Annotated in this window: 55 protein-coding genes and 1 pseudogene (1 of these 56 running past the window's edge); 26 read left to right on the top strand and 30 right to left on the bottom strand. The window is 74.3% G+C overall.

Going from position 1 to position 54,596, the window contains the following annotated elements:
• A protein-coding gene (locus D450_RS0118450; protein ID WP_017540134.1) for an alpha/beta hydrolase family protein crosses the window boundary here: on the top strand, window positions 1–1,139 show its 3' portion. It extends 133 nt beyond the left edge of the window; only the last 1,139 of its 1,272 coding nucleotides appear in the window; the start codon falls outside the window, past its left edge; its stop codon occupies window positions 1,137–1,139.
• A gap of 21 nt (window positions 1,140–1,160) precedes the next feature.
• On the opposite strand, the gene D450_RS0118445 is transcribed toward D450_RS0118450, so the two are convergent.
• Window positions 1,161–3,023, bottom strand: coding sequence for a tetratricopeptide repeat protein (locus tag D450_RS0118445; protein ID WP_017540133.1), 1,863 nt, complete (start codon window positions 3,021–3,023; stop codon window positions 1,161–1,163).
• A gap of 108 nt (window positions 3,024–3,131) precedes the next feature.
• Window positions 3,132–3,917: a hypothetical protein gene (locus D450_RS0118440; protein WP_241483206.1), complete on the bottom strand. Its 786-nt coding sequence runs from the start codon at window positions 3,915–3,917 to the stop codon at window positions 3,132–3,134.
• Between the two features lie 182 nt (window positions 3,918–4,099).
• Here D450_RS0118440 and D450_RS0118435 point away from each other — a divergent pair, with 182 nt between their 5' ends.
• Complete coding sequence (locus tag D450_RS0118435; protein ID WP_017540131.1) at window positions 4,100–4,516, top strand: DUF6578 domain-containing protein; 417 nt, start codon at window positions 4,100–4,102, stop codon at window positions 4,514–4,516.
• A 46-nt stretch (window positions 4,517–4,562) separates the two neighbouring features.
• Here the strand turns inward: D450_RS0118435 and D450_RS0118430 are convergent, their stop codons facing one another.
• The 3 genes from D450_RS0118430 to D450_RS0118420 all read right to left on the bottom strand — a co-directional run bounded on the left by D450_RS0118430 (window position 4,563) and on the right by D450_RS0118420 (window position 6,938).
• Complete coding sequence (locus D450_RS0118430; RefSeq protein ID WP_017540130.1) at window positions 4,563–4,976, bottom strand: RidA family protein; 414 nt, start codon at window positions 4,974–4,976, stop codon at window positions 4,563–4,565.
• A gap of 97 nt (window positions 4,977–5,073) precedes the next feature.
• A complete protein-coding gene (locus D450_RS0118425; protein WP_026128633.1) occupies window positions 5,074–5,829 on the bottom strand; it encodes an IclR family transcriptional regulator in 756 nt (251 codons plus the stop codon).
• Window positions 5,826–6,938, bottom strand: coding sequence for a sugar kinase (locus D450_RS0118420; protein WP_017540128.1), 1,113 nt, complete (start codon window positions 6,936–6,938; stop codon window positions 5,826–5,828). The genes D450_RS0118425 and D450_RS0118420 overlap by 4 nt, the downstream gene beginning before the upstream one ends.
• 173 nt (window positions 6,939–7,111) lie before the next feature.
• Here D450_RS0118420 and D450_RS0118415 point away from each other — a divergent pair, with 173 nt between their 5' ends.
• From D450_RS0118415 to D450_RS0118405, 3 genes are all read left to right on the top strand, one after another.
• The gene (locus tag D450_RS0118415) at window positions 7,112–8,401 is read left to right on the top strand and encodes a type III PLP-dependent enzyme domain-containing protein (RefSeq protein WP_017540127.1); all 1,290 of its coding nucleotides are present in this window, start codon (window positions 7,112–7,114) and stop codon (window positions 8,399–8,401) included.
• Between the two features lie 9 nt (window positions 8,402–8,410).
• Window positions 8,411–10,006: an N-acyl-D-amino-acid deacylase family protein gene (locus D450_RS0118410; protein ID WP_017540126.1), complete on the top strand. Its 1,596-nt coding sequence runs from the start codon at window positions 8,411–8,413 to the stop codon at window positions 10,004–10,006.
• A 147-nt stretch (window positions 10,007–10,153) separates the two neighbouring features.
• Window positions 10,154–11,539 (top strand): CRISPR-associated helicase/endonuclease Cas3, encoded by a 1,386-nt coding sequence (locus tag D450_RS0118405; RefSeq protein ID WP_275041900.1) that lies wholly within the window; start codon window positions 10,154–10,156, stop codon window positions 11,537–11,539.
• A gap of 11 nt (window positions 11,540–11,550) precedes the next feature.
• Here D450_RS0118405 and D450_RS0118400 read toward each other — a convergent pair whose 3' ends face one another.
• The 3 genes from D450_RS0118400 to D450_RS0118390 form a co-directional block, all read right to left on the bottom strand.
• A complete protein-coding gene (locus tag D450_RS0118400) occupies window positions 11,551–12,294 on the bottom strand; it encodes an MBL fold metallo-hydrolase (RefSeq protein WP_017540124.1) in 744 nt (247 codons plus the stop codon).
• Window positions 12,295–12,472: 178 nt separating this feature from the next.
• The gene (locus tag D450_RS0118395) at window positions 12,473–13,081 is read right to left on the bottom strand and encodes a hypothetical protein (RefSeq protein WP_017540123.1); all 609 of its coding nucleotides are present in this window, start codon (window positions 13,079–13,081) and stop codon (window positions 12,473–12,475) included.
• Between the two features lie 6 nt (window positions 13,082–13,087).
• Entirely contained in the window at window positions 13,088–13,798 is a 711-nt protein-coding gene (locus D450_RS0118390; RefSeq protein WP_241483204.1) for a hypothetical protein, read from the bottom strand.
• A 239-nt stretch (window positions 13,799–14,037) separates the two neighbouring features.
• Here D450_RS0118390 and D450_RS35240 point away from each other — a divergent pair, with 239 nt between their 5' ends.
• Window positions 14,038–17,436, top strand: a complete 3,399-nt coding sequence (locus D450_RS35240; protein WP_017540121.1) for an AAA family ATPase — start codon at window positions 14,038–14,040, stop codon at window positions 17,434–17,436.
• Between the two features lie 50 nt (window positions 17,437–17,486).
• Complete coding sequence (locus D450_RS0118380) at window positions 17,487–17,900, top strand: hypothetical protein (protein WP_241483203.1); 414 nt, start codon at window positions 17,487–17,489, stop codon at window positions 17,898–17,900.
• 117 nt (window positions 17,901–18,017) lie between these two features.
• Here D450_RS0118380 and D450_RS0118375 read toward each other — a convergent pair whose 3' ends face one another.
• Window positions 18,018–18,998: an NADP-dependent oxidoreductase gene (locus tag D450_RS0118375; protein ID WP_169541696.1), complete on the bottom strand. Its 981-nt coding sequence runs from the start codon at window positions 18,996–18,998 to the stop codon at window positions 18,018–18,020.
• Between the two features lie 70 nt (window positions 18,999–19,068).
• Here D450_RS0118375 and D450_RS0118370 point away from each other — a divergent pair, with 70 nt between their 5' ends.
• The 3 genes from D450_RS0118370 to D450_RS0118360 all read left to right on the top strand — a co-directional run bounded on the left by D450_RS0118370 (window position 19,069) and on the right by D450_RS0118360 (window position 22,054).
• Window positions 19,069–20,082, top strand: coding sequence for a GlxA family transcriptional regulator (locus tag D450_RS0118370; protein WP_017540118.1), 1,014 nt, complete (start codon window positions 19,069–19,071; stop codon window positions 20,080–20,082).
• Window positions 20,079–20,948, top strand: coding sequence for a helix-turn-helix transcriptional regulator (locus tag D450_RS0118365; protein ID WP_017540117.1), 870 nt, complete (start codon window positions 20,079–20,081; stop codon window positions 20,946–20,948). The genes D450_RS0118370 and D450_RS0118365 overlap by 4 nt, the downstream gene beginning before the upstream one ends.
• 101 nt (window positions 20,949–21,049) lie before the next feature.
• On the top strand, window positions 21,050–22,054 hold the full coding sequence (locus tag D450_RS0118360; RefSeq protein WP_017540116.1) for an aldo/keto reductase: 1,005 nt from the start codon (window positions 21,050–21,052) through the stop codon (window positions 22,052–22,054).
• A 54-nt stretch (window positions 22,055–22,108) separates the two neighbouring features.
• On the opposite strand, the gene D450_RS31895 is transcribed toward D450_RS0118360, so the two are convergent.
• From D450_RS31895 to D450_RS0118340, 5 genes are all read right to left on the bottom strand, one after another.
• Complete coding sequence (locus tag D450_RS31895) at window positions 22,109–22,741, bottom strand: hypothetical protein (RefSeq protein WP_051063621.1); 633 nt, start codon at window positions 22,739–22,741, stop codon at window positions 22,109–22,111.
• Window positions 22,734–23,375: a lysophospholipid acyltransferase family protein gene (locus D450_RS31890; protein WP_051063620.1), complete on the bottom strand. Its 642-nt coding sequence runs from the start codon at window positions 23,373–23,375 to the stop codon at window positions 22,734–22,736. Before D450_RS31890 ends, D450_RS31895 begins: the two co-directional genes overlap by 8 nt.
• On the bottom strand, window positions 23,372–24,073 hold the full coding sequence (locus tag D450_RS0118350) for a phosphatidate cytidylyltransferase (protein WP_449289473.1): 702 nt from the start codon (window positions 24,071–24,073) through the stop codon (window positions 23,372–23,374). The genes D450_RS31890 and D450_RS0118350 overlap by 4 nt, the downstream gene beginning before the upstream one ends.
• A gap of 59 nt (window positions 24,074–24,132) precedes the next feature.
• Window positions 24,133–24,804 (bottom strand): CDP-alcohol phosphatidyltransferase family protein, encoded by a 672-nt coding sequence (locus tag D450_RS0118345; RefSeq protein WP_017540114.1) that lies wholly within the window; start codon window positions 24,802–24,804, stop codon window positions 24,133–24,135.
• 193 nt (window positions 24,805–24,997) lie between these two features.
• On the bottom strand, window positions 24,998–26,233 hold the full coding sequence (locus tag D450_RS0118340; RefSeq protein WP_017540113.1) for a styrene monooxygenase/indole monooxygenase family protein: 1,236 nt from the start codon (window positions 26,231–26,233) through the stop codon (window positions 24,998–25,000).
• Between the two features lie 520 nt (window positions 26,234–26,753).
• On the opposite strand from D450_RS0118340, the gene D450_RS0118330 reads away from it, so the two are divergent.
• From D450_RS0118330 to D450_RS0118320, 3 genes are all read left to right on the top strand, one after another.
• Window positions 26,754–27,680, top strand: a complete 927-nt coding sequence (locus tag D450_RS0118330) for an AEC family transporter (RefSeq protein ID WP_017540111.1) — start codon at window positions 26,754–26,756, stop codon at window positions 27,678–27,680.
• 118 nt (window positions 27,681–27,798) lie between these two features.
• Window positions 27,799–28,134, top strand: a complete 336-nt coding sequence (locus D450_RS0118325) for a YnfA family protein (protein WP_017540110.1) — start codon at window positions 27,799–27,801, stop codon at window positions 28,132–28,134.
• A 71-nt stretch (window positions 28,135–28,205) separates the two neighbouring features.
• Complete coding sequence (locus tag D450_RS0118320) at window positions 28,206–28,541, top strand: hypothetical protein (protein ID WP_017540109.1); 336 nt, start codon at window positions 28,206–28,208, stop codon at window positions 28,539–28,541.
• A 100-nt stretch (window positions 28,542–28,641) separates the two neighbouring features.
• On the opposite strand, the gene D450_RS35755 is transcribed toward D450_RS0118320, so the two are convergent.
• Window positions 28,642–29,586: a 5'-nucleotidase C-terminal domain-containing protein gene (locus tag D450_RS35755; RefSeq protein ID WP_449289472.1), complete on the bottom strand. Its 945-nt coding sequence runs from the start codon at window positions 29,584–29,586 to the stop codon at window positions 28,642–28,644.
• 1,032 nt (window positions 29,587–30,618) lie between these two features.
• On the opposite strand from D450_RS35755, the gene D450_RS0118310 reads away from it, so the two are divergent.
• A complete protein-coding gene (locus tag D450_RS0118310; RefSeq protein WP_017540107.1) occupies window positions 30,619–31,023 on the top strand; it encodes an MmcQ/YjbR family DNA-binding protein in 405 nt (134 codons plus the stop codon).
• A gap of 40 nt (window positions 31,024–31,063) precedes the next feature.
• On the opposite strand, the gene D450_RS0118305 is transcribed toward D450_RS0118310, so the two are convergent.
• The 3 genes from D450_RS0118305 to D450_RS0118295 all read right to left on the bottom strand — a co-directional run bounded on the left by D450_RS0118305 (window position 31,064) and on the right by D450_RS0118295 (window position 33,419).
• Complete coding sequence (locus tag D450_RS0118305; protein ID WP_017540106.1) at window positions 31,064–32,086, bottom strand: serine/threonine-protein kinase; 1,023 nt, start codon at window positions 32,084–32,086, stop codon at window positions 31,064–31,066.
• Window positions 32,087–32,147: 61 nt separating this feature from the next.
• Complete coding sequence (locus D450_RS0118300) at window positions 32,148–32,330, bottom strand: hypothetical protein (RefSeq protein ID WP_017540105.1); 183 nt, start codon at window positions 32,328–32,330, stop codon at window positions 32,148–32,150.
• A 51-nt stretch (window positions 32,331–32,381) separates the two neighbouring features.
• Window positions 32,382–33,419 (bottom strand): MinD/ParA family ATP-binding protein, encoded by a 1,038-nt coding sequence (locus tag D450_RS0118295; protein ID WP_017540104.1) that lies wholly within the window; start codon window positions 33,417–33,419, stop codon window positions 32,382–32,384.
• 208 nt (window positions 33,420–33,627) lie between these two features.
• On the opposite strand from D450_RS0118295, the gene D450_RS0118290 reads away from it, so the two are divergent.
• Window positions 33,628–34,140, top strand: a complete 513-nt coding sequence (locus D450_RS0118290) for a hypothetical protein (RefSeq protein ID WP_017540103.1) — start codon at window positions 33,628–33,630, stop codon at window positions 34,138–34,140.
• Here the strand turns inward: D450_RS0118290 and D450_RS0118285 are convergent.
• The 3 genes from D450_RS0118285 to D450_RS33715 all read right to left on the bottom strand — a co-directional run bounded on the left by D450_RS0118285 (window position 34,128) and on the right by D450_RS33715 (window position 36,180).
• Window positions 34,128–35,003 carry an SDR family NAD(P)-dependent oxidoreductase gene (locus D450_RS0118285; protein ID WP_017540102.1) on the bottom strand — a complete coding sequence of 292 codons (876 nt, stop codon included), beginning with the start codon at window positions 35,001–35,003 and terminating at the stop codon, window positions 34,128–34,130. The genes D450_RS0118290 and D450_RS0118285 overlap by 13 nt on opposite strands.
• Before the next feature lie 193 nt (window positions 35,004–35,196).
• On the bottom strand, window positions 35,197–35,724 hold the full coding sequence (locus tag D450_RS33720) for a hypothetical protein (protein WP_026128630.1): 528 nt from the start codon (window positions 35,722–35,724) through the stop codon (window positions 35,197–35,199).
• 15 nt (window positions 35,725–35,739) lie between these two features.
• Entirely contained in the window at window positions 35,740–36,180 is a 441-nt protein-coding gene (locus D450_RS33715; RefSeq protein ID WP_026128629.1) for a hypothetical protein, read from the bottom strand.
• A gap of 310 nt (window positions 36,181–36,490) precedes the next feature.
• Between D450_RS33715 and D450_RS0118270 the strand changes: the two genes are divergently transcribed.
• The 4 genes from D450_RS0118270 to D450_RS0118255 all read left to right on the top strand — a co-directional run bounded on the left by D450_RS0118270 (window position 36,491) and on the right by D450_RS0118255 (window position 38,828).
• Window positions 36,491–36,760 (top strand): hypothetical protein, encoded by a 270-nt coding sequence (locus tag D450_RS0118270; protein WP_017540101.1) that lies wholly within the window; start codon window positions 36,491–36,493, stop codon window positions 36,758–36,760.
• Window positions 36,753–37,496 (top strand): DUF6879 family protein, encoded by a 744-nt coding sequence (locus D450_RS0118265; RefSeq protein ID WP_017540100.1) that lies wholly within the window; start codon window positions 36,753–36,755, stop codon window positions 37,494–37,496. The genes D450_RS0118270 and D450_RS0118265 overlap by 8 nt, the downstream gene beginning before the upstream one ends.
• Window positions 37,423–38,196, top strand: coding sequence for a DUF6082 family protein (locus D450_RS0118260; protein ID WP_241483202.1), 774 nt, complete (start codon window positions 37,423–37,425; stop codon window positions 38,194–38,196). The genes D450_RS0118265 and D450_RS0118260 overlap by 74 nt, the downstream gene beginning before the upstream one ends.
• Before the next feature lie 104 nt (window positions 38,197–38,300).
• A complete protein-coding gene (locus tag D450_RS0118255; RefSeq protein WP_017540098.1) occupies window positions 38,301–38,828 on the top strand; it encodes a DinB family protein in 528 nt (175 codons plus the stop codon).
• Window positions 38,829–39,257: 429 nt separating this feature from the next.
• On the opposite strand, the gene D450_RS0118250 is transcribed toward D450_RS0118255, so the two are convergent.
• The 3 genes from D450_RS0118250 to D450_RS0118240 form a co-directional block, all read right to left on the bottom strand.
• Window positions 39,258–40,202, bottom strand: a complete 945-nt coding sequence (locus D450_RS0118250; protein ID WP_017540097.1) for a hypothetical protein — start codon at window positions 40,200–40,202, stop codon at window positions 39,258–39,260.
• An 88-nt stretch (window positions 40,203–40,290) separates the two neighbouring features.
• Window positions 40,291–40,821: an Asp23/Gls24 family envelope stress response protein gene (locus D450_RS0118245; protein ID WP_017540096.1), complete on the bottom strand. Its 531-nt coding sequence runs from the start codon at window positions 40,819–40,821 to the stop codon at window positions 40,291–40,293.
• Complete coding sequence (locus D450_RS0118240) at window positions 40,812–41,330, bottom strand: RNA polymerase sigma factor (RefSeq protein ID WP_017540095.1); 519 nt, start codon at window positions 41,328–41,330, stop codon at window positions 40,812–40,814. Before D450_RS0118240 ends, D450_RS0118245 begins: the two co-directional genes overlap by 10 nt.
• 315 nt (window positions 41,331–41,645) lie before the next feature.
• On the opposite strand from D450_RS0118240, the gene D450_RS0118235 reads away from it, so the two are divergent.
• A complete protein-coding gene (locus tag D450_RS0118235; protein ID WP_017540094.1) occupies window positions 41,646–42,266 on the top strand; it encodes a hypothetical protein in 621 nt (206 codons plus the stop codon).
• Window positions 42,267–42,602: 336 nt separating this feature from the next.
• On the opposite strand, the gene D450_RS0118230 is transcribed toward D450_RS0118235, so the two are convergent.
• From D450_RS0118230 to D450_RS0118220, 3 genes are read right to left on the bottom strand one after another with little or no spacing between them, the layout of a single operon-like run.
• On the bottom strand, window positions 42,603–43,391 hold the full coding sequence (locus D450_RS0118230) for an aminotransferase class IV (RefSeq protein WP_017540093.1): 789 nt from the start codon (window positions 43,389–43,391) through the stop codon (window positions 42,603–42,605).
• A 33-nt stretch (window positions 43,392–43,424) separates the two neighbouring features.
• Entirely contained in the window at window positions 43,425–44,057 is a 633-nt protein-coding gene (locus D450_RS0118225; RefSeq protein ID WP_017540092.1) for a cysteine hydrolase, read from the bottom strand.
• A 31-nt stretch (window positions 44,058–44,088) separates the two neighbouring features.
• Window positions 44,089–44,493, bottom strand: a complete 405-nt coding sequence (locus D450_RS0118220) for a cupin domain-containing protein (RefSeq protein ID WP_017540091.1) — start codon at window positions 44,491–44,493, stop codon at window positions 44,089–44,091.
• A 111-nt stretch (window positions 44,494–44,604) separates the two neighbouring features.
• On the opposite strand from D450_RS0118220, the gene recD2 reads away from it, so the two are divergent.
• Window positions 44,605–46,851, top strand: a complete 2,247-nt coding sequence (gene recD2, locus D450_RS0118215; protein ID WP_017540090.1) for an SF1B family DNA helicase RecD2 — start codon at window positions 44,605–44,607, stop codon at window positions 46,849–46,851.
• Between the two features lie 517 nt (window positions 46,852–47,368).
• Here the strand turns inward: recD2 and D450_RS0118210 are convergent.
• A complete protein-coding gene (locus D450_RS0118210; RefSeq protein WP_017540089.1) occupies window positions 47,369–47,713 on the bottom strand; it encodes a hypothetical protein in 345 nt (114 codons plus the stop codon).
• Between the two features lie 171 nt (window positions 47,714–47,884).
• On the opposite strand from D450_RS0118210, the gene D450_RS30535 reads away from it, so the two are divergent.
• Window positions 47,885–48,370 carry a (deoxy)nucleoside triphosphate pyrophosphohydrolase gene (locus tag D450_RS30535; RefSeq protein WP_026128627.1) on the top strand — a complete coding sequence of 162 codons (486 nt, stop codon included), beginning with the start codon at window positions 47,885–47,887 and terminating at the stop codon, window positions 48,368–48,370.
• 55 nt (window positions 48,371–48,425) lie between these two features.
• On the opposite strand, the gene D450_RS0118200 is transcribed toward D450_RS30535, so the two are convergent.
• Window positions 48,426–49,460: an iron-siderophore ABC transporter substrate-binding protein gene (locus D450_RS0118200; RefSeq protein WP_017540087.1), complete on the bottom strand. Its 1,035-nt coding sequence runs from the start codon at window positions 49,458–49,460 to the stop codon at window positions 48,426–48,428.
• 251 nt (window positions 49,461–49,711) lie between these two features.
• Between D450_RS0118200 and typA the strand changes: the two genes are divergently transcribed.
• Entirely contained in the window at window positions 49,712–51,598 is a 1,887-nt protein-coding gene (typA, locus tag D450_RS0118195; RefSeq protein WP_017540086.1) for a translational GTPase TypA, read from the top strand.
• A 194-nt stretch (window positions 51,599–51,792) separates the two neighbouring features.
• On the opposite strand, the gene D450_RS0118190 is transcribed toward typA, so the two are convergent.
• Window positions 51,793–52,314 (bottom strand): nitroreductase family deazaflavin-dependent oxidoreductase, encoded by a 522-nt coding sequence (locus tag D450_RS0118190; protein ID WP_017540085.1) that lies wholly within the window; start codon window positions 52,312–52,314, stop codon window positions 51,793–51,795.
• Between the two features lie 355 nt (window positions 52,315–52,669).
• On the opposite strand from D450_RS0118190, the gene D450_RS0118185 reads away from it, so the two are divergent.
• From D450_RS0118185 to D450_RS35230, 3 genes and pseudogenes are all read left to right on the top strand, one after another.
• Window positions 52,670–53,236 carry a TIGR03086 family metal-binding protein gene (locus D450_RS0118185; RefSeq protein WP_017540084.1) on the top strand — a complete coding sequence of 189 codons (567 nt, stop codon included), beginning with the start codon at window positions 52,670–52,672 and terminating at the stop codon, window positions 53,234–53,236.
• A gap of 70 nt (window positions 53,237–53,306) precedes the next feature.
• Window positions 53,307–53,765 (top strand): annotated as a pseudogene (locus tag D450_RS35235) (FAD-dependent oxidoreductase); the annotation flags it as partial.
• A gap of 310 nt (window positions 53,766–54,075) precedes the next feature.
• Window positions 54,076–54,483 carry an FAD-dependent monooxygenase gene (locus D450_RS35230; protein ID WP_275041898.1) on the top strand — a complete coding sequence of 136 codons (408 nt, stop codon included), beginning with the start codon at window positions 54,076–54,078 and terminating at the stop codon, window positions 54,481–54,483.
• Window positions 54,484–54,596: the final 113 nt, after the last annotated feature.

Raw genomic sequence — 54,596 nt, 5'->3', positions numbered from 1 at the left:
TGCCCGCGCCCACCGGGCCCTACGACGTCGGCACCGCCGACCTCCGCTTGGTCGACGACGAGCGCACCACCCCGTGGACCGACGACGAGCGGGAGCTGGCGGTGAGCGTCTGGTACCCCGCCAAGCCGCGATGGTGGGACGAGGCCGCGACGCATGTGGACCAGGACGTCGGCGACCTGTTCACCGAGTACCAGACCGGGCAGCGCTTCGAGGGCGTCGACTGGGAGGGCGCCCCGGTGTCGGCCTTCACCGGGGCCCGTGCGGACCGGAGCGCGGGCCCCCTTCCGGTACTCCTCTACTCGCCGGGCGCGGCGGTCCCCCGGGGCTTCGGGACGTCGATCGTGGCGGACCTGGCCTCGCACGGCTATGCGGTGGTGACCGTCGACCACACGGGCGAGGCGCCGGTCCGGTTCCCCGACGGGCGCCTCGACGACGGGGAGCGCCACTGGGAGGACGAGCCGGACGTCATCCCCACCCTCCTGGAGACACGCCTGGCCGACACCCGGTTCGTCCTGGACACCGTTGAGGAGGCGTCGGAGAAGGGATGGCGCGACGCCGACGGGCGCAGGCTGCCCAAGGGGCTCGCCAAGGCCCTCGACCCCTCGGCCGCCGGCATGTTCGGCATGTCGCTGGGCGGGGCGACCAGCCTGCACGCGATGTACGCCGACGACCGCATCGACGCTGCCGCGGACCTCGACGGGAGCGTGGAGTTCACCGGGGACGAGGACTTCCCGGAGCGCTTCCCGGCCGCGCGGGAGGGGCTGGACCGGCCCTTCCTGTTCATGGGCGGGAGCAGGGAGCGCGACGGCGGCCTGACGCCGAACACGCACCGCACCTTCGACGACTGGGGCCGGATGTGGGACAACTCCACCGGCTGGAAGCGGGACGTGAACTTCCCTGAGGCGCGGCACTTCTCCTTCACCGACTTCCAGGCCGTCCTGCCGCAGGTCCAGGACGGACTGGGGATGAGCGACGAGCAGGCGGAAGGCGCGATCGGCACCGCGGAGGACCCGTTGCGGCTGCACTCCTCCCAGCGGGCCTACGTCCAGGCCTTCTTCGACCGCCATCTGAGGGGCGAGCCGCAGCCCATCTTGGAGGCCGACTCCCCAGAGCACCCCGACGCGCGCCTCATCGACTGAGCGGACCCGCTGCGGGACCGTTCAGTGCTCCCTCTCCTGCGCGGTGCCCCTGGTGTCCCCGGCGTCCCCGTCCTCTCCGGTGACGTCGGGGTCGTCGGGGTCGTCGCGCAGGGCCTCCTCGGCCAGGCGGAGGACCTCCGGGTCCATGTCGGGGACCGCACGCACCAGGTGGGCGAAGGAGGCGAGGACGGTCACCGCCCGGGTGCGGGCCGCCTCCATGGCGAGCAGGAACCGCCACGCCACCAGGCCGGCGACGTCCTTCCGGGCCTCCGGCCGTACCCAGGCCGTGGCGGCCATCGACAGCAGGGCCGCCTCGGCGGCCCAGTCCTCCGGGCCGAAGGCCAGGTCGATCAAGGCGGAGCGGCGCTCGGAGCCCTCCCAGGGCTGGTCGGCGCGGTGGTGGGCGATGCCCAGGCAGGCCCAGGCCTGCACTCGGCGGATCCAGGCCGGCCACACGCCCGCGGCCACGTTGGGCGGCGCCGGCGGGTGCGCCATCACGCCCAGCAGGTCCTCCAGCGGCAGCGCCGACAGCCGTACCGCGTCGTCGTAGGCGGCGGGCAGGTGCCGCCACGGGTAGGAGGCGAGCGTGCGCAGCGCCTCCTGGGCCTGATCGGACGGCGGCCCCACCGCGGGCTCGGCCGTGGTCCCGCGGTAGCGCCAGAGCCGCCGCTCGACGGCCCGGACCGGGCCGCGGCCGGCGACCTCGGGCACGGTGAGGCGCGGGTCGGGCACGGGCACCGCGCCCACCTCGACCGTGCAGCCGGGCGCGGCCAGGCGCAGCGCCAGGAGCGCGCTGGGCGGCTCCGGGGCGGAGACGGTGAGCGCGAGCCGGGAGCCCTCCGGGTCGACCCCCTGCTCCTGCAGCCGGTGGAGCACGTCGACGACGGCCTCGGTGGGAGGCGGGATCGGACCCAGCCAGTGGCGGGACTGCGAGCTCTGGGTCAGCACCCGGTCGGGGTGGTCGCCGCCGGGCCGTTCGCGCAGGTGGTCGGCGAGCGCGACCAGGTGCTCCAGCCGCCCGTCGAGCGAGAACCGCATGCCGCAGGCGGTGGGGAAGGCCGTGGGGTCCTGCGGGTCCTGCTCCAGCGCGCGCTCGACCCAGGCGAGGCCGTCGCGCGGCCGGCCCGCGGTGGCCAGGAGCTCACCGATGTCGGTGTGCAGGGCCAGGTTGCCCGGGTCGAACTCCAGGGCCCGCAGCCAGGCCCTCTCGGCCTCCTTCCAGCGCTTCTCGGCGCGGAAGGCGTAGCCGGCGGCCATGGCCGCGTGGAAGGAGGGTTCGACCGCCTCGGACCGCAGGGCGAGCGCGACGGCGTCCCCGGCCCTGCCGCAGCGGCGAAGCAGCATCGAGGCCGCCCAGAGGAGCTGCGGCTCCTCGGGGCGGGCCTCCAGGCACAGGTCGACCAGGGCGAGGTAGGGGCGCAGTGCCGACAGCACCTGCTCGCCGACGGGGTCGCCGAGCGCGCCGGCCAGACGCAGCAGGCTGTTGCGCACCAGCTCGGGCTCCAGCCGCTCGGCCGTCCGGCGCTCGTACATCCACGCGGCGTCGGCCCAGGCACCGTCGGGGCGGTGGCACTGGGCCGTCACCAGCAGCGGGAGCGCCTGGTCGGGGTGGTCGAGCACGGCGAAGGTGTGCGCCCGGGCCACCACGTCGCCCAGGTAGGCGGGCTGGTCGACGGGGTAGAGGCCGGGCCCGCCGTCGGGGTGGACGGCGAGCCGCGCCAGCAGTTCGTGGACTTCGGGCAGCCGCGGGTCGAAGGCGAGCGCACGGGCGACGTGGCCGGCGGCGTGCCGCAGGTCCCCGCCCTCCAGCGCGAGCCGCGCCATGCTCAGCTCGCCCTCGGCCTCAAGCCTCGGATCAGCGGTCCCCTCGTGGCCCTCGGCCATGTTCCCTCCCGCACAGTGCGCGGAAAGCCCCTGAGACGAGGCCCCCTAATGCCGGAGACACTGCCACAAACCGGTGACGCCGGGCTAATCCCTGTGCGTTTCTACCGGTCAGGGGGCGGGAGGGAGCAGAGACGCCAGGTCAGCGCGCGCGAAGCGCCCGAACCGTCCGGGCGCGAGACCGGCCCGCTCGGCGGTGACCTCGAACCGGCCCACCGACCATCCGGCCTCACGGGCCGCCTCCTCGGGGGCCAGGCTGTCGGCCAGCCAGGCCTCCCGCTCGGAGACGACCGCGCGGACCGCCTCGCGGGGCAGGGCCTCCAAGGCGCCGCGCCCGAACATGGGGTGGCCGCGGAACTCGCCCACCGGGGCGAGGAGACCGCGGTCGTGCAGGTCGAGGACGTCGTCCCGGCACACGTCCAGTCCGGTGCGCTCGGCCAGGACCTCCGCGGCCCGCACCGACCCGTGCCCGGGATGGTCGCCGATCTCGGCGCGCAGCACGGTGACGCGCTTGAGCAGCGCCTGCGCGGTCGGCCGCGACCACTTGCCGTCCTCGGTGTCGGGCGCGGGGAGCAGGCCGCGCTCGGCGGCGCGCTCGACCTGCCAGCGCTCCAGGCCGAGGAAGCGTGCGAGCTGTACGGGGCCGAAGGGGCGGCCCTTGTCGGCCCGCTCCTGCGGGTCCTCGGGCGGAGGGGCGGGCGCGGTGCGTTCGGCCAGTTCGGCCTCGATCTCCTCGACGCGGTCGGGAAGGGTCTTGGCCAGGGACTCCGACCAGTAGGTCCCGCGGATGTCGGGCGGCGGGACCAGGGCGAGCATGCAGGCGCGCTGGAAGTCGCCGTAGCGCATGCCCAGCCACTTGGAGAGCTGCATGGGACCGAATTCCCGTTCGGCTGCCATGGTTCGGCTCCTCTCATGGGGGCGGGCCACAAAGCTAGGCCGTAGGAGCCGCCGCCGGGGGCGCCGTTCACCGGGCTGTGGACGACCGCCTGCGGGCGGGAGCGGGGCCGGGGCGGTGAGCGTCGAACGTGCCGTGGACGGGGAGGGGAGGGCAGAGGAGCCGACAGGGAAGGAGTGGACCGATGCGCACGGGCACCGCGAAGGGGACCGCGGTGGTGTGGGTGGAGAGTCTGCGGTTGCAGTGCTGCGGGGACCCGTTCTCGGTGGGGGCGCAGGTCGAGTGGTACCTGCTCCCCGCCGAGCCCGGGGACCGCGCCTGGCTGGGCGAGATCCTGGACCGGCGCACGCTGGCGGGGATCACCCATCGGCAGGAGCACCACGCCGGCAGCCAAGAGCCGGAGGCGGTGGCGGGGACGGTCAGGAGGATCCGCGTCGTCCGCTGCCGCTATGCGGAGGTGCGCGGAAGCGCCCAGCGGGCCCTGCGCCCCGTGCCCGAGAGCACAGAGCTGGCCGAGGCCTCCCACGTGCACGGCTGGGAGTCCTCGGCCGAAGGGGCGCAGGTGGTCGGCTACCTGGTCGACCTGGAGACGGCCGACTGACGGCGGCGCCCGCGCCGGGGGTTCCGGCGCGGGCGCCCCCGGGGGGTCAGCCCAGGACCGCGAGCGCGTCGACCTCGACCAGCAGGCCCTTGGGCAGCCCCACATAGACGGTGGTGCGGGCGGCCGGGGCCTCCTGCAGGCCGGCGAAGAACTCGTCGTAGATCCGGTTGAACTCGGGGAAGTGCGCGGTGTCGGTCAGGTACACCCGCACCATCATCACGTCCTCCCAGGAGGCCCCGCCCTCCTTGAGGATCGCCTCGACGTTGGCGAAGGTCTGCAGCGTCTGCTCGCGCAGCCCCGGTCCGACCGGCTCGGGCGCCTTGCCCTCCTGGGCCGGGCCGAACCCGACCTGCCCGGCGACCTGCAGGATGTTGCCCTTGCGGACGCCGTGGGAGAACCGGGCGGGCGGGGTGGTGTGGGTGGCGGGGGTCAGGGCGGTCTTGGGCGTGGACGCGCTCATGCGTGCGGCCTCCTGGTGTCGGTGCGGTTCGGTCGGTGCAGTCGGTACGGAGTACGGCCGGTCCGGGGCGGTCGGGTCGGTTCGGGCGGTGCGCGGGTCAGCCCCCGCCGGGGGCGCGTCCGCAGTAGTCGGCGCTGACCGCCTCGGCGGTGCGCCGCACCTGGGGGAGGAGCGCCACCAGGGCGTCGGCGCCCACGACCACGTTGGGCGCGGACAGCGACATGGCCGCCGCGACGCGCCCGTCGGGGCCCCGGACGGGCGCGGCGACGCAGTTGATGGACTCCTCGTGGCCCCCCAGGTCGGTGGCCCACCCCTGTTCGCGCACCCGGGCGAGCTCGGCCAGGAAGGCCGGCGCGTCGGGGGTGGACCGGGGCGTGTAGGCGGGGTAGTCGAGCCGCTCGGCCAGCGCGCGGCGCTCGTCCGGGGGCAGGTCGGCCAGGAGCAGCTTGGCCACGGCGGCCACGGTGATGGCGACCGGTCTGCCGATCCGGGAGTACATCCGCACCGGGTAGCGGCTGTCGACCTTGTCGATGTAGACGACCTCGCCCTCCTCGTACACCGCCAGGTGCACGGTGTGGCCGGTCTCCTCGTTGAGGGCGACCAGGTGCGGGTGGGCGATCTCGCGGACGTCCAGCCCCTCCATGGCCTCCTGGGCCAGGGAGAACAGCCGCGCGCCCAGCCGGTAGCGCTGGTCGGGGCGGCGGTGGACCAGCCCGTGTTCGCACAGCGGCCGGAGCAGCCTCAGGGCTGTCGACTTGTGCACCCCCAGGCGCCGGGCGACCTGGTCCAGGGTGGCCGGCCCTTCGGCCAGCAGGGGCAGGACGCTCAGCGCGCGGTCGACGGTCTGGCTCATGGTGCGGCGGCCCTCTCTGCGCACGGTCGGGCCCCCTCGGTCCAACCGGGGGCGAGACGCAGTGTGCCCCAGGCGTCGTCGGAGAGCCCTGCCAGGGTGTCGGCGTGCCGCCGGGACGGGGGCGCCGCGAGGTCGCCGGGAACGGTGAGGGCGGCCGCGGCGGTGAGGTGGCCGTGGCGCAGCCGGGCCGCAAGCTCCAACCCGCGCAGGGAGGCCGAGAGGAACCCGGCCGCGAACGCGTCCCCGGCGCCCACGGGGGTGACGACCTCCACGGAGGGCGCGGGGGAGAAGACGCCGGTCGGCGCGTCGCCGGTGAAGGCGGTCGCGCCCGCGGGGCCCTGCTTGACGACGAGCGCCGCGGGTTCGGGCAGGGCCGAGCGGATCGCCCGCGGGCCGCCGGTGATGCCCCAGGCCGCCTCGGCCTCGTCCTCGCCGACGAAGACGAGGTCGCAGCCGCGGGCCAGCTCCAGCAGGACGTCGGGGGTGTCCGGCGCGTCGCGCCACAGTCCGATGCGGAGGTTCACGTCGAACGAGACCAGGGGCCGCCCTGGGCGCGGGGCGGTGAGCGCGCGCATCAGGGCCAGGCAGTCCTCGGACAGGGCGGGGGTGATGCCGGTCAGGTGCAGGACGCGTCCGGCGTCGGTGTCGGCGGTGTCGGTGTTCTGGGGTGACATGGCCGAGGCGGCCGACCCGCTCCTGTAGTAGAGGACCTCGGCCTGCCGTGCGCCGGAGGCGCCGGGGACACTGGGGACACTGGGGGCGATCCCGGTGGGGCGTTCGCCTCCGGTCCTGAAGTAGACGCCGGTGCGGCGCTCCGGGTCGCGTGCCACCGCGGAGGTGTCCACGCCGTAGGAGGAAACGGCCTGGACCAAATAGTCGCCGAAGCCGTCGGCGCCGACGCGGCCCACCCAGCGTGCGCTGTGGCCGGCCCCGGCGAGGGTGCAGGCGACGTTCGATTCGGCCCCGCCGAGCGCGCGCTCGAAGGAGGGGACTTCCGCGAGTCCTCCCGGCAGGGAGGGCAGGAAGGTCACCATGGACTCGCCGAGGCAGACCGCGTCGAAGCGCGGGTCCGTCGCAGGCGAGGCGGAGGCAGCCGTGAGGGGGTGCATGGGCGAGCCGCTCCTCGTCCACCGGCGGGGCCGGGATCGTCAGGTCGCACGGGCAGGCGGTCCCAGGGGCGCGGGGGACGCCGTTGACCGCCGTTCCCCCGGATGGTAGACAGCCAGATGCGCTACGCGCAACGCCCATTGCACATGTTGCAACGCATGACCCGGGAGCCGCGATGACCCCCTCGCCCCAGCACCGACTCAGCGGCCTGGACCGCCTGGCCGACGAGGTCGTCGACTTCCGGTTCAAAGGGCTCCCCCCGGACGCGGACGGCATGAGGGCCGGTGAACTCGCGGCCGAGAAGCGCAACCTGTTCACCGGCGGTTTCACCACTCCGGTCCTGGCGCTGTCGGCCGAGCGCACCGAGCACAACCTCGCGCTCATGGAGGCGTACACCCGGCGCCACGGGCTGGCGTTCGCCCCGCACGGCAAGACCTCTATGGCCCCGCAGCTGTTCGACCGCCAGCTGCAGCACGGCGCCTGGGGCATCACCCTGGCCGTCCCGCACCAGGTCCGCGTCGCGCGGGCCTTCGGCGTCCGGCGCGTCTTCCTCGCCAACGAGCTCACCGACCCGGCCGCGCTGCGCTGGCTCGCCGCCGAGCTCGACGCCGACCCCGGCTTCGTCTTCGCCTGCTACGCGGACTCGGTGCGCGGGGTGGAGCNGCGGGGGGCGGGCCCCCGCCGCCCGGTGGACGTGGTGGTGGAACTGGGCGCCGGCGAGGGCGCCCGCACCGGGGCGCGCGGTGCGGCCGCGTGCGCCGAGGTCGCCGACGCCGTCGGTGCCGCGCCGGCGCTGCGCCTGGTCGGGGTGGCCGGCTACGAGGGCGAGGTGCCCGGTGCCGACCGCGACCGGGTCGCCGCCTGGCTGCGCCGGCTGACCGCGTTGGCCGCCGACTTCGACCGGGCCGGCCGCTTCGCCGGCCTGGGGCCCGACGAGCCGGTCCTGGTGACCGCCGGGGGCAGCGCCTGGTTCGACGTCGTCGCCGAGGTCTTCGCCGAGCTGGAGGGGCTGAGCCGGCCGGTGCTCAAGCTGCTGCGCTCGGGCGCCTACGTCTCCCACGACGACGGCCTCTACCGTGAGCGCACCCCCTTCAACCGGATCCCCGAGGAGGGCGCGCTGGAGGCGGCCTTCACCTTGTGGGCGCAGGTGGTCTCCCGCCCCGAGCCCGGCCAGGCCTTCCTCAACGCCGGGCGCCGCGACGCCGCCTACGACCAGCACCTGCCCCGGCCCCGCCTGGTGCGCCCGTCCGACGGCGGGCGGGTGCGCGCGGCCGAGGGGATCGAGGTGACCTCCCTGTCCGACCAGCACGCCTGGGTGAGCGTGGCCGAGGGCGTGGAGCTGGAGGTCGGCGACTGGGTGGGGATGGGCCTGTCCCACCCCTGCACCATCTTCGACAAGTGGCCGATGGTGCCCATGGTCCGCGAGGACGGGACCGTCACCGACCTGATCCGCACGTTCTTCTAGGGGGCCGCCATGGACCTGGTCATCAGAGGCGCTCGGGTCGCCGACGGCAGCGGCGCCGCCTCCTTCACCGCCGATGTGGGCATCAGCGAGGGGCGGATCGCCGAGATCCGCCGCCGGAGCGGCGATGCCCCCCTCAGCGCCGCGCGCGCACTGGACGCCGACGGTCTCGTGCTGGCGCCCGGCTTCATCGACATGCACGCCCACTCCGATCTGGCCCTGCTGCGCGACCCCGACCACTCGGCCAAGGCGGCCCAAGGGGTCACGCTGGAGGTCCTCGGGCAGGACGGACTGAGCTACGCCCCTGTGGACGAGCGCACCCTGCGGCAGGTGCGCAGCGCGGTCACGGGCTGGAACGGCGACGGATCCGACATCGACTTCGACTGGCGGTCCGTGGGCGGGTACCTGGACCGCCTCGACCGGCAGGGCATCGCGGTCAACGCCGCCTACCTGGTGCCGCAGGGGAACGTCCGCATGCTCGTCATGGGGTGGGAGGACCGGGAGCCGACGCCGCAGGAGCTCGACCGGATGCGCCGCCTGGTCGCCGAGGGGATGGAACAGGGCGCCGTCGGCATGTCGTCCGGACTGACCTACACACCCGGCATGTACGCATCGCGGGGCGAGCTCACCGAGCTGTGCAAGGTCGTCGCCGAGTACGGCGGCTACTACTGCCCCCACCACCGCTCCTACGGAGCCGGAGCGCTGGAGGCCTACGACGAGATGGTCGGCCTGTCCCGGGAGGCCGGGTGCGCCCTGCACCTGGCCCACGCCACCATGAACTTCGCGCCCAACAAGGGGCGCGCTCAGGAGCTGCTGGACCTGCTCGACCGCGCGCTCCGGGACGGCGCCGACATCACCCTGGACACCTATCCCTACACGCCCGGGAGCACGACCCTGGCGGCGATGCTGCCCAGCTGGGCGAGTGAGGGCGGACCGGAGGCGGTCCTGGCGCGCCTGGCCGACCCGGACCGGACGGCGCGCATCCGCCACGTGATGGAGGTGGACGGCTCCGACGGCTGCCACGGAGTGCCGATCGAGTGGGACACCATCGAGATCTCCGGGGTGTCCGACCCGGCGCTGGCCCCCTACGTGGGCAGGACGATCGCCGAATCGGCGGCCGAGCGCGGGGAGGAGCCCTTCACCACCGCGCACCGGCTGCTGGTGGAGGACCGGCTCGGGTCCACGATCCTCCAGCACGTCGGGCACGAGGAGAACGTGCGGGCGGTCATGGGGCACCGGGTGCACACCGGGGGCAGCGACGGGATCCTCCAGGGCGACAAGCCGCACCCGCGCGCCTACGGCACTTTCCCGCGCTACCTCGGGCACTACGCGCGCGACGAGGGGGTGCTGTCGCTGGAGGAGTGCGTCGCCCACCTGACCTCGCGCCCGGCGGCCCGGCTCGGCCTGGCCGACCGGGGGCTGGTGCGCGAGGGGTACCGGGCCGACCTGGTCCTGTTCGACCCGCGGACCGTGGCGGCCGGGTCCACCTTCGAGCGGCCCCGGGCCCTGCCCGAGGGGATCCCGCACGTGCTGATCGACGGCGCGTTCGTGGTGCGGGACGGCGTCCGCACCGGCGTCCTCGCGGGCCGGGCGGTGCGCCGCCGCTGACCCGCCCGGCCCCGTGGCCGGATCCGGCCACGGTCCGGAACACGGCGTCGGGGCCGTTTCCGGGGCGCGGACGGCCGTCCCGGTGCGCGATCGGCGCGAACCGGTCACCCGGCCGTGGTTGGCTTCCCCTGCGAGGAGGTGGTGCATTTGTGGCATGCGCCCCCGAACGGGGAAAAAGGTGCGGATGCAATTCCGGAAAACCGCCTGTCCGAATCCGGGCGGCCCCTCGCCGCGCACATGGTCGCGGCGATGGACGCGGCCGACGCGCTCTGGGACGGCCGCCTCTCCCCGGCCTTTCGCGACGGACTCGCCGAGGGCATCGGCGCGGCGGCCGGCGGCGCGGGCGGCCACGACGCCGCCCGGGCGCTGTTCCGCTGGCTGGCGGCCCTGTCCGGCCTGGGGCGCTGCACGCCCGGCTACCAGGCCCTGTGCGGCGCCCGCTTCTCCGGGGGCGGCGCCGCACCGGTGCCCATCGCCCCCCGCCTCGCCCGGCACGACCGCGCAACGTCGCTCCTGACGGCCTGGTTCCTCAGACAGGAAGGGTGGACGAGTGAAGCGGCGGAGTGGGCCGGATATGCGGCCGGAGGGTGGAAAGCCGATTCCGCGTACGCCTCTGAGTTCGCCTCTGACCCCGGGGCGGATTCGCGGGCCGAATTGGGCGGTGAAGGATGGCGCTCCGTCCAATGGGAGCTTTTTCAGAGCATGACCAGTGCGGCGGGGGTCCCGCTGGAAATGCTCGCCCGACACGTTCCCCCTGTCGGCGTGCAGCTCGCCTGTTCCGGGGCCGTCATCCTCGCCGACCGGCTCGCCGCTCAGGAGGAGCCGCCCACAGTATTCGGCGCCTCCCCGGGTCCCCCGTCGTACACGCCGCGTCCGGACGCCCGCGCGGATCGGTCCCCGGTCCGGGCCGCGGCCTTGGAGGCCGCGTTCGAGGCCGAGTCCCCGTTCCTGATGGTGGTCGACCTGCCCGCGGACGAGGGCGCCGCAGCGGCCTCTAAGGCCGCCAAGGCCTCCGTGCCCTCGGACGCCCTCGCGGGCTCTGAGGTGTCCGAGGGCATCGATGCGGCCTTCGCGGCCGCAGAGGTCATGGCGGCGAAGTTCGGACTCGACGGCTTCTTCTATGCCCTGCCCACCCGCACGGCCCTGGAAGCCGCGGTCGATCGCGCTTTAAGGGAGCACCCGGGGAGTCTGAAGGGGGTGGGCACCCTCGACCAGCTCAGGCTGGACCAGGCCGACACCGGCGACCCCCGCGTGATGCTCCGCCAGCTGACCCTGGTGACCCGGGCGGTGATCATCGACGCGACCGCCGTGCCCCGTGGACCGCGGTCGGTGCCCTGGGGCGTCCCACCGGTCCTGGGATGGCTCGGACGCAACCGCGTCCCGGTGGTCCTCATGGCGGCCGGCCTGCCCGAGGGGGCGAGGGGCGCGCTCTTCGCCGCCTACACCGGCGACGGGCGGGTGCGCCCCAGGAGGGCCGCCCCCTCGCCGGTCTTCTGGGCGCCGGCGTCACAGGGCGGGGCGCGTGCCGCCTGAGCGCCGCACGGTCACGGGAGCGGCACCGTCAGCCCGGGGCGGGCGACGGTCGTCGGGCCCTGGAACCCCTTCGCCGCGGCCCTCTCCGCCTCGATCGCGGGCGTCCCCGGCCACAGGTGGGTAAGGATGAGTCGGGCCGCGCCGGCCTGGGCCGCGTACCGGCCGACGAGCTCCGCGGACAGCAGGTAGGGCGCTTCGAGGACCGGTACGCGGTCGATGAAGGTCGCCTCGCACAGCAGGAGGTCGGCCCCCGCGGCGAGCTCGCCGATGTGCGGGCTCGGCCCGGTGTCGCCGGTGTAGGCCAGGACCGTCCCCGAGGCGGTCAGCCGCATGCCGGCGTTGGGGACGTGGTGCGGCAGCCGCCGGGTCTCGGCCAGGAAGGGGCCGACGGTGAAGTGCTCCCCGGGCTCGAACGCGCGCAGGTCGTAGGCGGTGTCCACGGCGGTTCCGCGGTCCAGCGCGAGGACGGCGTCGACCGCGCCGTGCGGGGCGTGCACGGCCAGCGGCGGCGCGGGCGGGTCGGCGTAGGCACGGGCCCGCAGCAGCGGGGCGAGGTCGGCGCAGTGGTCGGGGTGGCCGTGGCTGACCAGGACGGCGTCGACGCCGCCGGGCGGGACGTGCCCCAGCAGCCGCGGAAGGACCGCGAACCCGGGGTCGATGAGCAGGCGGAACCCGTCGTGCACGAGCAGGTACCCGCTGCAGGCCTGGGCGGCCGTCGGCCAGGCACCGCACCCGCCCAGAACCGTGAGCCTCATGCACCGCGACCCTATCCCGCCCGCGGGTCCGCGGCCACGGCCACGGACCGGGGCGGCGCGTCGGGCACCGGGCCCTCGACGGCGCAGCACCGGGGGACGCAGCACCGGGGGACGCAGTACCGGCGGCGCCGGCCCCGTCGGCCCCGTCGGCCCCGTCGGCCCGGACGGCCCCGCCGGTTCAGCCCTCGATCATGGCCAGGCGCGCCAACTCCGGGTGGTGGAGCAGGTGGCCCGGACCGTGGGCCAGGTAGGACACGGCCACCGACAGCCACGGCACGGCCGGGCCCTGCCAGCGCAGCGGCTCGGTGTCGTTGAACAGCTGCACCAGGGCCCACTGGTCGAGCACCGGGTTGACCTGCATGTTCCCCGCGTGCCACCAGGAGAGCCACCGGGTGCCGTCGATGAGGGCCAGCAGGCGCCGACTGGTCACATAGACGGTGACGCGCTGGAACTCCCGCCACTGGGGCGCGGCCATGGCCTGGGCGCGGGAGCGCGCCGAGGCGTTCCCGATGGCCTGCGCCGTGAGCCCGGCGGCGACGAACAGCGGCGAGCCGAAGTAGAGGCCGTTGGACTGCTGATAGGCCACGTCCATGGCGTAGAAGCGCGAGTAGTCGGCCACCACCTCGGCGTGGGGCACCTCCCCGGGCTCCAGGCGGACCGGGACGAACGGCAGCTCCGGCAGCTCCATTCCGGACAGCAGGGCCTCACGCAGGTCGACGCCGCTCTCCCAGCCGGTCTGCCACATGTCCGACGCCTGCCGCCCCTGCGGCGCGTAGGGATCGCTCACCGGCGCTCACTCCCAGACGGTGGCCTGCACGGTCGCCGTTCCGGTTCCGCCCGGCGATGACACGGCCTCGATGTAGGCCACGCGTCCCTGGTCGGTCTGGACGCAGAAGCGGGAGCCGTTCGAGAAACCGGTACCGGTGCTCCCGTTGGTCTCGACGGCGTCCAGGCAGGCCGCTCGGTCCGGAGCCTCCCCGCCCTCGGGGAGCGGAGCGATGCCGCCGCCGGAGTTCTCGAACGCCACACCGTTGATGTTCGGGCGCAGGACGAAGTCGTACCCGTCGACCCTGTCCTCGACCACGAGGGGCGGATCGCCGTCCAGGTCCACGTAGGTCTGGGGGCTGACGACCTCGATGCTCAGCTCCTCATCGGGGCCGAACGCCACGGTGTCCTCCTGGGGCTCCTCGGCCGAGCCCTCGGCCTCTCCTTCGCCGGCCGCGGCGTCCTCCGCGCCGCCCGCACCGTCCCCGCCTCCCTGCGCGCCGGCGCCGGCGTCCTGGGAGGCGGACCCTTCATCCGCGCCCCGCCCCGCCACGACGAACACCACCGCCGCGGCGACGAGCACGGCGAAGCCGAGGAAGACGACCGCCACCACGAGCGCCTTGTTGCCGCCGCTCCCGCCGCTCGTGCCCTTCGGCGGTGCGGATCCCGGAGGGGGAGGCGGCGCGGGGTAGGAACGGCCGCCCTGGCCGGAGGAACCGGTGGAAGGGGGGTAACTCAACGGGATCTCCAACCCAGATCTTCGAGAGCGGCGCGTCCGCTCGCCCGCAGTCGCGGGCATTCTACGCAGCACGCCGTGCGGGGCCGAACCCGTGTCCGACGCCGCATCCCCGGCCCGGACACGGTCTCTCATCGTCCGAACACGGCGCTTGAGGGGGCGATACCGTACGGAACATACCGTTGCGGGCGTGCCGGTCCCCGGTGGCGGTGAAGCGAACCTGTTCCCTCGGGAGTTCATGCATGTTCACGGTCCACGTATCGAGGTCCGCCCGGGGGGCGGCCTCCGGACTCGACGAGATCCTGCGGCACCCCTCGTGTGCGGGCATGGACCTCTACCTCCACGTGGACCCGGGGCACTACACGGCCGACGGCGCGCACCTCATCGACCGGCATGTGATCGTGGTGCCGACCCGGGGCCCGGGGACGGTGTCGGTCTCAGTGGCCGACGACTCGGTGTTCGAGGTGCGCAGCGGGCGCCTGGAGCTGTACGGGGTCGACGTCGCGGGCCCCGCGCCGGGGCGGCCCGGGATCGAGCTGTACCCCGGGACCTCGTTCAAGGCCATGGACTGCACCCTGGACCTGGCGGTCGGGGTCATGGCGGACGCCGCCCCCGTCGACATCGAGAACTGCCGGATCACGGGCGGCACGGTGCTGCTGCGCGGCGGGGGCGGCCGCGTGGTCGGCACCGAACTGGACAAGGCCTCCCTGGAGGTGGCGGGGGAGGCCCGCGCCGAGCTGCACCGCCTCCGCTTCACCGGTGAGGCGCCCGGCCCCGCCCTCGCCGCCGCCGACCGCGCCGCACCGGACATCACGGAGTGCTCCTTCGTTTCGGCAGGAGGAGAGGAGGCCCCGGCCCTGGCCGCGGTCGGAGGATCCTCCCCGTCCGTGTCCGACTGCTCGTTCGAGGACCTCCACGGGCGGGCGGTCTGGGTGGGGCAGAAGTCGTCGGCGGCCTTCACCGGACTGCGGATCACGGGGGGCGCCCCCGAGCTGGAGGTCCTGCGCGTCGCCGAGGACTCCAAGGCCTCCTTCCGGGACTGCCGGGTCAAGGCCGCCAAGAGCACCGTCCTGCACGTCGACTCCGGCGAGGCGCGCGTATCCGGCCTGGAGGTGGAGGGCGCCGCGGGGGACGCGGTCCAGGTGGCCGGAGGGCGCCTCACCGTCGAGGGCGCACGGCTCCGAGAGGTGTCCGGCGTCGGGCTCAACCTCTACAACGCCCGTGCCGAGGTGCGGGACTTCGATATGCGCTGTTCCCCTGCGCCGGCGGGGCAGGAGCCCAGCCCCGCCATCCGTCTGGCCGGAGCGCGCGCGGACATCGAGCGGGCCACCGTCACGGGGACCGGCGCGAACGTCGGGGTGATCGCCCGCGACGGCAGCGCTGCACTGCGGTCGGTGGAGATCACCGGGGTATTGGCCGGGGTGCGGGTGCTGGAGGACGCCACGCTCAAGGCCGAAGAGCTGACCGTCTCCCGCTGCCACCGGAGCGCGCTGATGGTCGAAGCGGGGGGCTACTGCGAGGTCTCCGGAGCCGACCTGAGGGTCCTGGGCGGAGGGACCAACGGGGTCACCGTGGGCGAGGGGGGACGCGCAAGCGTCAAGGACTCGACCGTCGCCGGGGGCGAGAACGGCCTCGCGGTCATGGACGGCGGCACGGCCACCGTCGAGGACACCACCATCACCGGTGCGAACCGGGTCGGCGCCGGTGTCCAGGGCGGCGGCCGCCTGCGGCTCCTCCGCTGCACCCTGCGCCGCAACGGCGAGCGGGACCTGTACGCCGACTCCGGCGCCGTCCTCCAGGTCGACGACACCGAGTACGAGAAGGGCCCGCCCGAGCGGCCGGTGCGGGCCGCGGCCGACCCGGCGCGGAACGCGCCCCCCGCGCAGGCCGCGCCGCCCGCCGAGGGCGGCGTGCGCCCGCTTGAGGACGTCATCGCCGAGCTGGACGCGATGGTCGGGCTGGAGGGGGTGAAGAAGGAGGTGCGCGCGCTGGTGGACCTGCACCGGGTGAACGCCAAGCGCGCCGAGGCCGGTCTGCCGAGCCTCGACTTCAGCAGGCACCTGGTCTTCTCCGGCCCGCCCGGCACCGGGAAGACGACCGTCGCCCGCATCTACGGCCAGGTCCTGCGGTCCCTCGGGGTGCTGGACAAGGGCGGGTTCATCGAGGCCTCCCGGGCCGACCTCGTCGGCGAGCACCTGGGCGAGACCACGCGCAAGACCACCGAGCTGTTCCAGCGCGCCCGCGGCGGCGTGCTGTTCATCGACGAGGCCTACGCGCTCTCCCGCACCTTCGGCAGCGGCGCCGACTTCGGCCAGGAGGCCATCGACGCCATGATCAAGCTGATGGAGGACGCGCGCGACGAGGTCGTCGTGGTCTTCGCCGGCTACTCCGACGAGATGCGCGGGTTCCTCGCCGCCAACCCGGGGCTCAAGTCGCGGGTCTCGCGCACGGTCGAGTTCGAGAACTACACGCCCGAACAGCTGGCCACCATCTTCACGGCCGCGGCCGAGGGCAAGGGCTACGTCCTGGGCCGGGGGGTGCGGGACCTGGTGGTCCGGCACTTCCAGGGGCTCACGCGGGACGCGAGCTTCGGCAACGGGCGCGAGGCGCGGCGCATGTTCGAGCACGTGGTGCAGCGCCAGGCGAGCCGGCTGGTCGCCGACGGCACCACGTCGGCCGCCGACCTCACCCGGATCGTGCCGGGGGACCTGGAGGGCGCCGTCGACCCGGGGCTGACCGCCCGGGTGGGGGCCCCGCGCGACGAGCGGCAGGCCCAGGCCCTGATGGGGCGCCTGGAGGCCATGGTGGGCCTGGAGGGCGTCAAGCGCGAGGTCGCCGAGGTGACCAGCCTGATCTCGGCCGGGCGGCGCCGCCAGGCCGCCGGCCTGGAGGCCCCGCTGCCCTCGCGCCACCTGGTCTTCGCGGGCCCGCCCGGCACCGGCAAGACCACCGTGGCGCGCATCTACGGCGAGCTGCTGGCCGCTTTGGGCGTTCTCGCCCAGGGGCAGGTGGTGGAGGCCGCCCGCGCCGACCTGGTGGGCCGCTACGTGGGGCACACCGCGCAGCAGACCCGCGAGGTGTTCGAGAAGGCCCGCGGCGGGGTGCTGTTCATCGACGAGGCCTACGCCCTGGCGGGCCGCGGCGGCGGGAACGACTTCGGGCACGAGGCCGTGGAGACGCTGCTGAAGCTGATGGAGGACTACCGCGACGAGGTCGTGGTGATCGCGGCCGGCTACACCGACCGGATGCGGGACTTCCTGGCGGCCAACCCGGGGCTGGCCTCGCGCTTCTCGCGGACGGTGGACTTCGCCCCGTTCACGCCCGCCGAGCTGGTGGAGATCTTCGCCGCCACGGCGGCCGCCGCGGACTTCCTGGTGCCCGACGCCACGCGCGAGGCGGTCGCCGCGGTCGTGCGGGCGGGGCGGGAGCGGTTCTCCACCGGCAACGCACGCGAGATCCGCAAGCTCTTCGAGGACGGCGTCGCCCGCCACTCGCACCGGATCGAGCAGCAGGCCTCGGACGGACGGGAGCCCACGCTCGAAGAGCTGCAGAACCTGCTCCCCGAGGACGTCGCGCCCGGTGCGGGGGCGACTTCGGACACCGCCGCCGAGGGGGGTCCGTACACGCTCGGGCGGCGATAAGGTGGCGTTCCGTCCCCAGCACGACCACTCACAGAGAGCAGGCGGAAGAGGTGCGGGCGTCGAGTCTTCGCCGAGGTCCCCAGAGGTGCGGCTCCGAGCGGCACGGCCCTGAGCAGCACGGCCCCGAGCAGCACGGATCCGGTCCCCCGGCCGGGGGCGGGGTGCGCGGGCGGCCCTGGCGGGTGCCGCTGGCGGTGTGCGGCGCGGGCCTTCCCGCCGCGGTGCTCGCCGCCGCCTACCTGCGGGGCCACTCCGTCCCCGGCGCGCCCCTGGTCACGTCCGTGCTCCCGGACTACATCGAGACCCTGCCCTGGTTCGCCCACGGGCTGTGGGCGGGATGCCTGATCCTCCTGATCAGCAGCGTCCTGGTGTCCCTGCACGAGCGTGCGCGCATCCGCTGGCTGATGTGCGCGGCGGCCGGGGCCGCCGTGCTCGCGACGGCCCTGGCCGGCGCCATCACCTGACCGGGGCCGCCGCGGACGCCCCGGCGTCGGGCCCGCGGCGGCCGGGCCGGTCCTCGGGCCGGCCATCCGGTACGCCTTCGAGCCGTCCGTCGGATCAGCCGCAGGGCGGCCGTCGGATCAGTGGTCGGACACCGACAGCACCAGCTTGCCCTGGACGCGGCCGGTATCGCCCTCGCGGTGGGCGTCGGCGGCCTTCTCCAGCGGGAAGACGCCGGCGATCTCCGGGCGCAGGGCGCCGGAGTCCGCAAGGGCGCCGATGGCGCGCATCCCCGCCTGGTCGTGCTCGACCACCATCTCCGTGCCCCGCACGCCGCGCTCGCGGGCCTCGGAGGCCAGACGGTCGGTTCCGGTGGGCAGGATGCTGACCACGATCCCGCCCGGCCTGAGGACCTCCAGCGACCGCGGCGCGGTGTCCGCGCCCACCGTGTCCAGGACGACATCGGCCCCGCTCACGGCCTCGGCGAAATCCTGCTCCCGGTAGTCGATGACCTCGTCGGCGCCCAGGCTCTTGACGAAGTCGTGCTTGGGCGCGCTGGCGGTCCCGACGACGTAGGCGCCGCGCGCCTTGGCGATCTGGACCGCGAAGTGTCCCACCCCTCCGGCGGCGGCGTGCACCAGCACCTTCTGCCCGGCCTTCAGGTCGGCGGTGTCGACCAGGGCCTGCCAGGCGGTGAGCGCGGCCAGCGGCACCGCCGCGGCGTGCACATGGTCCAGCGAGGACGGCTTAGGGGCGAAGGCCCGGGCCGGCCCCACCGCGTACTCGGCGTGCGAGCCCGCGCCGTAGGCGTAGGGCAGCATGCCGAACACCTCGTCGCCCGGCCGGTACAGGGTCACCCCGATACCGGCCGCCACCACGACGCCGGATACGTCCCAGCCCAGGACGTACGGCGGATCGCCGAGGAACCGCCGGCCGCTGCGGTGCTTGTAGTCGGTCGGGTTCATGCCGGCCGCGCGCACCTTCACCAGGACCTGGCCCAGTCCAGGGGAGGGGACCTCCTTCTCCACAAGGTGCAGTACTTCCGGGTCGCCGTGAACGTCCTGGGAGACCGCCCGCATGGTCGCCGGGATCTCCGGCCTCGTCGTCGTGTCGTTGCTCATGGACACCAGAGTGGCGCAGGACGCGGGAGAAGGGAATGGCGGAAACGCCAACATCCGATACGATCCTGCCATGCACCACGTGGCCGTTCTCGCGCTCCCCGGCGTCTACCCCTTCGAGCTGGGGATCCCCGCGCGGGTTTTCGGGGCCTTGGGCCGCCTGTACGAGGTCGTCACGTGCGGCACGGGCGCCGGGAGCGTCCCCACCCGCGAGGACTTCGCGATCGCCCTGGAACACGGCCCTGAAGCGGTCGCGGAGGCCGACACCGTCATCATCCCGCCCTTCGACCTGTCGTCCCTGCTGCAGACCGGCGAGCCCCCGGCCGAGGCGGTCGAGGTGCTGGACAGGATGCGCCCCGGGGCGCGGCTGGTGTCGATCTGCACGGCCTCCTTCCTGCTGGCCTCGATGGGGCTGCTCGACGGGAGGCGCGCGGCCACCCACTGGCACCAGGCCGACCTCATGCGCCGCCTCTACCCGCGCGTGGAGGTCGACCCCGACGTGCTCTTCGTGGACGAGGGGCGCGTGCTCACCTCAGCCGGGGCCGCCTCGGGGGTCGACGCCTGCCTCCACCTCCTGCGCCGGGACCACGGCGCCGAGGCCGCCAACCGGGCGGCGCGGGCCTGCGTGGTCCCGCCCTGGCGCGACGGAGGGCAGGCCCAGTACATCGAGCGCCCCGTCCCCGAGGACGGCGAGGCCGGCACCTCGGCGACCCGCGAGTGGGCGCTGCGGCGCCTGGACCGGCCGCTCTCCGCGGCCGAACTGGCCCGGCACGCGCGGATGAGCGAGCGCACCTTCGCCCGCCGCTTCCGGCAGGAGACCGGGACCAGCCCGGGGCGGTGGCTCACCGCCCAGCGCGTCGCCCGCGCCCGGGACCTGCTGGAGGGAACCGACCTGCCGGTGGACCGGATCGCCGCCGATGTCGGCTTCGCCACCGCCGCCTCCCTGCGGCGGCACCTGCACGCCGCCATCGGCGTCGCGCCGCTGGCCTACCGGCGGACGTTCCGCGCCGCCTCCCCGGGCGGCCCCGAGCGGGACGGCGCCGCCCCGGGGGCGGGTCCGGCGCGGCGGACTATCGTGGAGGCATGAGCGCCGCGCCGCCGCCCGCCGACCCCGTCCTCCGCCGCCGCGATGAACTGCGGGGGTTCCTGCGCTCCCGCCGCGCCCGCCTCACCCCCGAGGACGTGGGGATGCCGGCGGCGGGCCGGCGCCGCACCCCCGGGCTCCGCCGCGAGGAGGTGGCCGTGCTCTCCGGGGTGGGGGTGTCCTGGTACACCCGCCTGGAGCAGGGGCGCGACATCAACGTCTCCGGCGGGGTCCTGGACGCCCTCGCGCGGACGCTGCGCATGGACGCGGCCGAACGCGAGCACCTCTACCTGCTGTCCGGGCTCAACCCGCCGCAGGCCGCGGCCGAGCCGGGCGCCCGCGTCCCCGACGAGCTCGTCCGGGTGCTGGAGTCCTGGTCGCCCCGGCCCGCCTACATCCGCGACCGGTACTGGAACCTGGCGGCGATCAACGACGCCACCGCCGAGGTCCTGGGGTACGGCGACGGCGACCACAACTGCCTGGTCACCTTCTTCACCAGCGCCCGCTACCGGGCGCTGGCCCGCCAGTGGTCTGCCGCGGCGCCCCGGGTCGTGGCCCGCTTCCGCGCGGACGCCGCGCGCCACCCGGACGACCCGGAGTTCTCCAGGATCGCCGCGGACCTGATGTCGGTGAGCGCGGAGTTCGCCGAGCTGTGGGAGCGCCACGAGGTCGCCGCCGCGACCCGCGCCGTCAAGGCGCTGGTCCACCCCGACGTCGGCGACCTGGTGTTCGAGGCGACGATGCTCGGTGTACCCGAGCTTCCGGGGCATTTCCTGGTGCTGTACAACCCCCGCCCCGGGACGGGCACGGAGGAGGCGCTGGAACGCCTCGCGGCGTCCGGGCGCCTTGCCACGGCGGGGCGGGCCTGAGCGAACCCGACCGAGCCTGACACTGCCAGTGTCAGGACCGTCAGGGGCTACCTGGCACACGGGGGCCGCGCCATGCTGAACCCATGAACGACACGTCCGCAATGCGCACGCGAGGATTCCAAGGGCACGACGTCGGGGCGGTCGGCCTCGGCCTGATGGGGATGAGCTGGGGCTACTCGGCCTCGGAGCGGGATGACGCGGGGTCTGTGGAGCTGATCCGCAACGCCGTCGGCATGGGGGTCTCCTTCATCGACACGGCCCAGGTCTACGGCTCCGGCCACAATGAGGACCTGCTCGGCCGGGCGCTGAAGGGGATCCGCGAGCAGGTCGTCCTGGCGACCAAGACCGGCCTGGCCGTCGAGGACGCCGCGAGCTACACGCTCAAGCGCGACGGGCGGCCCGAGCACGTCAAGCGCTCCGCGGAGGAGAGCCTGCGGCGCCTGGGGACCGACACCATCGACCTGTACTACCTGCACCGGATCGACCCCGAGGTCCCGCTGGCCGAGACCTGGGGAGCGATGGCCGAGCTGGTGGACGAGGGCAAGGTGCGCTACCTGGGGCTCTCGGAGGTCACCCGGGCCCAGGCGGCGGAGGCGCAGGGGATCCACCCCGTCGCGGCCGTCCAGTCGGAGCTGTCGCTGTGGACGCGCGACGCCCAGGGAGCCGAAGGCGGCACGGCCGGTGGCGGGGGCGGCCGCGCCGGGAGCGACGGGCCCGGCGACGTGGTCGGCTGGTGCGCCGAGAACGGGGCCGCCTTCGTCCCCTTCTCCCCGTTGGGGCGCGGGTTCCTCACCGGCGCCGTCAGCACCTCCTCCATCGAGGACGGGGACTTCCGGTCAGCGCAACCGCGCTTCCAGGAAGAGGCCATGAAGCAGAACATGCGCATCGTCGACGTGGTCAAGCGCGTGGCCGGGCGCAAGGGCGCGACGCCGGCGCAGATCGCGATCGCCTGGACCCTGGCCCAAGGGGAGCACGTCATCCCGATCCCGGGCACCAAGAAGATGCGCTACCTGAAGGACAACATCGGCGCCGCCGGCGTCGACCTCACCGAGGAGGACCTGCGCGAGCTGGACGCCGTCCCCGCGCCCGTCGGATCCCGGTACTGACCGGCGGTATCAGGGGGGGCGGCCCGGCCCCTTGGGGCCGCCCCCGGCACCGCCTCAGCGCCATCCGCGGACGATCAGGGTCAGCGCTCCGGTGAACCCCGCGCCCACGGCCGCCAGGTAGGCCGGGTAGTGGCGCCGCCGGCCGCGGGCGGCGGCGCCGAAGGCCGACAGGGCCAGGCCGGCGGTGAGGATCCTGGTGCCCCGGGCCCGGGCGCTCGCCTTGGCGAATCCGGCCGCTCCGAGGCCGTCGCGCCCGGCCCGGGCCGCGTACAGCTTGTAGGGGATGCCCGCCAGCGGCTGGTGGCGTACCCCGCGCGGGCCTTCGGCCGCCATCTGCTCCGCAACGGCCGTGCGCATCCTGTCGGTGGTCAGCGGCGCGGGGACGTCCACGCCCGCGCGCGCGAGGCCGTAGGCCGCGGCGCCCCCGGCGACGCTTCCCGCGGCGGCGGACGCCGCCAGCCGCGGCCCCGACCGGGGGTCGGCCACGCACAGCGCCGCCAGGGCCACCTCGGGGAGCACCGGCCACGACAGGGCTTCGGCGAAGCCCCACCCCGCCGCCAGGGCGGTTCCATACGGCGACCTGGCCAGCCGCGCCGCCCGCACGCGGAGCGCGGAGTCGTCGGCCGCACGGGCGCCCTTCTTCAGCGGTTCGGCCTTCAGCGGTTCGGCTGCACGCGGCTCACGCATGGGTCCGGTCCCCTCCCGTACTCTTCTCTTCGGTCCGCCCCCGGATCCCGGCGAGCATCCGACTGATCTGTTCCCTCGCGGCTCCGGTCCCCTCGGCAGGCGTGCCGAACCGCACCGTCACACGGGTGCGGGTGATGCCGCCGCCCTTGGGAAGCAGCGCGCGCGTGCCATCGATCGCCACCGGCACGAGGGGGACCCCCGCATGGGCGGCGAGCCGGGCCGCCCCGGAGTGGAAGCGGCCCAGGTCATCGTCGACCGAACGCGTCCCCTCCGGGTAGACGATCACCGGGCGCCCTGCATCCAGCACCGCACGCGCGGCCAGGAGGTCCGCACACCCGCCGCCGTTCCGCCGGACGGGGAACGCCCCGGTGAGTGCCTTGGCGGCCCAGGAGCGCGGGCCGTGGGCGAACCAGTAGTCGCCTGCCGCCGCGACGGCGGGGTTCGTCCGGGCGGGCAGGGCGGCGATCAGCGCGGCCGTGTCCGCGTGCGAGGAGTGGTTGGCCACCAGGACGCAGGGGCCCTTTGGGGGCCGGCCGACGGTGCGGAAGCCCCCGGTGGCCGACAGGGCCAGCCGCCAGAGGACGGCGCGGCCGACGGCGCCGGAGGAGAGAGGAGAGGCGGGTGTTCCGTTCATGACAGCACCAATCCGACGGGAAGGGCGAGCAGGAGCGAGTCGACGCGGTCCAGCAGGCCGCCCATGCCGGGCAGCCAGCCGCCGGCGTCCTTGACCCCCGCGTCCCGCTTGACCAGGGATTCGAGGAGGTCGCCGAGGGGTGCGGCGACGGCGACCGCCACCGCCAGGCCGGGCGTGAGCGCACCGAGCAGCGCCAGCACGGCGATACCGGCGGCGGCGCCGGCGACGACGCCGCCCCAGCGCTTGNCCCCGCCGACCCAGCCGCCGACGTCGGCGGCGGCGACCGCCGCGCACAGCGCGAACGCGGCCGGGCCGAGCAGCACCAGGCCGGCGGGGGCCGACAGCCACACCACGCCGAACACGGCGCGGCAGGAGCGGTGCGCCCCGGTCGCGGTGTCCCCGGCCGCCACCGGGACCAGCGCGGCGGCGAGCGCCCCGGCGGCGGCCGCACGCCACAGCTGCTCCGGCGCCAGCCAGGCGACCAGGGGCAGTGCCGCCACGGTTGCGGCGGCCACGGCGGTCTCGGGGGCGCGCAGGCCGGCCATGCGTCCGTACTCGGCCATGGCGACGGCGGCGATGGCCGCGGCGAGCACGGCGGTCGCCGGGGCGCCGAGGGCGAACGCGCCGCCGGCCACCGGGGCGATCACCGCCCAGCTGGCCCAGCGCCGGACCAGCTCGCGCCGGCGCGAGAGCCACACCCCCGCGCCGCTCACCCCCAGGGCCCCGGCCACATAGGGGGCCGCCTCCACCGCGCCGATCACCGTCGGCCCCCGGCCGTCGCGGCGCCCGCAGTATCCGCGGTGTTCGCGGCGCCCGTCGTGCCCCCGGCGTCCGCCGGGCCCGCCGTGTCCAGGGCCCGCAGCGCCCGTCGGACGCGGACCAGCCGGACGGCGGCCGTGACCAGCGACCCCGCGATCATCAGAGGGAAGACCAGGGCCGTGAACCCGGTCAGGGCCAGCAGCACGAACTGGGCGCAGCGCTCGGTCTTGCCCGAGGGGCCGCCCTGCAGGCGCGGCGCTCCGGCGGCGGCGCCCGCCAGGGACACCCAGGAGGGCAGGGTCGCCGCGAGCGCGGCGCCCAGCACCGGCGCGGCCGGGTAGGCGGCCAGGCACCCGGCCAGCACCGCGAACTCGGCCACGCGGTCGCCCACCTCGTTGTCGACGGCGCCGGCGCGGGTGCTGCGCCCGCTCTCCCGGGCGACGCCCCCGTCCAGGTTGGCGCAGGCGAGCCGGGCGACCAGCAGCGCGGCGACGGCGCCGGCGCACAGCGGGCCGGGCGGCACCGCGGCGACCACCGCCCCGGCGGCGCCGCCGAACGCGACCCCGCCCCAGGTGAGCACCGAGGGGGCCACGCCCCGGGCGACCAGCGCCCGGCGGACCGATGCCAGACGGTCGGCGAACCAGGGCTTGAGTGCGTAGAGTCCGTCCATGCCGACAGACTCGCCCGAAGGGGGCTTCCGCGGCATCGTCGCCGAAGCTCAGGCGCCCTGAGTAGAGCTACTCAGTACCCGCGTCGACGCTCTTCAGGGAAGTCGGGGTTATACCGGCCGGTACAAGGCCGACTTCCCCGAGAGCAACGCAATTCTCTGTGACGGTGTCGCCCGTTTCCCTCGGCCTGCTCCGTCACGGGCTCCCGGAGCGGCTCAGGGCGTCCACGTAGGCGTAGGCCCGTTCGGGGTGGAGGAACCAGGTGATCAGGTCGGCGGGGTCCTCGAAGGCCTCGGCGAACCTGTCGGCCAGCCCCTGGTCGCTCCCGGCCGCTCGGAGGACCTCCCACACGTGCGGGGGACCCTTCAGCATGACCTCGCTCCACGCCGTCACATGGCGGGCGTGCCTCCAGTAGGAGGCGAACGCGGCGTTCATGAAGTCCTCGTCGAACGGGCGCATGCCGTGGTCGACGATGGCGCGCCGGTAGCTCTCCGCACAGGCCGAGGCGGCGTTGGCCCCCTGAGAGGTGATCGGGTCGTTGGCCACGATCGCATCCCCCATGCCCAGCACGGCCCCTCCGCCGGGCAGGTGCCCCACGGGCTTGCGCACGTGCGGGGTGTAGCCGCCGCGTGCTTCGGCCATCGCGTCGGTCAGCTCCACGTCGAGGCAGCGCTCGTACATCCACGGGGCGTGGTCGCGCATGACCGAGAGCACGCCCTCCAGCACGTCGCCGGTCCGGCGCCAGCTCGGCACGGGCAGGTCCATGGGGCCGCCGGGCACGGCCTCCACCAGCAGGGCGTGGCAGGGCCCGGTCAGGGTGAGGGAGGGGACCGCGAGCACCTCGCCGACCCCCGGCACACAGGTGCGGTGCAGCACCTTCCCGGACGGGTGGTCCTCCATGCCGCGCAGGTAGGCCAGGGCCAGGGTGCGCTGAGGGGCGTCGAAGCGGGTGCGCTCGGTATCGACGGGGAAGAGCCCCGCCAGCTCGCTCTTGCCCGTGGCCAGCACCACGAGGTCGTAGGAGGAGCTGAACCACTGCAGGTCCGAGAGCGTGGCCCCGTGCAGGACGGTGCGGCCCCCGCGGCGCTCGAACTCCTCCAGCCAGGCGGCCATCTTCACGCGCTGGTCGACCGACTGGGCGGGCTCGCGCAGGGCCCCCGTCCACTGGGTGTCCAGAGCACCGTGCGTGTCGGCGACGCTCATCGCCACGCCGGTGATCGCCGGTGCCGTGGGCCCCCAGAACGCCAGGCGCCGGCGGCGCTCGCGCCGCAGGGCGTCCCCGAACAGGCACTGGGTGGACATCACCCGCCCCGAGCGCAGGTCGGCGGGGGACTGCAGGGTGAGCAGGGTGACGTCGTAGCCATCGTCGCGCAGGCCGAGCGCCAGTTGGAGGCCGGACTGCCCGGCGCCGACGATGAGGATCTTGCGCATGCCGCTCCCGTCGTTGGAAGGACCGCAATTGGGGAGTGTGGGGAGGAGAGGGGGCACGTCAAGGCCCGCCGGACAGGGTCCGGCGGGCCGAGCGGAGCGAGGCGGCCGCCGCCGTCGTCCGCCGGGGGCGCCTCGGTCGACGAGGCGGGCGCCCCGGTGGCTCAGCGGTCGGTCTTGGGGCCGTCGTAGGTCTTGGTGAAGAAGGTGCCGAGGATCCCGGCGATGAGCATCAGCGGAAGGCTGACGAACATCAGCACGGCGGCGACGGTACCGACCATAGGTGTTGTCCTCCGTTGTTCTGACCTGCGGCCGGGGAGCGGGCCGTGTCCCGCGCTTGCCGCCCCGGCGCTGTCGCCTCCGAGCATAGATCGCCTCGCGCGCGGGCGCGTTCGGCCCCCGGGGTTCGGCGTGGTGACCACGGGCACACGTGACCGCGGCCACGCAGGGCCGCGGCTTGGGGGCCGCGCCCTGTTGGATACCGTCGACCGCGTTCGGGGAGCGTCGGGACCGTGGAGGCGGCATGGGCGGTGTCATCACGGGCTTCGGGGTCATCGCGAGCATCATCGCCGCCGGGTACGTGCTCGGCCGCAGCGATGCGCTCGGGGCCAACGGGCGGGAGGTGCTGACCAGGGTCGCCTTCTCCGTGGCCACCCCGGCGCTGCTGTTCACCATCCTGTCCGGGTCCGACCCCTCCGTGCTCTTCTCCGCCCCGCTGGCGGTCACCGCCCTGAGCATGGCGGCGGCCGCGGCCCTCTTCGTCGCCGTCGCGGTGGTCCGCCGCTGGGGCGCGAGGACGGCCGGGATGGGGGCCCTGTGCTCGGCGTACGTGAACGCGGGCAACCTGGGCATCCCCATCGCCTCCTACGTCCTGGGGGACGCCGCCCTGGTGGCGCCTGTGCTGCTCCTGCAGCAGCTCGTGGTCACTCCGATCGCGGTCACCCTGCTGGACGCGGGGTCGCGGAGCCCCGGGGAGCGCGTCGGCGTGCTGACGGTCCTGACCACTCCGCTCCGCAATCCGATCGCCGTGGCGTCCCTGGCGGGCGTGGCGGTCGCGCTCTCAGGGCTGACCGTCCCCGACCCGCTCATGCAGCCGTTCGAGCTCGTGGGGTCGATGTCGGTGCCCGCCGTGCTGCTGGCGCTGGGCATCTCCCTGCACGGCAGCCCGTTGCCCGGGCGCAGCCCGGAGCGCGGGCCCGTGGTCCTGGCGGTCGTGCTGAAGACGCTCCTGCAGCCCGCGGCCGCCTGGGCGATCGGGACGTGGCTGTTCCACCTGGACGGGGAGATGCTGTTCGCCGTCGTCGTCCTGGCCGCACTGCCGACGGCGCAGAACGTGTTCACCTACGCCTCGCGGTACGGGGCGGCCACCACGATGGTGCGCGAGGCCGTCCTGCTGTCGACCATCGCCACCCTGCCCGTCCTGGTGGGCATCGCCCTGCTGCACGGGTGAGCGCGCGTCCGCGCTGCCCGGCGCCTGAGGGCACCTGAGAGCGCATCAGAGCGCGCCTGGATGTGGCCGGGCGTCGCCGGTCCTACCATGGTCGCCCCGCCGCCCTGGGAAGGAACCCATGACCGTCCTGAAATCCGTCGCCCTTTTCGCCGTCGCCGCGCTCTTCGAGATCGGCGGGGCCTGGCTCGTATGGCAGGGGGTCAGGGAGCACAAGGGGCTGCTGTGGATCGGGGCGGGGGTGATCGCCCTGGGGCTGTACGGGTTCGCGGCGACTCTGCAGCCCGATGCCCACTTCGGACGCATCCTGGCCGCCTATGGGGGCGTCTTCGTCGCCGGTTCACTGGCGTGGGGAATGGTCGTGGACGGGTTCCGGCCGGACCGCTGGGACATTGCGGGAGCAGTGATCTGTCTTCTCGGCGTCGCGGTCATCATGTACGCCCCGCGGGGGAACTGATCGTGTTTTCCGGACGTTGAGCCGAGAACGATTCCGCTGATAGCCGCACTCTTCATCCTCCCGGAGGTGCGATGGTGCCCCTCGACCCCCATTTCGGTTCCCCCACAGGCGTTCGGAACACCGGCGCCGCTGAGTACATCAACCCGTACGCGGCCACCACGACGGCGGAATTCCTCCAGGCCATGCGCGACTACCGGGCACGTGCAGGCGACCCCACGTTCGAAGAGATGGAGCACCGCTCGGGCGGGGTGTGCACCGCCCAGCGCTTCCGCTCCACGCTCGCCGGAAGGGCGATGCCCACCGTTGCCCTGGTAGGAGCGTTCATCACGGCCTGCGGGGGTGACGCCGAGGCCTGCGGTGAATGGACCGCGGCCCTGCGCTACCTCAGGGACAGGCTCACGTCCTGATCCCGCAGGGGTGCATGCGCCGGCGGGGCGCGGAGGGTTCCGCGCCCCGCCGTCCTCATCGCCTGAGGGCCCGTCTCCCGGCCCCTCAGCGCGCGTGCGGTCAGTCCAGTCGGGTGATGCGCCCTGCGCCGCCCTCGGGATAGTCCTCGGCGGTGACGGTGCCGTCCAGGTCCTCGCGCAGGTACTCCGAGAGCGCCTGCTGGTGCACCGTGCCCACCACGGTGTAGTCGGCGCCGCGGAACGGGTACTGGTCGCCGCCCGCGGCCGAGAAGTCCACGGTGGCCACGGTGATCGGCGGGCCGTCGACCACCTCCCCGTCGCGGACGATCGGCGTTCCGTCGGCCAGCTCGGCCTCGCGCACCCTCTCGCCCTCGGTGAGCACGTTCCCGTCGTCGTCGAGCTCCTGGGCGGTGCGGGAGGCGTCGTAGTCGAAGGAGACCCCGGCGACCTGGGCGAACCTGCCGTCGGCCGCGGGCATGCGGGACACCCCGTTCTCCAGCAGCTCCTTGACCTGCGTCCGCGGGATCTCGGGGACGACCGCGACCTGGTTGGTGAACGGGACGATGGAGAACGTGTCCAGTTCGCTCACCGGGCCGGCGGGGATGACCGAGTTGTTCCGGATGCCGCCGCCGTTCTGCAGGGCGATCTGCGGTTCGGGGACCCCGTACTCCCCGGCCTTGGCGCGTGCGGCGGCCAGCACGGCGTCGGCGACCAGGTTCCCCAGGTTGGTCTCCCGGGTGCGCACGCCCGGATCGCGGACCCCGTTCAGCGGGACCTCGGAGTCGGCGGCCACCTGCTCGGCCAGGTCGTCCACGTAGGCCTGGACGGGTTCGTGCACCTCCTTCTGGACGGCCGGGTGCGGTTCGACCGCGTCGCCGCCGGTGCCCGAGACGCGCACCGGCCCCGAGCGGTCGGCGACGCCGATCAGTTCCCCGTCCGAGTCGAAGTCGGCGACCAGCCGTCCGACGTACTTGTAGTCGGAGTTGGCCTGGACGACCGGCACCTGCGCGCCGCCGGAGTCGTCCACCCAGAGGGGGTAGCCCATGGGCTCGCCGGTCCCGGGGTCCTCGGTCACGGTGTCTCCGGGGACCAGCGGGGTGTCCGGGCCGGCCTGGACCTCGCCGCCGCCTCCCGCGATGACGATGTCGACGTCGCGGAGTTCGTGCACCAGCGCGCGCTCGTTGCCGATCCCCTGCAGGTGCGAGAGGAGGATGACCTTGTCGACGCCGTCGTCGGTGAGGTCGTCGACCGCGCCCTGGACGGAGGCGCGCAGGTCGGGGTCGATGGTGACGTCCCTGGGGCTGGAGATGGACGGCAGCTCAGGAGTGATCGCCCCGACGACGCCGATCTCCTCGCCGCGCTCCCTGAGGACGGTGCTGGGGACGATGGCGCCTTCGCCGGCCAGCTCCGCCAGGCGCTCCTCACCGGACACGTCGGCGTTGGCCGACAGGAAGGGCGCCTCGCCCCCGGCGTCGCGGTAGGCCTCGATGTAGTCGGCGTAGAAGTCGGGGCCGAAGTCGAACTCGTGGTTGCCGAAGGCGATGGCGTCCCAGTCCGTGTGGGCCGCGGCCACGGCGTCGTAGAAGGGCGCCCCTTCCTGGCGGGCCGCGGAGAGCTCGGGGCCGGCCAGGTACATGTCCCCGGACGAGAGGGTGACCACGCCGCGGCGCTTGGACTCGCCGGGGCGGGCGGCCCTGGGGGAGGACTCCGCCGCCCGCAGGTCCTCGACCAGCGAGGTGAAGCGGGCGGCGNCGGCCCCGCCGTAGTCGGGGTCGGCGGGTGCGCCGAGCAGGGCGGATTCGAGGTCGTTGGCGTGCAGCACGGTCAGGGTGTAGTCGGCCTTGCGGCCGTCGGGGCCGTGGCCCGGTCCCAGGCCGCGGCCCGGGTCCGCGGCCGCGGGGGAGGCACCGGCCGTGAGGGCGGCCGCGGTGAGCAGCGCCACGGGGGCGGCGGCGCGGCGCAGGGGATGGTCGGACATGCGCTCACTCTCGATGGAAAACGATTACATACGCACTGTCGGTCCGGAATTCTAAGCTGGCGGTATCGGCGGGGGAAGGTATCGGGAGGAGAAGATCCGGTGACACCAGGGCAGTTCATCGATGCGGCGCTGTGGTTCCCCGAGACACGGGAGACCGAGCCCTTCGGGCCGGGGGTCCTCGTGTACAAGGTGCGCGAGAAGGTGTTCGCGCTGCTCATGCCCGAGTCGGGGGACCAGCCCGCGCGCGTGTCCCTCAAGTGCGAGCCGGGGCTCGCCCTGGAGCTGCGCGCGCAGTTCCCCGCCGTGGTCCCCGGCTACCACCTGAACAAGCGCCACTGGAACACGGTGCCCGTCGACGGCGGCGTCCCCGACGAGGAGCTGGCGGAGATGCTGCGGCACTCCTATGAGCGCGTCGTGGCCGGGATGCGCCGGGCCGACCGCGACCGGCTCACGGCCGCCCTGGGCGAGGACCTGCCCCCGGTGCCCGGCGCCGCCGGGTCGTGAGCCGGAGTCGTGGGCCGGTGCCGTGAGTCGGAGCCGTGCGTCAGAACAGGCGGCGGGGCGGCTTGGGCGGGTGGACCGCCACGTCGGTCCAGTCCCGGTCGAGCACCGCCCGCACCGCCGCGGGACGGTTCGGGTGCCGCTGCAGGTCCTCCCCCAGCGCGCGGTCCAGCGCCTCGGGCGCCGTCGGCCGCGATCGCGGGTCCTTGGCCATCGCCGCCTCGACGAGGCCCTCCAGCTCCGGCGGCAGGTGGTCCAGGTCGGGGGCCTCGCGGACGGTCCGGCGGGCCAGCTCCGTCGGCTCGGCGACGCCGAAGGGGTCGCGCCCCGCGGCGGCGAACGCGACCAGCGCGCCCCACAGGAACACGTCGGAGGCGGCGGTGACCGGGCGGCCCCTGTACTGCTCGGGGCTGGTCCACCCGGGCGTCCCGAGCCGGTCGCGGGGTCCGGGCAGCTCCTCGGGCGGTTGCGGTCCGGCCGGCTCGGGCAGCCCGATGTCGCGCACGGCCCGCCGGTAGCGGCGGACCCGGATCCAGCGGGTGGCCTCCTCGCGCAGCCCCAGGTGCGCGATGCCGAAGTCGAGGAGCTTGGGGCCGGAGGCGGACAGCACCACGTTGCTCGGCTGGAGGTCCCGGTGGACCACCCCGGTGCCGTGCACAGCCCTGAGGGCGTCGGCGGTCCCCACCGCCAGCGCGCGCACCATCGCCGCGCGCAGCCGCCCGTGGCGGTCGACGTGGTGGCGCAGGGTCGGCCCGGGGACGTACTCGGTCGCCAGCCAGGGGAGCTCGGCCAGTACGTCGGCGCCGACGAAGCGCGCGACGCAGGGACTGTTCACCCGGGCCAGCAGCCGCGCTTCAGCGGCGAAGCGTTCCCGGAACCGGGTGTCCTCGGCGTGGCGCCGGTGGACGACCTTGACGGCCAGATAGCCGCGCAGCCCTTCTCCGGTGGCGGCGTAGACGGTGCCCATCCCCCCGGAGCCGATGCGGCCCACCACGGTGTAGGAGCCGATGCGCCCGGGGTCGTCGGGCAGTAGGCGGCCCAGCCTCCGCGGCCCGCGGGCCTTCATCGGCGGACCGCCGGGGGCATGCGACCAACTCCCAATGTCCGGGGACGGCGTCAGCGGCATCCTACGGCCAGGGAGGCGCGGCCCACAGCCCGATCTGGGCGCCCAGCAGGGCGGCGGCGAAGACGGCGCCGAGGAGGACGTAGAAGACGAGACAGCCCATGCAGCAGGAGTGGCGGGAGGTGCGGGCGGCGAGGACGGACAGGATGAGGAGGAGCAGGAGGACGCCGAGGGCAGCGACTACCATTCACGGTTCCTACCCGTGGGCCCGGCCCGGCCACCGGTCGTGGCCCAGTCGTTACCGGTCCCGCGGGTCCGGCCGCTTCGATCGCTCCGGCCGGGCGAACCCCTCGGTGATCTCGACGGCCAGCTCCAGCAGCGCCAGGGCGGAGGGCGCGCGCAGGTCCGCCAGGTCGATCGGGCGGCCCGAGCCCAGGTGCTGGTCCTCGGGGAGCTGGAGCGCGCGGGCACAGCGCTCGCCCATCTGCCGCTCCAGGTCGTCGGTCTCGGGCGAGGAGCCCGGCCCGCCGGAGGGGCCCTTGGCGAGCACCACGACGGCCGACTCCGCGAGCGGTCCCGGGGCGGTCCCGTTCACCTCGTCCAGGACGTTGGCGGCCGCGATCGCGCCGTCGCGGGTGGCGGGGGTGACCAGGACCAGACGGGTGCAGCGCCCCAGGAGCACCGGGACGCCCGGGCGCTGCAGTCCGCTGCCGGCGTCGACCAGCTGCAGCGGGTAGTGCCGTTCGACGGCGTCGGAGATGCGGCGCAGGCTCTCCATGCCCAAGGGACGCGAGGCGGTGTCGTCGGGGGCGGAGGCCAGCACGTCCAGGCCGTAGGTGGTCTGCGCGGTGAAGCGGTTCATCTCCGAGTAGCGCACGGCCGCGTCGGGTGAGGCGATCAGCTCTTGCATCGGGAGCTCGGCGTGCCACTTGAGCGCCATGCGCTCGGTGATCGGCGCGCGCTCGGGGTCTCCGTCGACGGCGATCACCCGGTCGCCGCGGTGGGCGGCCAGCACCGAGCCGAGCCCCAGCGCGACCGTGGTCGTGCCCACCTCCGCGCCGGTACCCAGGACCACGATGGACTGGTGCTCGTCGGGCAGGGGGGCGCGGCCGACGGCGGCTTCGAGCTCTTGGCGCCGCTGTTCGGTCTTGGAGTCCCCCGGATTGATCCTGCCGCCGGTGACGGTGTACAGCGCGCGGCGCCAGCCGCCCTTGGGGGCGGGGCGCTCCCGGCGGATCAGCGTGTCCGCACTGAGCTCGGAGTACGGCACGGAGGCGGACGCGCCGGAGTCCTCGCCGTCGGCCGCCGGCTCGGGTTGGGGGGATCGAACTGACACCGCTGGACTTCCTAGGGATCGACTGGTGAACGGGCCCTGTCCGACGGCATTTTACGCAGTGTCGCGGATGGGGGACCGGTCGGGTTCGTCCCGACTTCGCCTCCGGGGCGGCCGGGGCGAACCGCAGCGGTCCGGCGGCCGTCGGAGGGGACGGGCCCGAAACGGCGGCCGGCGTGGCCGCCGCACCCGGGCGAGAGAGGACGGTCGAATGTACCCGCAGTACCCCGGACACCACCAGTACGCCTATCCGGCACCGCCCCAGGAGCCGCCGCCGCTGCCCGGTACGGTCACCGCCGTGCGCGTGCTCATGTTCCTGGGAGGCGGCCTGGGCGTGCTGGCCGGCGTGGGCGTGGCGGTGCTCTTCGGCGCCCTGCTGGGCGTGGACCCCAGGCAGGTCGAGGACCTCTCCGAGGCCCAGGAGACGGTGCTGCAGGTGCTGAGCGAGGAGGGGATCGACCCGGCGGCCATGGCGGTCGTCCTGGGGCTGGCCATCGGCGTCCCGCTGGTCACCGGGCTGATCTCGCTGTTCCTGTCGGCGGTGGCCGGTCGCCGGTCCCGGCTGTGGCTCTGGTCGATCGTGGCGTTCCAGGCGCTGCTCGCGCTGGGGTGGGCGCTCCAGCTGCTGCTTTTGAACCTGCTCGCGCTGGTCCCGCTGGTGCTGTGCATCGTGAAGATCGCCCTGATCACCGGGGCGGACGCACGGAGGTACTACGCGTCCTGAGCGGGGCCCAGGCGCCGGCGCGCCTCGGCGAGCCTGCGGTCGTGCTCGGACTCCTCGGGCAGGGCGGCCAGCATCGCCGAGGCGCGCTCCTGCAGGTCCGCCTGCGCGGACCGGTCGGTGAAGACATAGAAGCGGTCCTCCCGGACGGCTGTGAGCACGAGTTCCCCGACGTCCTCGGGGGCCAGGCCGCACTGTTCGACGACGGTCCGCATGCGCTCGTCGTCGATCCGGGTGCGCTGCCGCTCGGAGGTCCCGCCCGGCATGCCGGCGATGCCGTGGTCGATGATGCGTGTGCGTACGCCGCCGGGGCACAGCACGGTCGTCCGCACGCCCAGCCGGGCCAGGTCGGGGTCGGCGTGCAGCGACTCCGACAGGGCGATCACGGCGGCCTTGGCGGCGCTGTACTCGAAGAGGCGGCCGCCGCGGACCCCGGCGGTCGAGGCGGTGTTCACCACGTGGCCGGGGCCGCCGCGGGCGATCATCCGGGGCAGGAACACGCTCACCCCGTTGAAGACCCCGCCCAGGTCGGTGCCGAGGATGTGGTCCCACACCGCCGGGCTGGGGTCGGTGACGGACGCGGTGCCCAGGACTCCGGCGTTGTTGCAGAGCACGGTGACGGGGCCCAGACGCGCCTCGGCGTCGTCGGCGGCCTGGGCGAAGGCGTCGCGGTCGCGTACGTCGAGCGGGAAGGTCTCGGTGCGGGCGGTGGCGGAGAGCTCGTGGCGGGCGGCGTCTAAAGCGTCGGCGTCGATGTCGGCTAAGGCGAGATCGGCCCCTGCCAGTGCGAAGGCGCGGGCCATTCCCAGACCGATCCCTTGTGCGCCGCCGGTGATGAAGATCGTCTTTCCTGCGACGTCGGTCATGCCGCTCCCTGTTCCGGGTTTCTTGGCAATTATGGGAGAGGCGGAGGGGGGAGGGGCGTTCGGAGGTCGACTTCGTCTGTTATGGGAGAGGCGGAGAGCGGCTTCTTAGGGATGCGGTATTCGGAAGTGACACCGGCCGAATGAGGACAGGGGCACGGTTATGGGGCGGCCGCAATTGCGGCCGCCCCGTCGTTCAGGAGTGAGGGGCGGCCGGCGGTCCGGCCGGGCCTGGCGGCCGTGGCGGACCTGAAGGCCTGTGCGGCCCCGGCGGCATGGGGTGCCCTGGCTGCCCTGGCGGCATGGACGGCTGCTGTGGCGGCCGCGGGGGGTACGGAGCGTTCGGGGGACCAGGGGGCCCAGCAGGGCCAGGAGGCATCGGACCCGCTGCAGGAGAGGGGGGAGACTGCCCCTCGGCCCTTCCGCTTCCGGCGAGCGAGACCAGGATCAGGACGACCGCGGCGGCCCACAGGAGCAGCGAGGCGACCGTCTGGACGGCGGCCGCCGCTTCGACCGACTCCGGCAGGAGCAGTGTGTCGTACAGGAAGGCCATGGTGTAGACCCGCCACCCGGCGAAGACCAGGGCCGCCACGATCAGCAGGGCCCCTGCCGCGCGGACCGGCCCGGTTCCGGACGGCGCCTTGCCGCCGCGCGCGAGGGCGATCACCCCGACCACGGCCGTGAGGGCGTCGAGGAGGAAGTACAGGACGGATTGGAGCATCATCGGCCTCTCCGATCGTCAGCGCGCGGCCGGCGGGGGCGGTACGGCGGGGGGAGGTCCGGCAGGGGGCGGCGGGGGACCGTAGCCGGCGGGCGGACCATAGTGCGGCCCGCCGGGCGGTCCCGGAGGCCCGGGCGGCACCGGGCCCGTGGGCGCGGACGCCCGGGCGCGCGGTGCGCGGGTGGCGGCCAGCACCAGCAGCAGGATCCCCAGCGCCCATGTGCCGTTGCCGAGCAGCGCGTTGAGGACCGAGCCGGCGGTCGCCATCCACATCGGACCGGCGATGAACTCCTTGTACAGGATGAACGTGTGCAGGGGCGTCCAGACGGCGTAAACGAGGAGCAGCACCATCCCGGTGACGGCCATGCCGCGCCGGTGCGGGCTGATCCTGCCCAGAAGGACCAGGCCGGCGACCGCCAGCAGGGCGGCGGTGACCGGCGGGGCCGTCGATAGCGCCATGGACAACGTTCCTCCAGTGGGCCGGGGCGGATGGACCGGGGCGGGCGGCCGCCATCGGGCCGGTCCCCGGGCGGCGGGGGACAAAGGTACAGCAGGCCCCGGGGCCGGGGGACGGGCGGAGACGGCGGGGCCGTTCCCGGCCCGGTTCGCGCCGGGGTGCAATCGACGGGGTGATTCCACAAGGGGAATCCGGGGGACCTGTCGCGCGGATGGCCGCATAGCGCCACTTTTCGATTCGGCCGCGCCGTGATTCTCCGCATCTCCGGGGAAAGACCACTGGCCCGTCCCCTCGATGCGAGAGGATCCCCCCATGGAACGCCTCTGGGATGCCGACCCGTCCGCAGGGTTCCGCCGAAGGCTGGGCAAGACCGCCGCGGAGCTGGACAAGAGCCGCCTGGACGACGACTGCCCGGAGATCTGGGAACTCGACAACGGCGACATCGCGGTGGTCGGCAGGGACGCCACCGATCGCTATGCGGACCGGCTTCCCAGCGGGGTCACGGTCGGCCCGGACGAGCGGCTGGTCGTCATTCCGGGGATCATGCTGCGAGCGGCGAAGCCGGACATCCCCAATGCCTGAATCGCCCACGGCCGACTCGCGGGTCTTCGACGAGGTGCGCGCCTCCGAAGGCAGGCTTCTCGACCGCGCGGCCTACCACGCCGACGCCAAGGCGCTGCGGGAGTCACCGGAGCTCACCGGCGACGTATGGAAGCTCGAACGGTCGCAGCGCTTCGACGAATCGGGGGACGAGGCCTGGGAGGCCTACCTCGCCGGGGACATGGGGCGCGCCATCGCTATATTCGAGGGCGAGCGGGAGCGGCTCCGGGAACAGGTCGCGCGCTATCGCGCCCTGGGCCTGCGGATGCGCAGGCTGCGGGTGGCGGAGGCGCCTCCGAGCCCCTACCTGCGATGGGAGATGCACAGTCACCGGGTATTCGTCGAGAGCGGCTATGACATCGCCGTATTGGACGCCGAACAGATCCGCTCCTGGGAACGCGGGCGGCCCCTGCCCGAGACCATGGTCTACGGAGGCCGGGTGGTCTACCAGGTGCTCTACGACCGGGAGTGGGCACCGGCCGGTGCCAAGCGGATCGACGACGCCGCCCTGGCCGTCCGGGTCGCCGCGGCGATCGCCGGGCTCTACGAGCGGGCCGAGCCGTTCATGGACTTCTACCGGCGCGAGATCGCCGCTGAGGGTGCGGGGCGACCGTGGGGCCGTGAAGGCCTTCCCGCTCGCAGTGGTGATCCTCTCGCTCGCCGCCTTGGCCCTGGTGCTGGCCTCACCTCTCGCGTTGAGGGGGTTCGGCGGCGGTGACGGGGAGTGGGAGCGGCTGAGCCTCATCGGCCAGACCTACGGGGCGGTGTCCGCGCTGATCGCGGTCCTCGCCCTGGTGGGGGTGGCCGTGACGCTGGTCTTCCAGGCGCGCGAGACCCGGCGGGCCGTCGAGGAGGGGCGGCGCCAGGCGATGGCCGAGCTGCTGCGGATGGCCATGGACGACCCCGATCTGGACGCGTGCTGGGGGCCCGTGCCCGAGGGCGAGGACCGCACGGAGCGCAGGCAGCAGCTCTACACCAACATGATCGTCACCCAGTGGGGCACGGCGTTCCGGGCCGGAGCGATGCCCGAGGCGCGGCTGCGGGCCGCGGCCGAGGAGATGTTCCGCGGCCCGGTCGGTCGCGCCTACTGGGCGCGGGCACGCGGGCGGCGGCTCTCCGCGCCTGCGCGCCGGGCGGACCGGCGCTTCAACCGGATCCTCGAAGAGGCGTACCTGGCGGCGACCCCGGTCGTGCACCAGGCACGCTTGTCCGAGGGCACCGGCGCACCCGCAGCCGGTGCAGGGGACGGGCGCCGGCGCTCCCTGCTCCTCGTCGCGGCGTTCGGGACGGGGGCGGCCGTCGGAGCCGCCGCGGCCGCCGGCGCCGTGGCCCGTCGGCTCGCCCGTCCGGCGCGGCGCGCCCCCGGCGGGCGGCTCCGCCGTGCCAGGGGGCGGTGGAGCCGGGTCCGCAGGAGGTAGGAGAGCAGCAGAGCAGGACCCATCGGCCCCGTGGCGGGAAAGGTGGCGGGAAAACCCATTGACCGCCCCGCGGTCGGATGGTGAAGAATCCCCGAATGCCTCAGATGTTCGACAGCACCGACAAGGACCCCCGGGTCGCCCCTCCCCGGCTCGGCGGGGAGGGGCAGGTCCTCGCCGGGTACCTCCGCCACCAGCGGCAGACCTTGGAGCTGAAGTGCTCCGGGCTCGCCCCCGAGGACCTGGCACGCAGAGCGGTCGACCCTTCGACTCTGTCCCTGCTCGGCCTCCTCCGGCACATGGCCGACGTCGAGCGCGACTGGTTCCGCGTCGTCATGGCAGGCACCGGGGCCCCTCCGTACTACTGGACGGAGGAGGACCCGGACGGCGATTTCAACGGGGCGCAGGCCGCCGAGGCGGTCGTCCGGGACGCCTGGAACCACTGGCGTGAGGAGGTCGCCTTCGCGGAACGCTTGGTCGAGGACGCCTCCGGCCTCGGCGTGACGGGAACGGACCCGGAGCGGGGAGAGGTGTCCCTCCGGTGGGTCCTGGTGCACATGATCGAGGAGTACGCACGGCACAACGGCCATGCCGACCTCCTCCGCGAGCGCATCGACGGAACGGTCGGCGGCTAGGCGCGGGGCAGGGTAAGGCAAGGGAGTGCTCTAAGGACCCTGTCGGACCCGCGGCCGATGCCCGCGAGCCGTTCCCCGAGAAGCGTCGCCCTGGGTTCGGCCTGGGGCGGCGGGGCGCCGGAGTCCCCCACACCAGCGGACGCCGTCCCCCTGAGGAGCGGGGCAGGCTCCTGGCGCTGCTGGGCGCTTTGGAGGGCGAGGGGCGGCCCGCGCCCACGGCGGGCCCGGGCTGAAGTGCGCACGACGTCGCAGTGCACCTCGTACCTCGTGTACGACTTCGTCCGCCGGCTCTCGGGGAACCGCGACGACCACCTTGGACCGCGCTTCAGGCGGGACGAGAAGGCGGCGGGCTTCGTCGGCCGCGGGAACGGGAGCCCGTGGCGGCCGTTCGCTGAGCGAGGCTCAGGGCGCCCAAGGGACGGCCGGGGCTCAGCTGTGGGCGTCGACCGCTACCAGCCAGGTGTCGTCGGTCAGTTCGTCGATGTAGGCGTTGGCCATGGCACGGTAGCCGGCGGCCGCTGAGCGGACGTCCGGGGTGCTTCCGATCCAGCCGCCGAAGGGCTCGTCGATCCACTCGCCGTCGAGCGTCAGCAGCGACGCGCCCGTCACGGCGCGGGACCTGCGGTCTTCGATATAGCCCTCCTTGGAGGCGCCCGGTGCGTCCAGTGCGTAGTCCATGACTCGGCCCAGGCCGGTCCTGGCCAGGGCCTCCACGAGGGGCTGGCTCTTGTAGTCGGCCTCGGCCCGCTGTCTGCCGTAGTCGGGCGAGACCAGGCGGGCGAAGGAGGACCAGCCCAGGGCCGGCGGGAGCGACGCAGCCCGCTCCTGGAAGATGTCCCACTCCAGTTCGGCCTCGCGTGCCGCGCTCTCCCGCATCGATCCCAGGGCGAGCAGGCCCTTGCGCCCGCCGTCGGCCCGCGCCCCCTTCTCGGAGGTGTGCGGCTGCAGCAGGCCCGAGCCCCTCTCGACCCCCGGAAGGACGTGGAAGTACCCCTTCCAGCGTCCCCCGGTCTGCCAGCGGTCCCATTCGCCTCGGGGGTTGAACGTCGAGGCGAAGTAGGGCCGCCCCACCCCGTCGAACAGGATCGGCGGCTCCCCGTCGGCCGGCGCGAGGTCCCGGTTGTAGGCCTCGGCCACGTCCTGCCAGGTGAGATCCTCGTCAGGGACCGCGAAGCCGAAGCGCGCGCGCAGGTACTTGACCGCCCAGAAGTCCGCGGGCCGCGACTGGAACTCGGTGTAGTCCGGGTACGGGGCGACCTCCAGTTCCTGGTCGAAGGGGGCCATGGCCTCCTTGAGCGCCGGATAGTCGCACCCGGCGGCGCCGTCGCCGCGGGGCCCCTCGGCCAGCGCGACGATCACGCAGCTGTGCACCATGGGAACCTGCCTGTCCGGAGGGTCCTGGAGGTCCCGGCGCGCACCGGGCCCGTGTGCGATGGTGCCACGTCCGGGCGGCGACGGGGTGTCACTGGAAGCGCACGTCCACGCGGGTGACCCGCCAGCCCAGGTGGCGCAGGGCGGATTCGCGGACCGCCCGCCGCAGTTCGTCGGCGAGGCGCGGCGCGGGCACCTCTCCGGTGAAGCGGGCGGTCAGGTCCACGGCGACCCCGTCGGGGCCGGTGGTGAACCGGCAGCGGCCCACGGCGGCGCCCGGGACCGTGTCGCATGCGGCCCTGAGGAGGGCGGCCACCGCCTCCCTGCGCATCCGCGTCCACCCGCGCCCCCCGGCGTCCAAGGTGACGAACCCGCCGGAGCGGACCTCCGCGCGCACGGTGCGCATCACCTGGTCGACGAGGTCCGGCGGGGCCGCCACGGTCTCCTGGTCCGCCTCGTCCTGCGCGGCCGAGAGCACCCGGAACTCCTCGGCCGCGGCACGGCAGTGCGGGCACGTGCGCTCGTGCCCGCTCGGCCGTCCGGCGCGGAGGCGGCGCAGGAGGGTGTCGACGGACTCCCCGCACGGCAGGAGGTCCGGGTCGTCCGGGTCGTTCACCGCCATGGTTCGAGCGCCTCCACGAGACGGGTGCGCGCGCGGTGGATGCGCCCGCGCACGGCTGTCGGGGTCGCGTCGACCACCTCGGCTATCTCCTCGTATCCCAATCCTTCCATCTCCCTGAGGATCCAGCAGATGCGCTGGGGAGGCGGCAGCCCCGCCAGGGCCTGGTCGAGCGCTTGGCGCAGCCCGCTCCCGATGGCGTGTCCGGCCGGTCCGGGGGAGCGGTCCGGGACGTCCGCCTCCTCGGGCAGCGGCCCGCTCGCGGCGCGGGCGCGCACGGTGTTGAGCGCGCGCCGGGCGGCGATCCGGTAGAGCCAGGGGCGGAAGCGGTCGGCGTCCTCGAGGTCGGGGAGCCGGCGCCATGCGGTCACGAGCGCCTCTTGGGCGGCGTCGGCCGCCTCGTCGTGGTCGGCGAGCGTGCGCAGGGCGATGCGGAAGACGGCGTCCTTGTGGCGCAGGACGAGGGCCTCGAATGCGGCCGTATCGCCGTCCTGGGCGCGTTCGGCCAGCACCCCGTCGGGTGGGTCCGGACGACCCGCCACGCTCCGCCCCCTTCCGGTTCCGCTCCCCGGCGCGGTGCCGGGGCCACGTTGCAGAGGGGAGTGGTGACGCAACGTTACCCCTTATGACCTGGGAATGTGCGGTTGTGTCGAATGTGGGACACGTCACATACTGGGGAGCGTGAGCGGAACCGGAGGAGAGGTGTCTCAGATGTGACGGGCGCCGCGGGCGAGCGTGCGGCCCGCTGACCGGTGAGGGGGGCCTGGTCGGCCTGGGCCCGCCGCCTCGGCGCCCGTCCTAAGGCGCTCGCACCGAGAGGGGACCATATGACCGCGTTGCAGGGAGAGGCGGCGGCCCCCGGCCGCACGGGATCGGGCTGGCGGCGCAGGTCCTCCGAAGGCCTGCGCAGGGCGCGGGTCCCGGCGCGGGCGGCGGTGCCGCTCGCGGCCGCCGCGGCGGTGGCGGCCGGTGCGGCCGCGCTCGTGTCGGCGGCCGAGGTCATCACCGTCCTGGCCGACGTCCACGTCTTCATCCCGGTCTACGGGATGGCCGACCACGGGGGCGCCCGGTGGGACGATCCCGGCCTGCGCGCCGCATCGGCGGTGCTGCTGCTGATCGGCGGCGGGACCGTCGTTGCCGCCGGGGCCTGGGCGCTGCGCGGCGGGACGGACGCGCGGACGCGTCTGCACGCGGGCGACGGAGGCGATCCGCTCCCGGGGGTGCGCAAGGCCATCGAGGAGTCGGCCGTGACGGTGTCCGGCGTGGACGGGGTCCGGGTGCGCTTCGGCGCCAGGAGCGTGGTGGTGCGCGTCGCCGTCTCCTCGGTGAGGAAGGAGTCCCGGCGCCGGGCGGTGGAGGGCGCGGTCCGGGCCCGGCTCGATTCCCTCTCCCTGGGCGAGGAGTTCACCGTCCGGGCGCTGGTGGACGCGCAGGACGAACCTGAATGAGGCGCCACACGGCGTCGGCGGCCGCCTCCGGCGCCGGTGCCGTCCCCGGGTCGGCGGTGACGTGGGCGATGGTCCCCACCAGGGCCCCGGCCAGGAACGACGCGTGCAACGCGGCCGGGACCTCCTCTGACCCCCGGGGCCGTTCACCCCTGTCGAAGCGCGCGGCGAGCTCGTCTCCCAGTCTGGCCCGGAGCGTCGAGGTGCAGCCCGGACTCCCCTCAGGACCGAGCATGCGGCCGTACGGGGGCGAGGCCGAACCCCACATGCGGGACTGACGGCGGCGATGGACGCCGAGTACGCCTCATCGCGTCTGAAAGGCGTCTGAGCGGCCTCCGCTCAGACCTCGTCCTGGGGGACCGACGCATAGGCCTCGCGGAGGCGGGCGAGCAGGGCCGTGGGCTCGGGGAATGTGCGGTCGCCGATCCTCGACACCGGGCGTACGCCGACGGCGGCATTGGTGATGAAGGCGCCCTCCATCGCCGGGACCGATGCCACCGGGACGGGGGCGGTGCGGTGGGGGTGCGCCGCCTCCTCGGCCCGGGCGAGCAGGCGCATCGTCGTCCCCTCCAGGACCTCGCCCTGCGGCCACAGCACCTCGCCGTCCCGGACGAAGCCGATGTTCCACGTCGCCCCCTCGGTGACACGGCCGTTCCGGTCGGCGAAGAGCACGTCGTCGAAGCCGCCGAGCTGGGCCGCGCGGCGCTGGCGGAGGACGCCGGCCAGCGAGGTGGTCTTCACCGCGGCCGGGTCGCGCTCGTGCTCGCGGACCTCCAGTGACAGCGGCGGTGCCGGGACCGGCGGGGCCGGCCGCGTGGACACCAGCAGCCGCGGCCGGGCCGGGCGCGCCGGCAGGCCGAGCTCCAGCCCCGGGTCGAACACGGTCACGCGCACGACGACGGGACCGTCCGCGTCCGCGGCCGCCTGGCGGACCCGGGAGCGGACCTCCCCCGGGTCGAGAGAGGCGCCCATCATCGCCGCGCAGTCCGTCCTCAGGCGGTCGAGGTGCAGGGCGAGTCCGCGGACCCGGCCCCCGTGCACCCGCAACGTGGTGAAGTGCCCGTAGCCGTAGAGCGCGAGGGCTTCCAGCTCATCCGCAGTGACCGGCCGGCCGTCCAGCAGCATCATGGGGAGCATCCTCGCACCCCGGGCCGCTGAGGCTCAGGAGGAGAGGAGCTCCACGGCCTCGGCGGCGGTGAGCCGCCCGGCGGTGGTCATGTCCAGGTTGGCCAGGGACACCTCGTGCACGGCCGGGTCGTCGGCGGCGACGCAGTCGGCCACCACGTGCACCGTGAAACCGAGGTCGGTGGCGCCGCGCGCGGTCTGCTCGACCGTCAGGTTGGTCGCCACCCCGGTGATCAGCAGGGTGTCGATGTCCCGCGCGCGCAGGCGGTCGGGCAGGTCGGTGGCGGCCAGGCCGGACAGCCGCTGGTTGTCCGAGAGCTCGTCGTGGTCGCCGAGCACGGACATCTCCGGAATCAGGGCGGCCCCGGGTGAGTCCGGGCGGAACGACTTCTGGGCGTCGGCGACGGCGTTCATGAAGTCGGTGTTGCGCACCAGGGCGCCTTCGCCCTCGGGAACGGTGAAGCGGGTGAAGATGATGGGGACGCCGGCCGCGCGCGCGTCGTCGTGGAACCGCACCGCGCGCTCGACGACTCCGGAGACGCGGACCGGTTCGGCGAGCAACCCGCCGAAGAAGCCCTCGGGCTTGATGACGTTCACCTGCCAGTGGAGGGCCAGCACGGCGGTGCGGTCCGGGGCGAGCCGGGTTCTCTCCGTCGTTCTCTCCGTCATGCCTTGGATCCTGTCACGGAGGGGGTTCCGCCTAGTGCTCGACCGCGTACCCCGGGATGGAGGGCCAGCGCACCGTCATGACCACCGACTCCTCCTCGGCCACCCACGAGTGGTCGGTCCCCGGGCCCCACAGGACGTAGTCGCCCTGCTCGTGCAGGACCACGTCCCCCGTGGGGAACTTCAGCCTGAAGCGGCCGCTGATCAGGACCAGCAGAGCGGTGCGCTTCTCACCGACGGCCCACTCGGCCCGCTCGTCGCCCGGAGGGTGGGTCCCCCACTTGATCTCCACGTCGGTGCTGTGCCGCGGGTCGCCCTCCGGCTTGAAGTGCCCGAGGAGCCAGCCGCGGTCCATGGGCGCGTCCGCGCCCGCGTTGCCCACGTGGACGCCGTCGGGTGCGGCGTCCCCGCAGCCCCTGTCAGAAGCGTTGTCGGTCACGGGGGACGAGGGTAGCCGTCCGCCGCCTGTGGACGGCGCACGGCCGCCGCCCCGCCCGTCGCACCGGGACGGCATGATGGGGGCGGGAGGCGAGTGCGAGGAGGGTGACCTGTGGGCGGTGCGGACCGGGCGCAGGGCGGCCAGGGCTTCCGGTACGCCGAGCTCGAAGGGGTCCTCGAACGCATCACCTACGCCAACGAGGAGACCGGCTACACCGTCGCCAAGGTCGACACCGGGCGCGGGTCCGACGACCTGACCACGGTGGTGGGCGCGCTGCTCGGCGCCCAGGTGGGCGAGTCGCTGCGGATGCGCGGACGCTGGGGCTCCCACCCCCAGTACGGGCGGCAGTTCACCGTGGAGGACTACACCACCGTGCTGCCCGCCACCGTCCAGGGTGTGCGGCGCTACCTGGGGTCGGGGCTGATCAAGGGGATCGGCCCCCGCCTGGCCGAGAAGATCGTCGACCATTTCGGGGCCGGCGCCCTCGACGTCATCGAGGAGGCCCCCGAGCGGCTGATCGAGGTGCCCAAGCTGGGCCCCAAGCGCACCCGGCGCATCACCGAGGCCTGGGAGGAGCAGAAGGCCATCAAGGAGGTGATGGTCTTCCTGCAGGGCATCGAGATCTCCACCTCCCTGGCGGTGCGCATCTACAAGAAGTACGGCGACGCCTCCATCGGCGTGGTGCGCGGCGAGCCCTACCGGCTGGCCACCGACGTGTGGGGGATCGGCTTCAAGACCGCCGACACCATCGCGCGGGCGGTGGGCATCCCGCACGACAGCCCCGAGCGGATCAAGGCCGGGATCCAGTTCACCCTGTCGGAGTCCACGTCGGAGGGCCACTGCTACCTGCCCGAGGAGCGGCTGATCGCCGACGCGGTCACGATCCTCCAGGTCGATTCCGGGCTGGTGATCGAGGCCCTGGCCGCGCTCGCCGAGGAGGAGGGGGTGGCCACCGAGAAGCTGCCCGGCCCCGACGGCGCGACCGTCACCGCCGTCTACCTGGTGCCCTTCCAGCGGGCCGAGGCCTCGCTCGCGGCGCGGATGCGGGCACTGCTGGAGGACCCGGCCGACCGCCTGCCCGCCTTCGCCGGCGTCGACTGGGACCGGGCCCTGGAGTGGCTGCGCCGGCGCACCGGTGCCGACCTGGCGCCCGAGCAGCAGGAGGCGGTCCGCCTCGCGCTGACCCGCAAGGCCGCCGTGCTCACCGGCGGCCCCGGGTGCGGCAAGTCCTTCACGGTCGCCTCGGTGATCACCCTGGCCGCGGCCAAGGGTGCGAAGATCGTGCTGGCCGCCCCCACCGGCCGGGCCGCCAAGCGGATGACCGAGCTGACCGGGCACGAGGCCTCCACGGTGCACCGGCTGCTGGAGCTCAAGCCCGGCGGGGACGCCGCCTACGACCGCGACCGCCCGCTCGACTGCGACCTGCTGGTGGTCGACGAGGCCTCCATGCTCGACCTGCTGCTGGCCAACAAGCTGGTCAAGGCGGTGCCGCCCGGCGCGCACCTGCTGCTGGTGGGCGACGTCGACCAGCTGCCCTCGGTCGGCGCCGGGCAGGTGCTGCGCGACCTGCTCGACGAGGGGTCGCCGGTGCCGGCCGTGCGGCTGAACCGGGTGTTCCGCCAGGCGCAGAAGTCGGGCGTGGTGACCAACGCCCACCGGGTCAACGCGGGCGAGCCGCCGCTGCTGCAGGGGATGGACGACTTCTTCCTGTTCCCCTGCGAGGACACCGAGCAGACCGCGGAGCTGACCGTGGACGTGGTCGCCAACAGGATCCCGCGCCGGTTCGGGCTGGACCCGCACAGGGACGTGCAGGTGCTCGCCCCGGTGCACCGCGGCCCGGCCGGCGCGGGCAACCTCAACACGCTGCTGCAGCGTGCGCTGACCCCGCCGCGCGAGGGGGCCGCGGAGCGGCGGCTGGGCGGCCGGGTCTTCCGGGTGGGGGACAAGGTCACCCAGGTTCGCAACAATTACGAGAAAGGGGCCAACGGGGTCTTCAACGGGACGATGGGCGTGGTCGCCGGGATCGACCCCGACGAGCAGCGGCTGACCGTGCGCACCGACGAGGACGAGGACATCGGCTACGACTTCGCCGAGCTGGACGAGCTGGCGCACGCCTATGCGGTGACCGTGCACCGGTCGCAGGGGAGCGAGTACCCGGCGGTGGTGGTGCCGGTGACCACCAGCGCCTGGATGATGCTCCAGCGCAACCTGCTCTACACCGCCATCACCCGGGCCAAGCGGCTGGTGGTGCTGGTGGGGTCGCGGCGCGCGGTGGCCCGGGCGGTGCGCTCGGCGGCGGCGGGACGGCGGTACACCGGACTGGCCCACCGGCTCCAGGGGGGCAATTTCGTCGGGTAATGGCATATTCGCCGGATAATGGCATCGATGTTCGGTTTGAAGTTCGCGGAATGTCGGGGCCCCGGCAAATTCCGGGAAATTTCGTCCTTGTCGGCGGCAGAACCGAGCGGTAGTTTTCCCTACGGTGGAGCCGGTGGCCCGGCGGGCAGGATCCCCTCTCCCGACCCGTCGCACTCCTCCACCCCGGGGCCGTGCCCGAACCCCCTCCCGGGCGCGGTCCCGCCCGCGTTTTCCGCGTTTCGCCCCCAAGGCGGCCCATGGCTGAATAGGCTCCCCTTATGAGGCCGAAACCGGCGGTGCGGACGCGCGCACGACCCCTCTGGCGCGCATCCCGGCCGCGTTGCGGTCTCGTACCATTCGGGGCGTGCCCGCAGCGCCGACTCTCCTCCTCGCCCAGGCGAGGGGCCGAGGCAACGCCGACCCCAATGGACGCTGACGCTCTTTCCACTCCCCCCGGAGAGCGTCGGCCCCCTCGGGCGCCGGCACGCGCCGGCGCCCGAGGGCTTAGGGCCACGCCTCAGGGCCCGCCGCCCGCGGCCCCCGGTTCGGGGTCCCTGGTCCGGTGCAGGAGCACCTTTCCGCAGGTCACCGCGAGCCCCGAGGCCTCGCCGCCGAAGGAGAAGTCCAGCCGCAGGGAGTCCTCGTCGTGCTCGGACTGCACGTCGCCCACCTCGGCCCCGCCCCAGGGGGCGGCCTCCTCGTCGAAGAAGCTGAAGTCGGTGACCCCCTCCAGGACGAGGGTGTAGGTGACGGCGGGGATCGTGCCCGCGGGCGAGCGCAGGGAGAGCGTGACGCTGTGGCCGGGAACGTCCACCCAGGTCCCGTCGAGCGAGCACCCCTTGAGAGCGTTGAGAGCCGACATGCGCACTCCTCCGTCGCGTCGCCGTCGCACCGGGGTCCGTGCCGAACAAGGTGCCCCGATCGCTGCGATCCCACACGACCCCGTCCGGTTCCGGGCAATGCCGTCCGTGTCGCCCCTGTCGGTCGTTTCGGTCGTCCGGAGCCGCCGCGCGCCGCCGCGCCTGGAGTAGCGTTGTCGACCGTGACTCGGACTCAGGGCGGCGGCCCCGCCGCGATCCAGATCGTCGTCGGCGCCGCGATCATCCGCGGCGGCGAGCTGCTCGCCGCCCAGCGCGCGGACCCGCCGCAGCTGCGCGGCCGCTGGGAGCTGCCCGGCGGCAAGGTGGACCCCGGCGAGGCCGACACCGAGGCGCTGGTCCGCGAGTGCCGCGAGGAGCTCGGCGTGGAGATCGCGCTCGGCGCGCGGCTGGGCGGCGACGTGGCGATGCCGGTGCGCCCGGGCGCGGTGGGGGCGGTGCTGCGGGTGTGGGCGGCCCGGGTCGTGGAGGGCGAACCGCGCCCGCTGGAGCACATGGCGCTGCGCTGGCTCGGTCCCGAGGCGCTCGACGAGGTGGACTGGCTGCCGGCCGACGTTCCCTTCCTGGACGCCGTCCGCCCGCTCCTGCAGAGCGACGGCCAAAGGGGCGGCAACAGGGACGGCGCCGCCCCGACCCGCTGACCCCCTCGCGGGGCCGCGGTCCGGGACGGCGCCGCCCGCCGTCGCCGCGCGGCCCTCAGGCCTCGCCCTCCACGGCCGCGGACAGGTCCTCGGCGACGTCGTCCATCACCCACGGGATGCTGAGGGGGTTGGGCGAGGAGATGGCCATCGAGGCCGCCCGGTCGGTGTATCCGATGAAGCCGCCGTTCTTCACGGCCTCCACCTCGCCGAAGACGGCGCTGTCCTCCAGGCTCTTCTGCTCCTCCTCGGAGTTGAACCACATGACCAGCACGTCGGCGTCGATGTCCTCGGCGTTCTCCTGGCTCATCGTGCCGTAGAAGGCGTTCTCCTCGGCCTCGACGTCCTCCAGGAACGGCGCCGGGGTCAGGCCCATCTGCTCCAGCAGGGCGTTGCGCGGGTCGCCGTTGATGTAGAAGCCCAGCTCCCCGCTCTCGGGCATCAGCGTGCCCGCGGCGAAGGTGGCGTCGGTGAACTCGGGGTGCTCCTCGACCAGGCCGTCCAGGTACTCCTCGGTGTCGGCGACGGCCTTCTCGGCCTCGTCCGTCCGGCCGACGGCCTCGCCGATGGTGCGCACCTCGTCCTGCCACGGCGTCATCCACGGCTGGTCGAGGTAGGCGATGGTGGGGGCGACCCCGGAGAGCTGCTCGTACTCGTTCTCCTCCATCCCGGACTGCACGCCCAGGATGAGGTCGGGCTCCAGGGCGGCGATCTCCTCGACCGGCAGGCCGTCGTCGGTGTTGATCAGCTCGGGCTTCTCGCCGCCCAGCTCCTCGATCTTCTCCAGGTCCCAGGGCAGGTAGCCCTCCTCGTCGCCGGCGTAGGTCGAGGCGGCCATGCCGACCGGGACGATGCCCAGCTCCAGCAGGGCGGCCTCGTCGGACCAGCCGACGGTGACGATGCGCTCGGGCTCGGAGGTGATCTCGGTGGAGCCGTGGGCGTGCTCGACGGTGACCGGGCTCCAGTCGCCGCCGCCCTCGGCCTCCGGCTCGGCGGAGCCGGAGGTGCAGGCGGTGGCGGCGAGCGCGACGGCCGCGCACAGGGCGGCGGCCCGGGCGGTCGGGCCGGTGCGGCGGGACAGGGTGACGGACATGGAGGATCCCTGGTGGTTCTCGGGCGCGGCCCTGGGGGGCGGGCCGCCGCGGACGGGACGGGCCGGGTGCGGCCCGCAGTGGTTAGGCGCGCCTATCCTAAGTCCGAAATGTGGGGGCTTGTCCAGTGGGGGTGGTGGAGAGCACCCCGTCGACCTGGTCGTTTCCCGTGGTAACCGGCGCAAGCGCCTAAACTGGTCGTGGCCGCGGGTGTCGCGGTTGTACCCAGTGAATGAGAACGAGACCTTTTCGCATGTCCACCGCCACTCCCGCTGAGGGCTCCGCACGCCGCACCGATCTCCGCAACGTCGCCATCGTCGCCCACGTCGACCACGGCAAGACCACCCTGGTCGACGCCATGCTCTGGCAGTCCGGGGCGTTCCGCTCCAACCAGGACGTCGACGAGCGCGTCATGGACTCCAATGACCTGGAGCGCGAGAAGGGCATCACCATCCTCGCGAAGAACACGGCCGTGCACTACACCTCGCCCGAAGGCGAGGACGTGGTCATCAACATCATCGACACGCCCGGCCACGCCGACTTCGGAGGCGAGGTCGAGCGCGGACTGTCGATGGTCGACGGCGTCGTGCTGCTGGTCGACGCGAGCGAGGGGCCGCTGCCCCAGACCCGCTTCGTCCTGCGCAAGGCCCTGGAGGCCAAGCTCCCGGTCATCCTGTGCATCAACAAGGTGGACCGGCCCGACAGCCGCATCGCCGAGGTCGTCGACGACGTCTACGAGCTCTTCATGGACCTGGGGGCCGACGAGTCCCAGATCGAGTTCCCGATCGTCTACGCCTGCGCCCGCGACGGCAAGGCCTCGTTCGAGCGCCCCGAGAACGGGGGTGTGCCCGACAACGGCGACCTCACCCCGTTCTTCCGCACCCTGCTGGACACCGTCCCGGCGCCGGAGTACAGCCCCGGCGCCCCGCTGCAGGCGCACGTCACCAACCTGGACGCCTCGCCGTTCCTGGGCCGCCTGGCGCTGTGCCGGGTGCGCCAGGGCGAGATCCGCAAGGGCCAGCAGGTGGCCTGGATCCGCGGCGACGGCTCCGTCCAGCAGGTCAAGATCACCGAGCTGCTGATGACCGAGGCGCTGGAGCGCAAGCCGGCCGACCAGGCGGGCCCCGGCGACATCATCGCCATCGCCGGCATCCCCGACATCATGATCGGCGAGACGCTGGCCGACCCCGAGGACCCGCGGCCGCTGCCGCTGATCACCGTGGACGAGCCGGCCATCTCGATGACCATCGGCACCAACACCTCGCCGCTGGTCGGCAAGGTCAAGGGCGCCAAGGTCACCGCGCGCCTGGTCAAGGAGCGCCTCGACCGCGAGCTGATCGGCAACGTCAGCCTGCGGGTGCTGCCCACCGAGCGCCCCGACGCCTGGGAGGTGCAGGGCCGCGGCGAGCTGGCGCTGGCGATCCTGGTGGAGCAGATGCGCCGGGAGGGCTACGAGCTCACCGTCGGCAAGCCGCAGGTGGTCACCCGGGAGGTCGACGGCAAGCTGCACGAGCCGGTCGAGCGCCTGACCGTGGACGCGCCCGAGGACTACATGGGCGCCATCACCCAGCTGCTCAACGTGCGCAAGGGCCGCATGGAGCAGATGACCAACCACGGCACCGGCTGGGTGCGCATGGACTGGCTGGTCCCTTCGCGCGCGCTCATCGGCTTCCGCACCGAGTTCCTCACCGAGACCCGCGGCACCGGCATCGCCCACCACGTGTTCGAGGGCTTCGAGCCCTGGGCGGGCGACCTGCGCACCCGGGCCAACGGGTCGATGGTGGCCGACCGGGCAGGGCAGGCCGTCGCCTTCGCGATGTTCAACCTGCAGGAACGCGGCGTGCTGTTCGTCGAGCCGGGCACCGAGGTGTACGAGGGCATGATCGTCGGCGAGAACTCGCGCATGGACGACATGGACGTCAACATCACCAAGGAGAAGAAGCTCACCAACATGCGCTCGGCCACCGGTGATGAGCTGGTGCGCCTGGTCCCGCCGCGGAAGCTGTCCCTGGAGCAGGCGCTGGAGTTCTGCCGCGAGGACGAGTGCGTGGAGGTCACCCCCGAGGCCGTGCGCATCCGCAAGGTGGTGCTCGACCACAAGGAGCGCGGGCGCATGGCGGCGCACAAGAAGCGCGGCTAGCACCACCCCGCCACNCCCGCCCCCGGGGGGCCCGCCGTGTGCGGCGCCCTTCCTCCTGGCCGGGAGTCGCGGGCGGGGCCCAAGGGAGCCGGGCTGCGCGCGGTCGGTTCCCGCGGCGGTCGGACGTCGCGGGGTCGGGCCTTGCGGAGTCGGGCCTTGCGCGGTTGAGCCTCCCGGGGTGAGGCCTCCCGGGGTCAGGCCTCGCGCGGGACCAGGCGGAACACCCGCGGCTCGCGTCCGGAGCGGGCGGCGTAGGACTCGTAGGGCCACATCGCGTTGAGCCGCTTCCAGGCCTCGTCCCTCTCCGCGCCGGTCAGCAGGACCGCCCGGACCGGGAAGTCGGTGCCCTTGTAGTTGGCCACCGCCTCCGGGGCCGCCAGCAGGTTCCCGGTCCAAGCGGGGTGCTTCTCGCGGCCGAAGTTGCTGCCGACCACCAGGAAGCTGCGCGGGGTCCGCTCCCGTTCCGGCAGGCAGGCCACGGGCGCGCTGCGGGGCTCACCGCTGCGCCGGCCGGTGGTGGTCAGCATCAGGCTCGGCACCGCCCAGCGCGCGACTTGGACCCGGCCGCCGGTGAGGCGGTGCAGCAGGCGGTCCAGGCGCGGCAGGACGGGCGGGGCGAGACGGGCGAAGAGCGGTGCGGCGGCGGCCCTGCGGGCCAGGCGCAACAGGAGGGGCGGGGGCGCGGGGCCGCCGGGGCGGCGCGGCGATGGGGACACGGGCGGGCTCCCTCCGGCAGGGGGCGTGCGCGGCATCCAACCTAGCGCCCGCTTGCTGGCAGGGGAAGGGACCCGCGCGGCGCCGGACGGCGCGTTTGCGCGGCTCCGCACGGTGCGGGTGGGCGGTACCGGACGGCCCGTCCGCATACCGGGCGGGGCGGGTGGGGACCGGATGGCGCCTCTGCGCGGCTCCGCACGGTGCGGGTGGGCAGTGGGCGGTACGTCTGCGCGGCTCCAGGCGGGGCGGGTACGCGGCGCCGGACGGCGCGTCCGCGCGACACCGGACGGTGGGGGTGGGCCCGCGTAGGCTGGCCCCTTCCGGCCGATCGCCCGCGTCCTCCGAGGAGGGACCGCCATGATCGACACCGCCTCCGTCCACGCCGGGGCCGCCTACGCCCAGGCCCGGATCCACGGCATCGGAGCCGCCCCGCCCGACACCCCCACCCCCTGCGCCGACTGGCCCCTGCGCAGCCTCGTCGACCACCTGGTGGCCGTGGTGGACCGCACCGCGCGCGGGCTGTCCGGGGAGAAGGTCGCCGGCCTGGAGACCGACCCCGCGCTCGCCCCGTCCGCCCCCTGGCCCGCCGGCGACGCCTTCGCCGAGGCCGCGGAGCGGCTCCGGCGGGCCGCCGCGGACCCCGCCGCCTGGAACGCGGTCGTCGACGCCCCCTTCCCGGGGACGTCCGGCGACGTGGCACTGTCCCTGGCGCTCACGGACATGCTCGTGCACGGCTGGGACATCGCCCGGGCGACAGGGCAGAGCGAGGATATGCCCGAGGACGTGGCCGGGCAGGTCCTGGAGTTCTCCCGCCTCGCCCTGCCCGACGACGCGCGGGCCGGATTCTTCGACCCGGAAGTCCAGGTTGGGCCAGAGGCCACGAATACCCGGCAACTCGTGGCATTCCTCGGCCGCCGACCCTAGCCTGAGGGGGCAGGGCCCCTGTGCAGCCGGGCGCGCGCGGGCCGCCGAGCAGGTCCGGAGGAAGCAGTTCATGGCACAACCGCACGCCGTCGTGGTCGGGGGCGGCATCGGCGGCCTGGCCGCCGCCGTCGCACTCGCCCGAACGGGGTGCGCGGTGACCGTGTACGAGAAGGCACCGGTGCTCGACCCGGTCGCCGCCGGCCTGGCGCTGGCACCCAACGCCCTGCGCGCCCTGGACGCCCTGGACCTGGGCGAGGAGGTGCGCAAGCGGTCCGCGCCGCACGGGATCGCTGCGATCCGCCGCCGGGACGGACGGTGGCTGCTGCGCACCGGCCCGCACGAGACTCAGGTGCGCTTCGGCGACGCGGTCTCGGTGCTGCGCTATGCGGACCTGGTGGACGCGCTGCTGCAGCGGCTCCCGGCCGGAACCTTGCGCACCGGCTCGGCGGTGACGGCGGTCGAGCCGGGCACCACCCGCCAGCCGGCCCGGGTGGCCACCGAGACCGGGGACGTCGCCGCCGACCTGGTGGTGCTCGCCGACGGGGCGCGCTCGGCGCTGCGCGGCGAGCTCTTCCTGGAGCACCCGGGAGCGGTCTACGCCGGCTTCACCTGCTGGCGCGCGGTGGTGCCCTGGCGCCCGGAGGACCCGCTGGACTTCGGCGAGACGTGGGGGCGGGGCGGGACCGCCGGGGTGCTCCCGCTCAGCGGCGACGAGGTGTACTGCTACGTCACCGGGAACGTGCCCGCCGGCGGGAGGGCGACAGACGAGCGCGCCGAGGCGGTGGCCCGNGCGGGAGCCGCTGGCGGACCTGTTCGCCGCGGCCCGCCCCGAGGCGGTGGTGCGCAGCGACGTCTGGCACGTGGACACCCCGCTGCCCGCGTACCACAAGGGCCGGGTGGCCCTGCTGGGGGACACCGCGCACGCGATGACGCCCAATCTGGCCCAGGGCGCCTGTCAGGCGATCGAGGACGCGGTGGTGCTGGCCCACCACGCCAGCGGTTCGATGGCGTACGTGCCGACGGCGGTGCAGTCCTACACCGCCTCGCGGCGGTCCCGGACAGCCGCCCTGGTGCAGCGCTCGGCCCAGCTGGCGGAGGCGGTGCAGAACGAATCGCCGGTGCTGACCGGGCTGCGGGACACCGCTGCGGGCCTGGTGGGCAAGGTGGCCCCGTGGCAGTTGGCCCGCTACACCCGCCCCGTCGACGACTGGCGCCCACCCGGAGATCCCCGCCCGGCCCGCCGCTGAGAGGCGACGGGACGGCCGGTGCCCCGCTCGCGGCTGCTTGCCGGGCGGTGGGTCGGCGGAGGGCCAGGGGGAGGCGGCGACGACGAAGGCAGGGCGGTTCCCCGGTGCCGCCG

The sequence above is a fragment of the Nocardiopsis halophila DSM 44494 genome (genome assembly GCF_000341245.1).
GTDB classification, from domain to species: domain Bacteria; phylum Actinomycetota; class Actinomycetes; order Streptosporangiales; family Streptosporangiaceae; genus Nocardiopsis_A; species Nocardiopsis_A halophila.
The sequence above is the reverse complement of the archived record's forward strand: the minus strand, read 5'-3'. Positions and strand labels throughout refer to the sequence as shown.

Excerpts from the sequence above, each read along its gene's own strand:
- D450_RS0118445 (WP_017540133.1), bottom strand. The coding sequence starts at position 3,023 with ATGGCCGAGGGCCACGAGGGGACCGCTGATCCGAGGCTTGAGGCCGAG.
- D450_RS0118440 (WP_241483206.1), bottom strand. The coding sequence starts at position 3,917 with ATGGCAGCCGAACGGGAATTCGGTCCCATGCAGCTCTCCAAGTGGCTG.
- D450_RS0118435 (WP_017540131.1), top strand. The coding sequence starts at position 4,100 with ATGCGCACGGGCACCGCGAAGGGGACCGCGGTGGTGTGGGTGGAGAGT.
- D450_RS0118430 (WP_017540130.1), bottom strand. The coding sequence starts at position 4,976 with ATGAGCGCGTCCACGCCCAAGACCGCCCTGACCCCCGCCACCCACACC.
- D450_RS0118425 (WP_026128633.1), bottom strand. The coding sequence starts at position 5,829 with ATGAGCCAGACCGTCGACCGCGCGCTGAGCGTCCTGCCCCTGCTGGCC.
- D450_RS0118420 (WP_017540128.1), bottom strand. The coding sequence starts at position 6,938 with ATGCACCCCCTCACGGCTGCCTCCGCCTCGCCTGCGACGGACCCGCGC.
- D450_RS0118410 (WP_017540126.1), top strand. The coding sequence starts at position 8,411 with ATGGACCTGGTCATCAGAGGCGCTCGGGTCGCCGACGGCAGCGGCGCC.
- D450_RS0118400 (WP_017540124.1), bottom strand. The coding sequence starts at position 12,294 with ATGAGGCTCACGGTTCTGGGCGGGTGCGGTGCCTGGCCGACGGCCGCC.
- D450_RS35240 (WP_017540121.1), top strand. The coding sequence starts at position 14,038 with ATGTTCACGGTCCACGTATCGAGGTCCGCCCGGGGGGCGGCCTCCGGA.
- D450_RS0118375 (WP_169541696.1), bottom strand. The coding sequence starts at position 18,998 with ATGAGCAACGACACGACGACGAGGCCGGAGATCCCGGCGACCATGCGG.
- D450_RS0118370 (WP_017540118.1), top strand. The coding sequence starts at position 19,069 with ATGCACCACGTGGCCGTTCTCGCGCTCCCCGGCGTCTACCCCTTCGAG.
- D450_RS0118365 (WP_017540117.1), top strand. The coding sequence starts at position 20,079 with ATGAGCGCCGCGCCGCCGCCCGCCGACCCCGTCCTCCGCCGCCGCGAT.
- D450_RS0118360 (WP_017540116.1), top strand. The coding sequence starts at position 21,050 with ATGCGCACGCGAGGATTCCAAGGGCACGACGTCGGGGCGGTCGGCCTC.
- D450_RS31895 (WP_051063621.1), bottom strand. The coding sequence starts at position 22,741 with ATGCGTGAGCCGCGTGCAGCCGAACCGCTGAAGGCCGAACCGCTGAAG.
- D450_RS31890 (WP_051063620.1), bottom strand. The coding sequence starts at position 23,375 with ATGAACGGAACACCCGCCTCTCCTCTCTCCTCCGGCGCCGTCGGCCGC.
- D450_RS0118345 (WP_017540114.1), bottom strand. The coding sequence starts at position 24,804 with ATGGACGGACTCTACGCACTCAAGCCCTGGTTCGCCGACCGTCTGGCA.
- D450_RS0118340 (WP_017540113.1), bottom strand. The coding sequence starts at position 26,233 with ATGCGCAAGATCCTCATCGTCGGCGCCGGGCAGTCCGGCCTCCAACTG.
- D450_RS0118330 (WP_017540111.1), top strand. The coding sequence starts at position 26,754 with ATGGGCGGTGTCATCACGGGCTTCGGGGTCATCGCGAGCATCATCGCC.
- D450_RS0118325 (WP_017540110.1), top strand. The coding sequence starts at position 27,799 with ATGACCGTCCTGAAATCCGTCGCCCTTTTCGCCGTCGCCGCGCTCTTC.
- D450_RS0118320 (WP_017540109.1), top strand. The coding sequence starts at position 28,206 with ATGGTGCCCCTCGACCCCCATTTCGGTTCCCCCACAGGCGTTCGGAAC.
- D450_RS35755 (WP_449289472.1), bottom strand. The coding sequence starts at position 29,586 with ATGGGCTACCCCCTCTGGGTGGACGACTCCGGCGGCGCGCAGGTGCCG.
- D450_RS0118305 (WP_017540106.1), bottom strand. The coding sequence starts at position 32,086 with ATGAAGGCCCGCGGGCCGCGGAGGCTGGGCCGCCTACTGCCCGACGAC.
- D450_RS0118300 (WP_017540105.1), bottom strand. The coding sequence starts at position 32,330 with ATGGTAGTCGCTGCCCTCGGCGTCCTCCTGCTCCTCCTCATCCTGTCC.
- D450_RS0118290 (WP_017540103.1), top strand. The coding sequence starts at position 33,628 with ATGTACCCGCAGTACCCCGGACACCACCAGTACGCCTATCCGGCACCG.
- D450_RS0118285 (WP_017540102.1), bottom strand. The coding sequence starts at position 35,003 with ATGACCGACGTCGCAGGAAAGACGATCTTCATCACCGGCGGCGCACAA.
- D450_RS33720 (WP_026128630.1), bottom strand. The coding sequence starts at position 35,724 with ATGATGCTCCAATCCGTCCTGTACTTCCTCCTCGACGCCCTCACGGCC.
- D450_RS33715 (WP_026128629.1), bottom strand. The coding sequence starts at position 36,180 with ATGGCGCTATCGACGGCCCCGCCGGTCACCGCCGCCCTGCTGGCGGTC.
- D450_RS0118270 (WP_017540101.1), top strand. The coding sequence starts at position 36,491 with ATGGAACGCCTCTGGGATGCCGACCCGTCCGCAGGGTTCCGCCGAAGG.
- D450_RS0118265 (WP_017540100.1), top strand. The coding sequence starts at position 36,753 with ATGCCTGAATCGCCCACGGCCGACTCGCGGGTCTTCGACGAGGTGCGC.
- D450_RS0118255 (WP_017540098.1), top strand. The coding sequence starts at position 38,301 with ATGTTCGACAGCACCGACAAGGACCCCCGGGTCGCCCCTCCCCGGCTC.
- D450_RS0118250 (WP_017540097.1), bottom strand. The coding sequence starts at position 40,202 with ATGGTGCACAGCTGCGTGATCGTCGCGCTGGCCGAGGGGCCCCGCGGC.
- D450_RS0118245 (WP_017540096.1), bottom strand. The coding sequence starts at position 40,821 with ATGGCGGTGAACGACCCGGACGACCCGGACCTCCTGCCGTGCGGGGAG.
- D450_RS0118235 (WP_017540094.1), top strand. The coding sequence starts at position 41,646 with ATGACCGCGTTGCAGGGAGAGGCGGCGGCCCCCGGCCGCACGGGATCG.
- D450_RS0118230 (WP_017540093.1), bottom strand. The coding sequence starts at position 43,391 with ATGATGCTGCTGGACGGCCGGCCGGTCACTGCGGATGAGCTGGAAGCC.
- D450_RS0118225 (WP_017540092.1), bottom strand. The coding sequence starts at position 44,057 with ATGACGGAGAGAACGACGGAGAGAACCCGGCTCGCCCCGGACCGCACC.
- D450_RS0118210 (WP_017540089.1), bottom strand. The coding sequence starts at position 47,713 with ATGTCGGCTCTCAACGCTCTCAAGGGGTGCTCGCTCGACGGGACCTGG.
- D450_RS0118200 (WP_017540087.1), bottom strand. The coding sequence starts at position 49,460 with ATGTCCGTCACCCTGTCCCGCCGCACCGGCCCGACCGCCCGGGCCGCC.
- typA (WP_017540086.1), top strand. The coding sequence starts at position 49,712 with ATGTCCACCGCCACTCCCGCTGAGGGCTCCGCACGCCGCACCGATCTC.
- D450_RS0118185 (WP_017540084.1), top strand. The coding sequence starts at position 52,670 with ATGATCGACACCGCCTCCGTCCACGCCGGGGCCGCCTACGCCCAGGCC.